General features: G+C 39.0%; 56 protein-coding genes (1 of these 56 running past the window's edge). 32 read left to right on the top strand and 24 right to left on the bottom strand.

Going from position 1 to position 57,671, the window contains the following annotated elements; translation table 11 throughout:
* The 5 genes from hscA to QZ738_RS21080 all read left to right on the top strand — a co-directional run.
* Window positions 1–617 carry the end of a Fe-S protein assembly chaperone HscA gene (gene hscA, locus QZ738_RS21100; protein ID WP_293790505.1) on the top strand. 1,240 nt of this gene lie to the left of the window's left edge, so only the last 617 of its 1,857 coding nucleotides appear in the window; its start codon lies beyond the left edge, outside the window; its stop codon occupies window positions 615–617.
* A 453-nt stretch (window positions 618–1,070) separates the two neighbouring features.
* Window positions 1,071–2,102: an Atu2307/SP_0267 family LLM class monooxygenase gene (locus QZ738_RS21095; protein ID WP_293790503.1), complete on the top strand. Its 1,032-nt coding sequence runs from the start codon at window positions 1,071–1,073 to the stop codon at window positions 2,100–2,102.
* Window positions 2,103–2,196: 94 nt separating this feature from the next.
* On the top strand, window positions 2,197–2,706 hold the full coding sequence (locus tag QZ738_RS21090) for an STM3941 family protein (protein ID WP_293790500.1): 510 nt from the start codon (window positions 2,197–2,199) through the stop codon (window positions 2,704–2,706).
* 320 nt (window positions 2,707–3,026) lie between these two features.
* On the top strand, window positions 3,027–3,587 hold the full coding sequence (locus QZ738_RS21085; RefSeq protein ID WP_293790497.1) for a hypothetical protein: 561 nt from the start codon (window positions 3,027–3,029) through the stop codon (window positions 3,585–3,587).
* Between the two features lie 270 nt (window positions 3,588–3,857).
* Entirely contained in the window at window positions 3,858–4,814 is a 957-nt protein-coding gene (locus tag QZ738_RS21080) for a zinc dependent phospholipase C family protein (protein ID WP_293790494.1), read from the top strand.
* On the opposite strand, the gene QZ738_RS21075 is transcribed toward QZ738_RS21080, so the two are convergent.
* The 9 genes from QZ738_RS21075 to QZ738_RS21035 form a co-directional block, all read right to left on the bottom strand.
* Window positions 4,815–5,501 (bottom strand): DedA family protein, encoded by a 687-nt coding sequence (locus QZ738_RS21075; protein ID WP_293790491.1) that lies wholly within the window; start codon window positions 5,499–5,501, stop codon window positions 4,815–4,817.
* 66 nt (window positions 5,502–5,567) lie between these two features.
* Window positions 5,568–6,269 (bottom strand): DUF4397 domain-containing protein, encoded by a 702-nt coding sequence (locus tag QZ738_RS21070; protein WP_293790488.1) that lies wholly within the window; start codon window positions 6,267–6,269, stop codon window positions 5,568–5,570.
* A 56-nt stretch (window positions 6,270–6,325) separates the two neighbouring features.
* Complete coding sequence (locus QZ738_RS21065) at window positions 6,326–7,003, bottom strand: DUF4397 domain-containing protein (protein WP_293790485.1); 678 nt, start codon at window positions 7,001–7,003, stop codon at window positions 6,326–6,328.
* A gap of 84 nt (window positions 7,004–7,087) precedes the next feature.
* Complete coding sequence (gene dnaN, locus QZ738_RS21060) at window positions 7,088–8,212, bottom strand: DNA polymerase III subunit beta (RefSeq protein ID WP_025143176.1); 1,125 nt, start codon at window positions 8,210–8,212, stop codon at window positions 7,088–7,090.
* Window positions 8,213–8,245: 33 nt separating this feature from the next.
* The gene (gldG, locus tag QZ738_RS21055) at window positions 8,246–9,931 is read right to left on the bottom strand and encodes a gliding motility-associated ABC transporter substrate-binding protein GldG (protein WP_293790480.1); all 1,686 of its coding nucleotides are present in this window, start codon (window positions 9,929–9,931) and stop codon (window positions 8,246–8,248) included.
* Window positions 9,931–10,656 (bottom strand): gliding motility-associated ABC transporter permease subunit GldF, encoded by a 726-nt coding sequence (gene gldF / locus QZ738_RS21050; protein ID WP_293790477.1) that lies wholly within the window; start codon window positions 10,654–10,656, stop codon window positions 9,931–9,933. The genes gldG and gldF overlap by 1 nt, the downstream gene beginning before the upstream one ends.
* Window positions 10,657–10,734: 78 nt before the next feature.
* Window positions 10,735–11,271 carry a hypothetical protein gene (locus QZ738_RS21045; protein WP_293790474.1) on the bottom strand — a complete coding sequence of 179 codons (537 nt, stop codon included), beginning with the start codon at window positions 11,269–11,271 and terminating at the stop codon, window positions 10,735–10,737.
* Window positions 11,272–11,275: 4 nt separating this feature from the next.
* Window positions 11,276–11,983, bottom strand: a complete 708-nt coding sequence (locus QZ738_RS21040; protein ID WP_293790471.1) for an ATP-binding cassette domain-containing protein — start codon at window positions 11,981–11,983, stop codon at window positions 11,276–11,278.
* A gap of 147 nt (window positions 11,984–12,130) precedes the next feature.
* Window positions 12,131–13,051 carry a glycerophosphodiester phosphodiesterase family protein gene (locus tag QZ738_RS21035; RefSeq protein WP_293790468.1) on the bottom strand — a complete coding sequence of 307 codons (921 nt, stop codon included), beginning with the start codon at window positions 13,049–13,051 and terminating at the stop codon, window positions 12,131–12,133.
* Between the two features lie 677 nt (window positions 13,052–13,728).
* On the opposite strand from QZ738_RS21035, the gene QZ738_RS21030 reads away from it, so the two are divergent.
* The 12 genes from QZ738_RS21030 to QZ738_RS20975 all read left to right on the top strand — a co-directional run bounded on the left by QZ738_RS21030 (window position 13,729) and on the right by QZ738_RS20975 (window position 24,391).
* Window positions 13,729–15,372, top strand: coding sequence for a glycine--tRNA ligase (locus tag QZ738_RS21030; protein WP_293790465.1), 1,644 nt, complete (start codon window positions 13,729–13,731; stop codon window positions 15,370–15,372).
* A gap of 175 nt (window positions 15,373–15,547) precedes the next feature.
* Window positions 15,548–16,228: a 2'-5' RNA ligase family protein gene (locus QZ738_RS21025; RefSeq protein WP_293790463.1), complete on the top strand. Its 681-nt coding sequence runs from the start codon at window positions 15,548–15,550 to the stop codon at window positions 16,226–16,228.
* Between the two features lie 50 nt (window positions 16,229–16,278).
* Window positions 16,279–16,761: a DUF6252 family protein gene (locus tag QZ738_RS21020; protein WP_293790461.1), complete on the top strand. Its 483-nt coding sequence runs from the start codon at window positions 16,279–16,281 to the stop codon at window positions 16,759–16,761.
* Between the two features lie 132 nt (window positions 16,762–16,893).
* Entirely contained in the window at window positions 16,894–17,301 is a 408-nt protein-coding gene (locus QZ738_RS21015) for an AraC family transcriptional regulator (RefSeq protein WP_293790459.1), read from the top strand.
* Window positions 17,302–17,387: 86 nt separating this feature from the next.
* Window positions 17,388–18,152, top strand: coding sequence for an SDR family oxidoreductase (locus QZ738_RS21010; RefSeq protein WP_293790456.1), 765 nt, complete (start codon window positions 17,388–17,390; stop codon window positions 18,150–18,152).
* 175 nt (window positions 18,153–18,327) lie between these two features.
* The gene (locus QZ738_RS21005; RefSeq protein ID WP_293790453.1) at window positions 18,328–19,011 is read left to right on the top strand and encodes a CAP domain-containing protein; all 684 of its coding nucleotides are present in this window, start codon (window positions 18,328–18,330) and stop codon (window positions 19,009–19,011) included.
* Window positions 19,012–19,089: 78 nt separating this feature from the next.
* Window positions 19,090–19,599: a GtrA family protein gene (locus tag QZ738_RS21000; RefSeq protein ID WP_293790450.1), complete on the top strand. Its 510-nt coding sequence runs from the start codon at window positions 19,090–19,092 to the stop codon at window positions 19,597–19,599.
* Window positions 19,600–20,170: 571 nt separating this feature from the next.
* Window positions 20,171–20,368: a hypothetical protein gene (locus QZ738_RS20995; RefSeq protein ID WP_293790447.1), complete on the top strand. Its 198-nt coding sequence runs from the start codon at window positions 20,171–20,173 to the stop codon at window positions 20,366–20,368.
* A gap of 270 nt (window positions 20,369–20,638) precedes the next feature.
* The gene (locus QZ738_RS20990) at window positions 20,639–22,420 is read left to right on the top strand and encodes an aromatic amino acid hydroxylase (RefSeq protein WP_293790444.1); all 1,782 of its coding nucleotides are present in this window, start codon (window positions 20,639–20,641) and stop codon (window positions 22,418–22,420) included.
* Between the two features lie 185 nt (window positions 22,421–22,605).
* Window positions 22,606–23,307, top strand: coding sequence for an SDR family oxidoreductase (locus tag QZ738_RS20985; RefSeq protein ID WP_293790441.1), 702 nt, complete (start codon window positions 22,606–22,608; stop codon window positions 23,305–23,307).
* Between the two features lie 47 nt (window positions 23,308–23,354).
* Entirely contained in the window at window positions 23,355–23,729 is a 375-nt protein-coding gene (locus tag QZ738_RS20980) for a DUF4870 domain-containing protein (protein ID WP_293790438.1), read from the top strand.
* A gap of 116 nt (window positions 23,730–23,845) precedes the next feature.
* On the top strand, window positions 23,846–24,391 hold the full coding sequence (locus QZ738_RS20975; protein WP_293790436.1) for a C40 family peptidase: 546 nt from the start codon (window positions 23,846–23,848) through the stop codon (window positions 24,389–24,391).
* Here the strand turns inward: QZ738_RS20975 and QZ738_RS20970 are convergent, their stop codons facing one another.
* From QZ738_RS20970 to QZ738_RS20950, 5 genes are all read right to left on the bottom strand, one after another.
* The gene (locus QZ738_RS20970; RefSeq protein WP_293790434.1) at window positions 24,392–24,997 is read right to left on the bottom strand and encodes a YdeI family protein; all 606 of its coding nucleotides are present in this window, start codon (window positions 24,995–24,997) and stop codon (window positions 24,392–24,394) included. It lies immediately after the preceding gene.
* 25 nt (window positions 24,998–25,022) lie between these two features.
* The gene (locus QZ738_RS20965) at window positions 25,023–25,910 is read right to left on the bottom strand and encodes a flavin reductase family protein (RefSeq protein WP_293790590.1); all 888 of its coding nucleotides are present in this window, start codon (window positions 25,908–25,910) and stop codon (window positions 25,023–25,025) included.
* A gap of 181 nt (window positions 25,911–26,091) precedes the next feature.
* Window positions 26,092–26,439, bottom strand: coding sequence for a four helix bundle protein (locus QZ738_RS20960; RefSeq protein WP_293790588.1), 348 nt, complete (start codon window positions 26,437–26,439; stop codon window positions 26,092–26,094).
* 140 nt (window positions 26,440–26,579) lie between these two features.
* Complete coding sequence (locus QZ738_RS20955; RefSeq protein ID WP_293790431.1) at window positions 26,580–27,584, bottom strand: fumarylacetoacetate hydrolase family protein; 1,005 nt, start codon at window positions 27,582–27,584, stop codon at window positions 26,580–26,582.
* A 67-nt stretch (window positions 27,585–27,651) separates the two neighbouring features.
* Window positions 27,652–28,107 carry a hypothetical protein gene (locus QZ738_RS20950; protein WP_293790428.1) on the bottom strand — a complete coding sequence of 152 codons (456 nt, stop codon included), beginning with the start codon at window positions 28,105–28,107 and terminating at the stop codon, window positions 27,652–27,654.
* 278 nt (window positions 28,108–28,385) lie between these two features.
* Between QZ738_RS20950 and QZ738_RS20945 the strand changes: the two genes are divergently transcribed.
* Both QZ738_RS20945 and hppD read left to right on the top strand, forming a co-directional pair.
* Entirely contained in the window at window positions 28,386–29,552 is a 1,167-nt protein-coding gene (locus QZ738_RS20945; protein WP_293790425.1) for a homogentisate 1,2-dioxygenase, read from the top strand.
* Between the two features lie 435 nt (window positions 29,553–29,987).
* Entirely contained in the window at window positions 29,988–31,118 is a 1,131-nt protein-coding gene (gene hppD, locus QZ738_RS20940) for a 4-hydroxyphenylpyruvate dioxygenase (protein ID WP_293790423.1), read from the top strand.
* Between the two features lie 146 nt (window positions 31,119–31,264).
* Here the strand turns inward: hppD and QZ738_RS20935 are convergent, their stop codons facing one another.
* Entirely contained in the window at window positions 31,265–33,001 is a 1,737-nt protein-coding gene (locus tag QZ738_RS20935) for a thiamine pyrophosphate-dependent enzyme (protein WP_293790420.1), read from the bottom strand.
* Between the two features lie 391 nt (window positions 33,002–33,392).
* Here QZ738_RS20935 and QZ738_RS20930 point away from each other — a divergent pair, with 391 nt between their 5' ends.
* Complete coding sequence (locus QZ738_RS20930; protein WP_293790417.1) at window positions 33,393–33,845, top strand: hypothetical protein; 453 nt, start codon at window positions 33,393–33,395, stop codon at window positions 33,843–33,845.
* Window positions 33,846–33,907: 62 nt separating this feature from the next.
* Here QZ738_RS20930 and QZ738_RS20925 read toward each other — a convergent pair whose 3' ends face one another.
* The 8 genes from QZ738_RS20925 to QZ738_RS20890 all read right to left on the bottom strand — a co-directional run bounded on the left by QZ738_RS20925 (window position 33,908) and on the right by QZ738_RS20890 (window position 44,544).
* The gene (locus tag QZ738_RS20925) at window positions 33,908–34,426 is read right to left on the bottom strand and encodes a thioredoxin domain-containing protein (protein WP_293790414.1); all 519 of its coding nucleotides are present in this window, start codon (window positions 34,424–34,426) and stop codon (window positions 33,908–33,910) included.
* 4 nt (window positions 34,427–34,430) lie between these two features.
* Window positions 34,431–34,892 carry a redoxin domain-containing protein gene (locus tag QZ738_RS20920; RefSeq protein ID WP_293790412.1) on the bottom strand — a complete coding sequence of 154 codons (462 nt, stop codon included), beginning with the start codon at window positions 34,890–34,892 and terminating at the stop codon, window positions 34,431–34,433.
* 71 nt (window positions 34,893–34,963) lie between these two features.
* On the bottom strand, window positions 34,964–35,881 hold the full coding sequence (locus QZ738_RS20915; RefSeq protein ID WP_293790410.1) for a DUF58 domain-containing protein: 918 nt from the start codon (window positions 35,879–35,881) through the stop codon (window positions 34,964–34,966).
* Between the two features lie 399 nt (window positions 35,882–36,280).
* Entirely contained in the window at window positions 36,281–36,811 is a 531-nt protein-coding gene (locus tag QZ738_RS20910; RefSeq protein WP_293790407.1) for a hypothetical protein, read from the bottom strand.
* A gap of 446 nt (window positions 36,812–37,257) precedes the next feature.
* Window positions 37,258–38,475, bottom strand: a complete 1,218-nt coding sequence (locus QZ738_RS20905) for a PQQ-dependent sugar dehydrogenase (RefSeq protein WP_293790404.1) — start codon at window positions 38,473–38,475, stop codon at window positions 37,258–37,260.
* A gap of 128 nt (window positions 38,476–38,603) precedes the next feature.
* Window positions 38,604–38,924: a thioredoxin gene (gene trxA / locus QZ738_RS20900; protein WP_293790585.1), complete on the bottom strand. Its 321-nt coding sequence runs from the start codon at window positions 38,922–38,924 to the stop codon at window positions 38,604–38,606.
* 156 nt (window positions 38,925–39,080) lie between these two features.
* The gene (gene dnaE, locus QZ738_RS20895) at window positions 39,081–43,514 is read right to left on the bottom strand and encodes a DNA polymerase III subunit alpha (protein ID WP_293790582.1); all 4,434 of its coding nucleotides are present in this window, start codon (window positions 43,512–43,514) and stop codon (window positions 39,081–39,083) included.
* A 577-nt stretch (window positions 43,515–44,091) separates the two neighbouring features.
* On the bottom strand, window positions 44,092–44,544 hold the full coding sequence (locus QZ738_RS20890; protein WP_293790401.1) for a lipocalin family protein: 453 nt from the start codon (window positions 44,542–44,544) through the stop codon (window positions 44,092–44,094).
* Window positions 44,545–44,690: 146 nt separating this feature from the next.
* On the opposite strand from QZ738_RS20890, the gene mdh reads away from it, so the two are divergent.
* The 12 genes from mdh (at window position 44,691) to QZ738_RS20830 (ending at window position 54,872) form a co-directional block, all read left to right on the top strand.
* Window positions 44,691–45,629 carry a malate dehydrogenase gene (gene mdh / locus QZ738_RS20885; RefSeq protein WP_293790398.1) on the top strand — a complete coding sequence of 313 codons (939 nt, stop codon included), beginning with the start codon at window positions 44,691–44,693 and terminating at the stop codon, window positions 45,627–45,629.
* 192 nt (window positions 45,630–45,821) lie between these two features.
* Window positions 45,822–46,628 carry an AraC family transcriptional regulator gene (locus QZ738_RS20880; RefSeq protein ID WP_293790395.1) on the top strand — a complete coding sequence of 269 codons (807 nt, stop codon included), beginning with the start codon at window positions 45,822–45,824 and terminating at the stop codon, window positions 46,626–46,628.
* A gap of 70 nt (window positions 46,629–46,698) precedes the next feature.
* Window positions 46,699–48,504 carry a S41 family peptidase gene (locus QZ738_RS20875; protein ID WP_293790392.1) on the top strand — a complete coding sequence of 602 codons (1,806 nt, stop codon included), beginning with the start codon at window positions 46,699–46,701 and terminating at the stop codon, window positions 48,502–48,504.
* Window positions 48,505–48,561: 57 nt separating this feature from the next.
* A complete protein-coding gene (locus QZ738_RS20870; protein WP_293790389.1) occupies window positions 48,562–48,987 on the top strand; it encodes an aspartyl protease family protein in 426 nt (141 codons plus the stop codon).
* A 64-nt stretch (window positions 48,988–49,051) separates the two neighbouring features.
* Entirely contained in the window at window positions 49,052–49,495 is a 444-nt protein-coding gene (locus tag QZ738_RS20865) for a hypothetical protein (RefSeq protein ID WP_293790386.1), read from the top strand.
* A complete protein-coding gene (locus QZ738_RS20860; protein WP_293790383.1) occupies window positions 49,476–49,871 on the top strand; it encodes a group III truncated hemoglobin in 396 nt (131 codons plus the stop codon). The genes QZ738_RS20865 and QZ738_RS20860 overlap by 20 nt, the downstream gene beginning before the upstream one ends.
* A 63-nt stretch (window positions 49,872–49,934) precedes the next feature.
* Window positions 49,935–50,219: a hypothetical protein gene (locus QZ738_RS20855; RefSeq protein ID WP_293790380.1), complete on the top strand. Its 285-nt coding sequence runs from the start codon at window positions 49,935–49,937 to the stop codon at window positions 50,217–50,219.
* A gap of 32 nt (window positions 50,220–50,251) precedes the next feature.
* Complete coding sequence (locus QZ738_RS20850; RefSeq protein WP_293790378.1) at window positions 50,252–50,467, top strand: hypothetical protein; 216 nt, start codon at window positions 50,252–50,254, stop codon at window positions 50,465–50,467.
* A gap of 516 nt (window positions 50,468–50,983) precedes the next feature.
* Window positions 50,984–51,661 carry a response regulator transcription factor gene (locus tag QZ738_RS20845; protein WP_293790375.1) on the top strand — a complete coding sequence of 226 codons (678 nt, stop codon included), beginning with the start codon at window positions 50,984–50,986 and terminating at the stop codon, window positions 51,659–51,661.
* Complete coding sequence (locus tag QZ738_RS20840; protein WP_293790372.1) at window positions 51,662–53,014, top strand: HAMP domain-containing sensor histidine kinase; 1,353 nt, start codon at window positions 51,662–51,664, stop codon at window positions 53,012–53,014.
* A gap of 409 nt (window positions 53,015–53,423) precedes the next feature.
* Window positions 53,424–53,921 carry a hypothetical protein gene (locus QZ738_RS20835; protein WP_293790370.1) on the top strand — a complete coding sequence of 166 codons (498 nt, stop codon included), beginning with the start codon at window positions 53,424–53,426 and terminating at the stop codon, window positions 53,919–53,921.
* Window positions 53,922–53,945: 24 nt separating this feature from the next.
* On the top strand, window positions 53,946–54,872 hold the full coding sequence (locus QZ738_RS20830; protein WP_293790368.1) for a bestrophin family protein: 927 nt from the start codon (window positions 53,946–53,948) through the stop codon (window positions 54,870–54,872).
* 344 nt (window positions 54,873–55,216) lie between these two features.
* Here the strand turns inward: QZ738_RS20830 and gyrB are convergent, their stop codons facing one another.
* Window positions 55,217–57,175, bottom strand: a complete 1,959-nt coding sequence (gene gyrB / locus QZ738_RS20825) for a DNA topoisomerase (ATP-hydrolyzing) subunit B (RefSeq protein ID WP_293790366.1) — start codon at window positions 57,173–57,175, stop codon at window positions 55,217–55,219.
* Window positions 57,176–57,671: the final 496 nt, after the last annotated feature.

Genomic DNA, 57,671 nt, shown 5'->3' with positions numbered 1-57,671 from the left:
CGCGTAATAGCAAAGTACCAACCAAGGCCGGCCGGCAGTATACCACTTCAGTTGATGGCCAGGTAAACATGAAAATTTCTGTTTACCAGGGCGAACGCGATCTGGTTAAAGAAAACCGTAAACTTGCTGAGTTCGATTTAAAGGGAATCCCGGCTATGCCGGCGGGTTTACCTAAAGTAGATATCAATTTCCTTTTAAACGCAGATGGTATTTTAACTGTACAGGCGATAGAACTGCGTTCTGGTGTAAAACAAGAGATTGAGATTACGCCTAGTTATGGCTTAAGTGATGATACCGTTGAAAAAATGCTTTTGGATAGTATTGAGCACGCACAAAGTGATGTACAGCAAAGAATGCTGATTGAAGCCAGAAGCGAGGGTGAGCAATTGCAATACACAGCCGAACGCTTTATCGAAAAACATGCTGAGCATTTGACCGAGGCAGAAATAGCAGAAACTAAAACACATATCGAAGCGCTTAAAACAGCTTTGGGCAGTCAGGATAAAGATACAATTCTTAAAAAAGCCGACGAACTGAACGAATTTACCCGCCCTTTTGCCGAGCGCGTAATGGATGCTGCTATTTCTACAGCCATGAAAGGCAAGAAGATAGAGTAAGTTTTCAGTGGGCAGTTGGCAATTTTTAATTTGCAGTTTTCAGGCGGTAATTTCATTTTTGACATGTCATTCTGAACTTGTTTTAGAATCCTTTTAACTATTAAGACCAATACATTCCAAATCTGCTGAAGATCTTCACCCGATGGAAATCCTGGATATTTTAAAAATGAGCGAAATAATTGGAGGCGTTTATAGTGGATTGACTTCTTCGAAATAAGGTTGATTGTAGATAATATACTGTGTGGGGTCATCATTTCGAGCGAAGTGTAACGTAGCCGAGAAATCTATCATGGCAGATTTCAAGCGGCCTGTAAGGGAGACCTATCACAGGCGGGCATTTCGCTAAACTACAATTGAGGACGATCTTCCCATATAAATTTGTCCTTTTTTCTTACCATACATCAAAAACCAATAAACCTCCAGTCCTTAACTTTGTTAAAAAAATTTATCAATATGGAATTAGGTATCGGTATGTTTGGCGATTTGCAGATTAATGCAAAAGGAGAAATTCAACCCGCACAACAAAGACTTCAGGAGATTATAGCAGAAATAAAACTAATGGATGAGGTTGGTCTAGATTTCTACGGCATTGGCGAGCATCATCGTCCTGATTATGCCGTATCAAGTCCTGAAATTATACTCGCCGCTGCTGCCACAGTAACCAAAAACATCAAATTGAGCAGTGCTGTTTCGGTTTTAAGTTCATCTGACCCTGTTAAACTATATCAAAATTTTGCAACCATTGATTTGATTTCGAATGGAAGAGCCGAGTTAATGGCTGGTCGCGGAAGTTTTATCGAATCTTTTCCTCTGTTCGGTTATAACCTTCAAGACTATGATGAACTATATGAGGAAAAACTGGAACTACTTCTTAAAATAAATAAGGAACCTAAACTCAGCTGGAAAGGTAAATTCAGGCCGGAACTGAACAACCAGGAAGTTTTGCCAAGAGCAGTAAATGATAATTTAAAAATTTGGGTAGCCGTTGGCGGAACACCAGAATCGGTAGAACGTGCCGGCAGATTGGGATTACCCGTGATGTTTGCCATTATTGGCGGTCAGCCCATACAATTTAAGCCACTATTTGATTATTATAAGCGTGTTTATGAAGCTTATGGACATGACAAGAGTAAGTTTGAAGTAGGTGTTCATATGCATTCATTATTCGGTGAAAACAGCCAAGATATTGCAGATTATTATTACCCCCTTTATTCGGCTCAGATGAACCGCATTGGCCGATCGCGTGGTTGGGCACCTTACCAACGCAATCAGTTTGATGGTGGCAGAAGCAGTAGTGGGGCTTTAATTATCGGCGACGCGAACGAATCGATAGATAAAATTTTGGCCATGCAAGAAACCTTCGGGTTGACACGCTTTTCTGCTCATATGGATGTTGGTGGCCCCTCCCATGCTGCAATGATGAAGTCTATAGAGATTTTTGGGACGAAAATTGCTCCGGATGTAAAAAAAGCGCTAAATAAATAAGATTATTTCTTTTGCCGAAGAATATTCTACTCCTATGTTGATGCAATTTAACCCTTAAATTCGATCTATTTAGCACCAAACTTAGCAGATTAAGATGAACGATGTTATTGAAATCAGATTTAAAAAAAGTAATATCATTTTCAGTATCGTTTTATGTATTTTGGGTTTGGCGCTTTTAATATTTTTTCTCTTTCACTCCTATCTGCCGATTAAAATAATATGCGTGATAAGGATTATTTTCATATTAATTATTCTTGCAGAACGAATTTTACAATTAAAAAAGTCGATAACGGGAGAGGTAGCTTTAAAGTTGAGTAAGGAAGGATTAATAAACTTTACGATAGCAAAAACTGTGAGCATTCCATGGAATGAAATTACAGGTTTCCAAACAGGGCTGTACCGAACCGATTCAATTTTAATAAAGGTCGATAACCCTGGTCAGTACAAAACCACAACACTTAAAAATTGTGCTTCTTTAATTGCCTACCTTAATGATGTGTTTAGTTCAAAACCATATTTATTATGGATAGATATTGACATGCTCAACATTAGAAAGGCCGATCTACTGGCAATTTTGCAGAAGCGTAAACTGCATTCTTCTTAAAAATCAGCGTACGTAAATTTACTTTACGTGATTAAATCCAAATATAATGAGCTGGTTTGTAAAGCGATTAAAAAACAAGTAATCACTACCGCCCCTCCCTATCAAGGATGGGAACTAATCCATTCTGTGAAATAAATACAGAAAGTACTTTTGAGTTGTACATCTGATTAACAAATGAACTAAATCATCATACATAAATATAGCTGGTGCGCCCTGATCAAGAACCTTAATATCTCTCATCTACTTTTGTTTATTAACTTAAATTGATATTTTTACATATAATTAATCATTAGGTACAGATCTAGAATTAACCCTCCCATATGAAAATTGAAAGCGCGCTAATCGTAACCCTTACTTTCCTGGTAGCTATAATTGCTTCATGCAAAAGCAAAACCAAACAAATTGAAATCATGCAACAAACTAATTTTGATCAGGCCGTAATTAATGATTTAGCTGCATACAAAAAACTAAATAATCTGATAGTTGAGCATTTGGATACCATTATTAATTTTAGGAAGGCTCAAGTTAACCACTCTGAAGAGATCGACGAGTTCACCTTTTTACATGATGATGAGAAGGAAAACCATTTTATTCAGCAAGAGATTAACTTCAATAACGTACCTGAATTTATTTTACCGAAACTCGATAGTGCTTTTTATGCTATAAAAAAAGGTAAGATTACTGGATTTAGCATAAATAGGAATGGAATGATTGACATGTCTGTGGGGCATCGTTTTGATGAGAAAAACAATTCTGATATTTACGAAAGCCTGGTTTGGAATGCTCCGGAAAATTTGCCACTAAAGTCGACAGCAAAAGACACCTTAATAGACGATGAATGGAGATACATTATTCATGTAGCTAGACGTGGAAATCCATAAGTACTTATGTTCAATCTGCGAAAGCCATTGCTTCTGCAAGAATCTTTATGTTTAACATATTATAAAAATTATCAAAAATAATATAGCCTATCTATTCTGATCATGATGCATAAATTATGCCTCAGTTTGAGCTCATGAGCTCAAAACACAGATGTTAAAATATCGAGATCTTCATTGCTGTATCATTTTCATCAATTTATTCGTTTAGAAACTTCCATATTCCTTATTGTAAAAAAAGCAAATTGCATTCCTTTTTTTTTATATTTGAGTATGAAAAGATTAACGATTTTAGCCGCGTTAATCATCCCTATATTTCTTTGTACCTCCTGGGGTTTCTTTGCACATCAAAGGATAAACAACCTTGCTGTTTTTACTTTGCCTGGAGACATGGTCGGTTTCTACAAAAAAAATATCAGATACATTACCGAGCATGCCGTTGATGCTGATAAACGCAGGTATGCAGATACCCTTGAAGCACCAAGACACTACCTCGATGTAGAAAATTATGAGCAAAATATTGATAGCATTCCAGAAAAATGGGACGATGCACTTGCAAAATACGGACTAAAAAAGCTGAATACGGACGGTATTGTCCCATGGCAGATACAACGAAGCTACTATGGTTTGGTGAAAGCCTTTAAAACGCGCGATTCATTAAAAATCCTGAAATATTCTGCAGACCTTGGGCATTACATTGCAGATGCACATGTTCCTTTACACACTACTGCCAACCACAATGGTCAGCTTACCAATCAGGTTGGTATACATGCGTTTTGGGAGAGTCGTTTACCCGAATTGTTTTCAACTCAATACAATTTTGTTGTGGGAAAAGCGCATTATATTGAAAACCCATTGCAGGAAATATGGAAAGTAATTAAACATACCCATAGTTTGGTTGATACGGTTTTAAGCTTTGAAGCGGAGTTAAATGCATCATTCCCTGCGAGCGAAAAGTACAGTTTTTCAGAACGGAACCATACCGTGCTTAAACAATACTCCAGGGCATATGCAAAGGCCTATCACGATAAGATGAACAATATGGTCGAAAAACAGATGCGAGCGGCCATATTAACCACAGGTTCGTTTTGGTATTCGGCCTGGGTAGATGCCGGACAACCAGTGCTTCAAAACCTGATTAAAATCGAATTATTGCCAAACGAACAACGCGCAGAAAAAGAGACTGAAAATCAATATCAAAAAGGAATACTGATCGGCAGGGAACTTTAGTTACTCGTTAGGATTCTCTCCTTCAATCATTTTTTCTACCTTTTTAGGTTGTAAGCGGCTCCTAATAGCCGCCCAAATGGCAGGAACAAATGTTACGACTGCAATAAAGATGATTACAATTTCAAAATTATTTTTAATTGCCGGAATCTGTCCTAGTAAATAACCGCCAATTAATAAGGCAAAAATCCAGGTAACCCCACCAATGATGTTATAATATGTGAAACGGCCGAATGGCATTTTAGCTATCCCGGCAACAAAAGGGGCTATCGTCCTGAAAATCGGTAAAAACCGGCTGAGCATAATGGCTTTACCACCATGTTTTTCGAAAAATTCGTGGGATTGATGGTAATATTTAAGTTTTAAAATTTTGTTTTTCTCTTTGAATACTCCGGCCCCCAAAACACTTCCCAATTTATAATTAACGGTATTTCCTAAAATTGCAGCAACGATTAATATCAGGAGCATAATCCAAATATTTAAACCTGTTTCATGTTCGCCCGCAATTAAAGCACCCATGGCAAAAAGTAAAGAATCGCCGGGAAGGAACGGAGTTACCACAAAACCGGTTTCGGCAAAAATGATCAGAAATAAAATAAGGTAGGTCCAGGTGCGATATTCGTTAACAATCTGGGCTAAATGAACATCAATATGGAGAATAAAATCTAAAAGCTGCTGTAGTAGTTCCAATTTATCTGATTTTGGGCAAAAGTAAGCATAGTAAAAGAATTATATGCTTTAAATTGTAATAAATAATTAGTTTGCAGGGATGATCCGATTTTTAAGCTCTCCCTTTTTATCACCATCAAACAATATCAGATAAACCCTACCCTTATTAATCGTCACCGAATCTAAGCGCGTAACCACAGGTGGTGGATTTGTTGCAGTGGGACTGGATAATTTAAAAGCATATCTCATGTTCTTATTTACTTTTACTTTAAAAGTTTTCATCTCACCATAACCCAGTAAAGATTCAGTTGGTTTAGCTGTATTTGTACTATCGGTGATCACAATTTTAGAACCAAGTGTATAGCCCAGATTCAAAAGTGTTAGCTTGGCAGAATCCAGATCTGGCCTCACATCGTCCTGATATACTTTTAACTTTGCGGGCTTATCAATGGCTTCCTTAAGATAAAAAACAGAATAATTCTCACCGATTTTAAATTTCTGACCTGTCAAGGAAGCAACATCTATACCCGTGCCAATATTTTTGCTGGTGATGTTAACAACAGAATCGCCAGGTATAACCACATAACTTGTATTGGTATTGTAGGCTACCGAGGCACCGATCTGCCTTCCGTTTAAATAAAAATTTTGGGTGGTATCGGTAGAAGCCACCTGAAAAAAGCGGATTTTAGCATCTCCTTTAATGAAATTATTGTTTTTGATGCACGAGCTGATTAAAATAGCACACGCAACAAGAAAGAATATCCTGGAAAACAATACTGTATTTTTCATATAATTACCAATGCTAATAAAACGTAAAGATAGCAGAAAGCGCAAAAACAGTGAAATTAATTATCGGTAATGATATGTGCAGTCAAAGTTGCGGCGGTAGCACCACTAAACCAAATGGTATAAATTTTACCTCCCTGCAAACTTTTGGCATCAATGGTTTTGATACTGCCTGAACCTACTACAGAATACTTTAAATTTACACCTGTATCAACCGTAAAATAATTTGAGGCTTCTTTAAAAGCGAGGCCATTAACAAATTGTATACCGTCCTGTACCATCACATTTAAACCTGTTGTAAAAGTGGGGGTAAGATTAATCAGTTTAATCTTTGCCTTGGCCGATTCTGTATTGCTCAGATTATCTTCGTAATTAGCAATTTCCAGTTCACCTTTTTTATTGGTCACTAAAAAAGCAGTGTATGTGATAGATGGTGTAAAGTTTAACGAGGTATCTGTCCCCTTATTATTCGTTCCTGTATAAGAAACACTTCTATTACCTGAAGGAATTTTAACATATTCACTTGTTTCGCCAAAAGCCAGAGCCGAAGTGGTTAGTTTTTCATTATCCAGATAAAAATCCTGATGTACATCGGCCGCTGAAGCATTGACCACTTTCAACTTGGCCTGTCCCTTTACTACCTCATCAGGGTTATTTTTTTTACATGATGATAAACTTATACCAAATACTGCAATGAGCAAAATCAGTAATGTAGAGCGTTGGCTATAGATTTTCATTGATTCATCCTGGTTGATTTAAAACAAAAATGGCTTGGTCAAAAACCAAGCCACGTTTATATTAAAAATAATAAACAGTTTTTGTTAATAACTATTGTTTAACATCACAGGCATCACCAACATCAAAACATCTTCATTTTCATCATTGGTTTGTGGAATTAAAAGCCCTGCCCTGTTTGGTGTAGAAAGTTCTAAAGTAACTTCATCACCGCTTAAGTTACTTAACATTTCAATTAAAAAACGTGCATTAAAGCCTATTTCAAGGTCTTCTCCATCATATTGGCAACTTAAACGCTCGTGTGCCTCGTTAGCAAAATCCAAATCTTCAGAAGAGATATTTAATTCGCTTCCGCTGATTTTTAACCTCACCTGGTGTGTGGTCTTGTTTGCAAAAATGACAACCCTGCGAAGGGTATTTAAAAACAAACCTCTGTCAATAATTAGCTTATTAGGATTATTGGTTGGAATAACTGCCTCATAATCAGGATAACGTTCGTCTATTAAACGACACACTAAGTTGATATTTTCGAACTTGAAGAAAGCGCTGGTGGCGTTATAATCAACTGACACATTAATATCAGTTGAAGGCAAGGCAGCTTTTAACAGTGTTAAAGCTTTTTTCGGAAGAATAAATGAGGTAGCTTTATCAGCTTTGCTATCCATACGGCGGTATCTTACCAATTTATGCGCATCGGTAGCTACAAAAGTGATGTGCTGAGGAGATAATTGACAAAACACACCTGTCATCGCCGGGCGTAGTTCATCATTGCTTACCGCAAAAATAGTTTTGGTAATGGCTTCGGTTAAAACGGAGGCCGGTAAATTTACAGAAGATGCGTTTTCTACTACAGGGATCTTCGGGAAATCATCGCCATTTTCGCCACTCAGTTTATATTTACCATCACCGGCACTAATTTCAATGGCAAAGGTACTATCATCGATATTAAATGCAATCGGTTGATCTGGCAATGTTTTAAGCGTATCTAGTAAAATTTTAGATGGAACAGCCACTTTACCCTCTTCCTTTGATTCTACCGCTAAAGCGGTTGTCATGCTGGTTTGCAGATCGGTAGCAGAGATCGTTAAGTTTCCATCTTTAATTTCGAAAAGAAAATTTTCTAATATAGGCAAAACCGTACTGCTGCTTGATGCACCATTTACGGTTTGTAAGTGTTTTAACAGCGTTGATGTGGATACAATAAATCTCATGATATTATTTAGTGTTCTTCAAAAATATAAAAATTATTTAGCGTACTTGTATTTGCGGTAATAATGTTGAAAAATCGCAAAGAATATTAACAATAGCAAGGGCGCCACCACATTTATAAATTGCCATTTTGTTTTTTCGAGCCTGATTTTAGCTTTATCCAGCAATCTAATTTTTATTTCTTTATTCCGCAGCTCAATTAAGTTGTCGTTATCCGTAAAATAATCAACAATATTGAGCAATAAGGCTTTATTGCCAAAAGTACGCTGCGAGTAGCGGTCAAAACCTAATGGAAAGGGCGTTCCGTTTTGCTCCGACACCTGGTTTTTAAAAATATCCCCATCACCTATCACGATCATTTTAGCCGGTTTGCTGGTGTTTGCCATAGTATAGGGCTGCGTAATGGCAACTGGTAAGGGTCGGCCGGCAAAAACCGATGGAAAGTTACCTTCCAACATCAAACCAACATGCTGCGGTTTACTTTGAAAAGAACGTGGATCAAGCTGTTCGCTTAACATTTGCAAGCTGAACAGCTTTGGCAGGCTATACACTTTATTGAATGGAGAAGTGTTTAAAATATACGACTTTTTTATACCCTTAACTCCAATGGTATCTACTGTACTCGGAAATTCAGATTTTATACCGTCCAGCTTTTTCACCACACTTTCAGCGGTATCGGGCAATAAAATCGGGTAATAAATCCAGGGGACCAGCTGCATCTGGTTTTGTCCGCCTACAACTCCTGTTGAAACCGGAATTTCGGCACTGTTTGCGGGATCAGCAATAATATTATAATTAACCCTTGCGCCATACATAAATAACATATCATCAAGATTCAAGTTATAGTTAAGGGCCATTTGCCCGCTTTTACTGCGCAGGCTATCCAATTCGGCATTTACCTGATCAATACTCCACAATACCCGCCCGCCGTTCATGACGAAATAATTGATTTTATATTTTTCGGCTTCAGTAAAAGGTTTTCTGGGCTTGGCTATGATGAGCATTTTCAATTTATCCAGCCCTGCTTTATCAATACTGTTCAAATCAATACGGCCAACCAGATAACTATTAGATAAGGTATGTATGGCATCAGCCAATTGCAGATCAGAAAGTTCGCCATTTGACTCCGAGAAACCGATCCTTGGGCTATCATCCGAAATTACTTTCTTTAAACCTAAAGTAAATATATACTCCAGATTTTCAATTGCACGGTTGATATTGTCTTCATAATTTCCCCGGGTATCTAAATTCTGAAAAAGTTTAATGGGGAACTCCTTGCCTCCGCTTTCCATCATGGCCATCGGGAATACAAGCTTCTGCGTTAACCCACTTTCTGTTTTAACGCTTAAATTGGTAGCTTCTATGCCTCTTTCATACAAATTGTTGATCACCGTATCCTGATCGGCCTGATTAAGTCCGGCCAAAGGATCTACAAAAACGACCTTGACATCTGTTTTAGCATAAGCCTGGTAATCAGATAAAATATCAGACACTGCAGCTTGCAGGCGTTTAAACGCTGGCGGCAATTCGCCAGCTAAGAATACGGTGATTATTACCGGTTTTTTATTTTGCTGTAGCAAGTTTTTTGTTTTGTCGCTCAGTGTAAAACGTTTATCGGCTGTAAAATCAAAACGATAAAAAGCATACTGACCTAAAACGTTTAAAACAACCAGCGATGCGATTAAGATGAAGAAATTAATCCATTTATGCTTCAGTTTCATTATCGTTTCCCTCCTATGATTAAGTTGGTGAGCAATAAAAATAACACGGAAAACGACATAAAATAAATCAGATCTCTGGTGTCTAACACTCCACGGCTGATGGAGATATAATGTTGATTGATCCCTAGGTTATGAATGGGGTTTTCGATACTTTGAAGTGCCGCTATCTGGCTGCTATAATCGAAGCCTAAAAAAGCGAATGCACACAAGGCAGCACTAATTACAAAAGCAATTATCTGGTTTTTAGTCAATGCTGATGAGAAAATACCCATAGAGGTAAAGGCAGCACCCAATAAAAACAATCCGATATAGGAGCCAATAACTGATCCTGAATCGATATTTCCTTCCGGAAACCCCAGTTTCGAAATACTATAATAATAAATTATGGTTGGGATCAGGGCAAATAAGACCAGAACCAAACTCGCTAAATACTTTGCCATAACGATCTGCCAGATTTGTATGGGCCGGGTAATTAAAAGTTCGAAAGTGCCTTCTCTCCTTTCTTCAGCAAAAGCGCGCATCGTAATGGCTGGAATAAGGAACATAAAAAGATAGGGTACTAAACTGAAAAAGCCATCGAGTTCTGCATAACCGTAATCAAGAATAGAGGTATCAGGAAAAAACCAAAGTAAGAGGCCGGAAACCAACAGAAAAATACCAATGGTAATATAAGCCACCATCGAACTTAAGAAACTGAGTAACTCGCGTTTAAAAACTGCGTACATAGTTAAATTTAAATGCCGAAGTTAAGAAATATTTTTTCTTTGCTTTACCCGGCTTAGCATTACAGCGCTACTTAAAAATTAAAAGCCAAAAACATAGGCAAACCTAATCCCAACAAATCCTTTGGTATTGGATTTATTAATGCTGATGATATTGTTTTTACCTGTCCAGCCTTCATATCTGATTCCAAGATCGAGTTTATTTCCGCCATATAATTTAAACTGGTTTCCAATACCCGGCGACCAAACGAACAAGGTTTTTTGTTGCTTATTAAAAGGTATAGCGGTTCCCAATTGACCTTCGGCATAAAAGCTTTCGCCCAATTGGTATTTCAACCCGGCTTTTGCCGGCATATAGGTTAAATCCTGTACATTAAACAATTGATTTCTTTTGCCGAAAAAGTTCATAAAACCTGCATTTAAAGTGATTGCGAAATTTCCTGCAACCGGAAGATCTGCCTTTACTGAAGCGCCCAGGCCGATTCCCGACAGGCTGGAGAAATTGCCTGATGGTAAACCTATTTCTGACGCAATACCAATACTGGCGCTATTCTGAGCTTTTAAAACTGCAGGACTTGAAAGTAAAAAAGCGATAAGAACAATTTTGATGCTACGCATGAATTTAAGCGGTAAGTTTTCTGAAAATATCTTCTAATGATTGATGCTGATACACTTTTTTGAGCCCTTCCAGCGAATCGTTTGCTACAATTTTACCTCGGTTAATAATAATGATATCATCACAAATAGCTTCAACCTCCTGCATAATGTGGGTAGAAATAACAACCGTTTTAGCCACGCCCAATGTTTTGATGAGCTGCCTGATATCGACCAGTTGGTTCGGATCAAGTCCAGCAGTAGGTTCATCTAATATCAAAACCTCTGGATTATGGATGATCGCCTGCGCCAAACCTACCCTTTGGCGATAGCCTTTAGATAACATACCGATCTTTTTATGCTGCTCTGGAGTTAAACCCACCATTTTCACCACTTCATCAATCCGCGCAGGTAAATTGACAATCTGATAGGTTTGCCCTACAAAACTTAAAAATTCCTTCACATACATATCAGCATAAAGGGGGGTATTCTCGGGAAGATAACCAATATGCTTCTTTGCTTCAATGGCGTCAGAAAGAATACTTTTACTTGCTATTTCAGCTTCACCTGAGGTAGGTATCAGATAGCCGGTAAGCATACGCATGGTAGTGGATTTGCCCGCGCCGTTCGGTCCCAAAAAACCAAGGATGCGACCCGGTTTAGCTTCAAAACTAATGGCATCCACTGCTTTTTGCTTATCGTAATGTTTAGAAAGATTTTTTACTGAAATACTCATATCTATATGTTTAACCGCAAAGAATACAAAGCCTTTCGCAAAGGTAACGTTTAGGATCAGGGTCGTTGCGTGGCGCGAGGAACTCCTGCGACTATAGTCTACTGCAAACGCTTTAAGATTGCTTCGTGTTTCGCAATGACAAACATGTTAATTAATATGCACTGAACTTATTTTTTTATTGTACCTGAATTTATCCAGCTCCTCTGCTGCCTGTGGTAAATTATCGCCAGATAATATATCTGCACCGTTATTAACCATATGATAATAAACATTTTTTGCCGGACTGGCTATGGCGCTTTTATCAATATTCCCCATCGTGCCTAAAATAGTGGTAATACCTTTATTGTGCAGGTATTGATATAATTCTTTACTTGGGGCCGAAACGCCTACAAAGGCTACAATGCGGTTATTCGGAATGCCCATACTATTTAAGCGTTTCAATTCTGCTTTTTTCTGAACAGATGCAGAAATCATTAATTCCGGCGCCAACTGATGTACCTCTTTTGCCTGATCTGCCGTATAGGTAATGATAATGGAGTTGCTTTCTGCTTTATACTGCCTTACTTTTTCGATCACTTTTGGATAAGAAACGCCCTTCTTCAAATCAATGGTCAATAGCACCTTGCCTTTACTCCAGTTCAATACACTATCCAGAGTTGGAATTTTAAACTTTGTTTCCTTGCCTTCATCATCTTTCAGGTTAAAGGCTTTGAGCTCCTCATACGTATAATCGCCAATCGGTCCTTCTCCTGTGGAGGTACGGTCGAGCCGGTCATCGTGCATAATCACCATGACCGAATCTTTACTATAAGCAACATCGAATTCGATGACAACCGGATTATAAGTAGTGGCATGATCGAATGTTTCGATACAGTTTTCCGGATAGCCGGGCATGGGGCCTCCTCGATGCGCACTGATGAGTGGAAAACGGTTCTCCGGTGTCCATTTTAAGAATTGATACAACTCTGTAAGGTTGTTAAATTTAATATAGTGATGTTTTTTCTCTTTTGGTTTGCATGAGTTAAACACGATAACAAAAACCAGGAATAACAAATGATGGAATTTCATGATTCAAAAGTAGGAAAAAATGGAAGATGCAAACGTTAAAATAGAATGTTTAATGTTTGGTAATTCATTGCCGAAATTGATTAACGGCGCCAGCAGGCCTTTTAAATACTTACTGAGCTAATGATTTGAACCATTGATATAGCTACTTTCTGGCCATCTAAATCTCCTGATTGCAGCAGGCAAGAGTTTAACGAAGTAAAGCGTAAAGCAGGGAGTTTGAAACCGATCAGGACTGACCTTGCTTTCCTAAACCTTTAAACCATATAAGTAATTTAAGAAAATATAAGCTGATTGGCCAAGCATCCGATACCTTTCTATCATAGATAATGAATAAATCTTTAGGCGCCTATAAAGCTAAACGGATTCAAAACATTAATAGTTGCTAATTTTTGGCCATCTAAACCTGATTGCAGCGGGCACGAGTGTAACGAAGTAAAGCGGAAAGCAGGAAACCAGAAGCCGATTAGCACTGACCTTGCTTTCCTAAACCTTTAAACCATATAAGTAATTTAAGAAAATATAAGCTGATTGGCCAAGCATTCGATTCTTTGAAAAGATGCTGAAAGAATTCTGATAGTTATTAAACCAACATAAAGATAGCATTGCCTTTGCGTTGATCAAAAACCTTCAACCTTATACCTTTAAACCCTCCGCCTTTTTATTATCTTTGCTGCATTATGGCTCAAAAGAATAACGACGAACAATTTAAAAATGTAATATCACACGCTAAAGAATACGGTTTTGTGTTCCAGAGCAGCGAAATATATGATGGCTTAAGCGCTGTTTACGATTATGGCCAATTGGGTGCCGAATTAAAAAACAACATTAAAACCTATTGGTGGAAAGCCATGGTGCAAATGCATGAAAACATTGTAGGAATTGATGCTGCAATTTTTATGCATCCTAAAGTTTGGAAAGCCAGCGGACACGTAGATGGCTTTAACGACCCGATGATTGACAATAAAGATTCGCAAAAACGTTACCGTGCCGATCAGTTACTGGAAAATAAAATTGATGAACTATATTCGGAATTAGCCAGTTTCAGTACTGAAAACAAAGCCAAATTTAAGGAGTTTCAACAGGAGATATTGAGTTTAAGCGACGAAGGACAAGCGGCCTGGATCCCTGGTTTTAAAGATGAGGAAACGATTTTAGATAATACAAAATATCCATTTGTTGACGAGGCCAGCTGGAAATTTGTAAGAAAGGGTTTGGCGCTTGAAGTAGAAATGAACCTTGCTCTTAAATCTGAAAACTTAGCACAGCTTAAAGATTTAATCGTAAATTACAAAGTAATCTGCCCGATTTCAAAAACTTCAAACTGGACTGACGTCCGTCAGTTTAACCTGATGTTTAGCACACAATTTGGTGCCATGGCCGAAGGTAGTGATGAGGTTTATCTTCGTCCGGAAACCGCTCAGGGTATTTTTGTTAACTTTTTAAATGTTCAAAAATCTGGCAGGATGAAAATTCCTTTCGGTATTGCACAGATTGGTAAAGCTTTCAGAAATGAGGTAATTGCCCGCCAGTTTATTATGCGTATGCGTGAGTTTGAGCAGATGGAGATGCAGTTTTTTGTTCGCCCGGGTGAAGACAAAAAATGGTTCGAATACTGGAAAGAAGCACGGTTGAAATGGCATAAGGCTTTAGGCACAAACCCAGACAAATACCGTTACCACGACCACGTTAAACTGGCGCACTATGCCAATGCCGCTACCGATATTGAATTCGAATTCCCATTCGGGTTTAAAGAAGTGGAAGGAATCCATAGCCGTACCGATTTCGATTTAACACAACACCAGGAATATTCCGGCAAAAAAATGCAGTATTTTGATAACGATTTGAATGAGGAAGGTAAACCTTACGGCAATTATGTCCCTTACGTTATCGAAACTTCTATCGGTTTAGACCGGATGTTTTTGTTAACCATGATCAATGCATTTGAAGAGCAGAATTTAAGCACTGAAGATAAGCAAGACAGCCGAACTTTATTGCGTTTACACCCCGCTTTGGCACCATATAAAGTGGCTATTTTCCCGCTAACCAAAAAAGATGGTTTACCGGAAAAAGCCCGTGAAATTATGAATGAGCTGAAATTCGATTTCAACTGTATTTATGAAGAGAAAGATGCGATTGGTAAACGTTACCGCCGTCAGGATGCTGTAGGTACGCCGTTCTGTATCACGGTTGACCATCAGAGTTTAGAAGACAATACGGTTACCATTCGCCACCGCGATAGCATGGAGCAGGAACGTGTGGCCATTGCCGATTTAACTGGTATTATTGGCAAGGCTACCAGTTGGAAAGCATTGTTGGCTTAAAAGTATTAATTCGTCACACAAAGCCGAATTCTACAAAGCCGAGAACCAAGTAAGTACGCCGCGAAGCCAGATCTGCATTGGGATAGATCTCTGCACTCCGCGATGCTTCGGTTGAGATGACGATCATTTTATTCAGTCGCAGGTTTACCCCTGCGACTTTTTTTGTATAATAAAAATGGATTTAGCTGAACACTACAATAAACTATATACCGAAGCGGTAGCCAAAATAGCTCAGGACCAATATGAAATTGATCATTTAATTGATTCGGCCACTGATCAGCGTTTTGGAGTTACTTTGGTGATCAGGCCAGATGCTGCTATTAATCATAACATTCAACAATTTTTAAGTAAGGCTAAAGCCATTGAACCCAATCAGTATTATTATCAAAATACGGATATTCATATCACTTTAATGTCGATTATTTCCTGCTATGATGGCTTTAATTTAGATAATATCAATGTTAAGGATTATATAGAACTGATACAGCAGGTTTTAGTCAGACACAAAAGTTTCAAAATCCTGTTTAAAGGACTAACAGCCTCTCCTTCGTGTATACTCATTCAGGGATTTTTAACCGATACTTTGAATGAAATCAGAAACGACCTGAGAGCTGTATTTAAAAATACCAATCTGCAACAAAGTATTGATAAGCGATATGCCATTCAAACTGCACATTCTACCATAATCCGCTTCCGGGCGGAATTAGAGAACAGAGAGGCTTTGATTAACCTGGTCCACAAATACAGGGATTATGATTTTGGCACTTTTGATGTAGAAAATATCGAACTGGTATATAACGACTGGTACCAGCGAGAACAATACGTAAAGAAATTGCATATCTTTTCGCTCGATTAATAAATTCCATATCTTCGCGGCACTATTAACCCAAAAACAACTTAACACTCTTGAAACTATCTTTCAAATTAATCGCCTTGGCATTTACCTGCCTCCTCTTTATTTCATCCTGCAAAAAAGAAACACCTTTACCCGAAAAAGATATTTTTAGCATCTACATAGATGATACTTTAATAGAATTCACTGATAATGCTGTAATTAGTAGCAATTTTACAATCAGCCCAAGCGGTAAAATGCTCAGGATAGTAGGTAGCGGTTCAAACCGGATGATCAACCTGAACATTATCGGTTACAATGGAGTGGGAGAATATATTTTAAGTCTCAATCAGATACAGGTTGCCGGTGCTTATGTTAAAAAGACCCAAAGTGGCGAAAATGAAGAAAATTATGTCTTAAGTGATGGAAAGGTACAGATTCTCAGCGTAACTGATCAAAAGATTAAAGGCACTTTCCATTTTATTGCAACAGATTATAGCAAAACGATAGTAAAAATAATCGATGGAATTTTTTACCTAGGCATAGATAAGCAATAAACCACGCACATGCATCACATCAATAAATCGCATGGCATATCATCCTTCCATCATAAAAACTGCAGCCGGCAACCTTATTTCATATTCGTTTAACCGAATGTTATATTTGTTTAGTCATCAAAAGTTATTGATATGAAAATCCCCCAGAAATTTTTTGCCCGTAGACATGAAATTGCTGCAGATTATTTAAAAGAATTAGATAAACATCTTGACGACATTTTATCCGGCCGTGCTACAGAAATGTTTGAGGTAAGAGATTTTGCCGAGCTTATTCATGTTCATCCTACACATTTAAGCAATACCATAAAAGCTGCTACCGGGCATTCGCCCTGTTATTTTTTCGAAGAGCGTTTAATGGAGATTGCCAGAACCATGTTACAAAATGTGAACATGCCCATAGCCGAAATTGCCAGGATATTAACCTACGATCCATCCAACTTTACCAAATTTTTTAAACACTTCGGCGGCCAAACGCCAAAACAGTATCGGGAGGCTTATTTCGAGTCTTTAGTTGCCAATAAGGAAATTGTCAATACATAAAACTTAAACAGTCACCATTTTTACTTAAGCTATCACCATTTTTACAGCCAATTTCCATCTAATTTTGTTTAACAAATAAAAAGAAAATGGAAACGCAAAATAAAATTGCCCTGGTAACCGGAGGTAGCCGCGGACTGGGGAAAAACGCCGCCTTAAAAATCGCCTCGAAAGGGATTGGTGTTATTTTAACCTATCAATCTAAAAAAGAGGAAGCAGATGCTACTGTAAACGAAATTAAAGCACTGGGTGTACCGGCAGCAGCAATTCAGTTAAATGTTGGCGATACCAAAACTTTTGATGCTTTTTTCAGCGAGGTTAAAAGTATTTTAAAATCTGTCTTCCACGCAGAAAAATTCGATTTCCTGATCAACAATGCCGGGATTGGCATCCACGCTTCATTTGCTGATACTACTGAAGAACAGTTTGATGCCCTGGTAAATATCCATTTCAAAGGTGCTTTCTTTTTAACCCAAAAAGCTTTGCCCTTATTAAATGATGGTAGCGGAATTGTTAACCTCTCATCGGGGCTGGCCCGTTTTGCAACCCCGGGTTATGCTGCATATGCTTCGATGAAGGGTGCAATGGAAACCCTAACCAAATACCAGGCAAAAGAATTGGGTTCACGAGGAATCAGATCGAACATTGTTGCTCCCGGCGCCATCGAAACTGATTTTGGCGGCGGAATGGTACGGGATAATGATCAGATCAATACCGCTATTGCTGCCAATACCGCTTTAGGCCGTGTGGGTTTGCCAGATGATATCGGTGGCATAGTGGCATTTCTATGCACCGAAGATGCCAGATGGATTAATGCACAGCGCATTGAAGCATCTGGTGGTATGTTTTTATAAAATAGTACAATTTTAACCACAAAGACGCGAAGAACACGAAGAAAATATTCCTTATGCTTTCGTGGCTTTGTGGTTATTTTTAATTATAGCCTGTCAACACCAACCATTAACACGATCCGAATCTTAAATCAGAAAATAATCTGCACCAAATGGCGTTATCCTTGAAAATCATCAGATGCGCAACATACTTTTACTCGCCCTTTTATTTTTTGTACATCAGGTTAATGCCCAAAAATGGACAGAAAATGAATTCCGCAGGGCCAATACCGCAGCAAATGCTCATTATTTAACTAACGAAGAGAAAAATGTAGTGATGTATATGAACCTGATCCGTATTGATGGCGAAAAGTTCTATTACACTTTTTTAGAAGACTATATTAATAATTATAACGCGAAGGTTAAACAATATAGAAATTACAACGAACTGCGGATTGCCCGTAACAACAGCTACTATACCTCTTTACTAAAACATCTAAAGGGCTTAAAAAATCTACCCGTATTTTACCCTAACGATAAATTATCTGCGTTAAGCCGTAGTCACGCCCAGGACCTCAACCGAAATAATCTCGAAACACATGAAAGTAGCAATGGTGATCAATTTTCGAAACGTTTATCGAAATACTTCCCAAATAAAGCCATGAGCGAAAATATAGACTTCGGCTTTTCGAACAGTCTGGACATTGTATGCCATTTATTGTTAGATTGTGGCGTACCTTCCCTTGGTCACCGGTTTAATTTGCTTGATCAAAAGTACAAACTGAACACCGTTGGTGTGAGCATACAACCGCATCCCTCTTACAGCTGGTGTGCAGTAATTGATTTTGTAGCTTTAGCCCCTACCCAGATTGTCGAAGAGTAAATACCCAAATGATCTTTTATCGGGCAATAGAAATTTATTGTAAATTGCGCCCAAAAATAATAACGAACAGTATAAGTAATGCGCAAAGCAATTTTAGCCATCATAGATTTTTTTTACCCTCCCTTTAAAAAATTTATTTCTTTACATAATTTTCGGTATCTGGCTACTGGTGGCAGCACCTTGCTACTGGGTATCCTGAGTTATTATTTTGCCTATTTTGTTATTTTTAAAACAGAGGAAGTAAATTTTGGCACATTTGTGCTTCAAAGAGAAACGGCCTCATTATTAATAGACTACGTTGTTGCCATACCAACCAGTTTTCTGCTCAACAAATATGTTATATTTACGCATAGCGAATTAAAAGGTAGGGTACAGCTTTTCAGGTTTTTAAATCTGCAGTTTATCAATATTCTGGCTACTTATGTTTTCTTAAAGTTTTTACTGGAACTTTTAAGAGATTATCCAACTCTGTCCATTTTATCAAGAATACTCGTTTCAGTATCAATGGCTCTTTTCAGTTACCTGTATCAACATTATTTCACTTTCAGTGTGAAGAAAATCGGAGATAAAACAGGCAAGCAGGATTAATTAACCGCAGCAATTATTGGCCACGGAAACGCAGAAAGCACGGAATTAGTGTTGCCGGAAAATAAAGCTCAGGGGATAAGCACAGGTCTTAGTAACTAAACGGGACGCGAGCGACATCCTCCGATTTTTTATCGGGGATATTTAGAACAGCCCGGCCGGAGCCTACCGATAAAATGCTGCAGCACCTTTCCAATTGATAAACCTAATCAATCTTGTTTAATTTTTTCGGAAAGCAGTTTCAAAAGCATTTAGGTTTTTTCAGTCCCGCCTTTGCTACAAGTCCTCACTCGTGCCTCGCTCCGGGCTTTACGCGCCAGTCGGGTTTAGGTGGCCAAAGCAGTGCTGCTATTTGTGTTTTTTTGCGAATCTTAGAAAAAACCAGGTTCAACGGCACAAACCGCTGTACCTAAACGGGATGGAAGCGACATCCTCCGATTTAAGCACTGTTTTTTGTTTTCTTATGGAGTACTTGCTTGTTTCACAGGTTTCATCGGAGATATAGCGAACAGCCCGGCCTGAGCCTCCGGATAAAATGCTGCAGCAGCTTTCCAAATAATAAACCTAATCAATCTTGTTTAATTTTTTCGGAAAGCAGTTTCAAAAGCATTTAGGTTTTTTCAGTCCCGCCTTTGCTACAAGTCCTCAATCGTTCCTCGCTCCGGGCTTTAAGCGCCAGTCGGGTTTAGGTGGCCAAAGCAGTGCCGCTATTTTCGTTTTTCAGCAAATTGCAGAGAAAACCAGGTTCACCATCACAAACCGCTGTACCTAAACGGGATGGAAGCGGCATCCTCCAATTTAAGCACTATTTTTTGTTTTCTTATGGAGTGCTTGCTGTTTCACAGATTTCATCGGAGATATAGCAAACAGCCCGACAGAACCTAACCAATAAAATGCTGCAGCACCTTTTTATATGATTAATCCGCCATTTTAGGCAACTGAAACCTTTATTACGTTAACCTGTTAATTTATGCCTGGCTTTCTTGTTAAGATAAAAACAACATCCTAACTTAGCTGCCGACCAACTTATTTCATAACAACCATGAGCCATTTTAATGATTTTAACAATGCGCAGGTAGCTAAATTGCCCAATCACTTAAAGCAGTTTATTGTTGCACAAAATTACGGGAAATACACGCCTGTAGACCAGGCCGTATGGCGATACGTAATGCGCCAAAACTACAGTTATCTTAAAAATGTAGCTTATTATCCCTATATAAAAGGCTTACAACGAGCTGGTTTGAGCATCGAATACATCCCAGATCTGCAAACGATGAATGATAACCTGGGCAAGATTGGCTGGGGAGCCGTAACGGTTGATGGCTTTATTCCTCCGGCAGCTTTCATGGAGTATCAAGCCTATCGTGTATTGGTAATTGCCGCAGATATCCGCCAGATTAACCACATCGAATATACCCCGGCTCCTGATATTATACACGAAAGTGCTGGCCATGCGCCTATTATTGCCGATACTGATTACAATAATTATTTAAGCTATTTTGGTTCCATTGGTGCAAAGGCGATGTTTTCGGCAAAAGATTTTGAGCTTTACGAGGCCATCAGAAAATTATCCATTCTGAAAGAAGCGATAGATGCGGATGAATTGGAGATTGCCCAGGCAGAAAAAGAACTGCGTTTCATTAGTGAAAATATGGGCGAACCTTCCGAAATGGCCCTACTTGGTCGCTTACACTGGTGGACCGTAGAATACGGCTTGATCGGTACTGTTGAAAACCCAAAAATTTACGGCGCAGGCTTACTTTCATCCATTGGCGAGAGTGCAACCTGCATGCAAAATGATGTCAAGAAACTCTGGTACAACATTGATACGGTTAATTACACTTACGATATTACCAAGCCCCAACCACAGCTTTTCGTAACGGAAACCTTCCAAAACCTGATTGATGTGCTGGAAGAATTCGCCAATACAATGGCCTTTCGAAGGGGCGGGTCAGAAAGCGTAATGAAAGCAATTGCCTGCAAAAGTGTAGCCACTGCTGTTTATAGCTCCGGCCTGCAGGTGAGTGGTATCTTTACCGATATGGGCATTAACCAGAATGATGAAGTAACTTTTATTAAAACTAAAGGACCATCTGCACTGGCCTTTAATAATAAACAACTGAGCGGACATGGCAAAGATTACCATGCAGATGGCTTTTCGTCGCCGGTAGGCCGCTTAAAAGGAGCTGACAAACCGTTAGAGGATTACAGGCTATCAGAGCTACAAAGCCTGAATATCATCAAAGGTAGGAAAACTATACTAACTTTTGAAAGCGGTATTACCGTAACCGGTATAGTTAAGGATGTTGTTATTGAAAACGACAAGCTCCTTTTAATTGCCCTTACTGATTGTACAGTTAGCGAAAGTAATGGAAATATACTGTTTAAACCAGAATGGGGCACTTACGACATGGCTGTCGGGGAAAAAATTATATCTGTGTTTAACGGAGCAGCTGATAAAGATGCTTATGAGGAGATTACTTTAATTAGCAAGGAGAAAACGCATCAGATCACCCATGATGATAAAACTTTAAAACTGCATGATTTATACCGGGCAGTTAGGACAATTAGGGAAAGTGGCGAAAACCTGGATCAGCTTGGCGAAATCTTTCTGCAACTAAAAACAAGCCACAGACAGGACTGGCTTTGCGCCCTGGAAATCCTGGAGATTATTTATCATAAAAAGATTTATCCTCAGCTGGAAAAAGAAATTAAGGTCTATCTTGAAATTAAGGCTGGTAAAGAACCAGATCATACCAAATTAATCAATGATGGTTTACATCTGATTAAAAACCCGGTAAGTCAGCTGCTTGTGGAAGATTGAATGTTGGCAATTCTTTAATGATAAGCATGAAGTAAAAATCACAGTTGTAATGTGATTAACACCATTTAAAAAGTATTTTTTAATTACTAATTGGCGATACAATCGCCAGTTTCAATAAACCTCGTTACAAACGAGGACTATGACAAAGAACCTTTTAACTTTACAACAAATTTTAACATTTTTTAATGAACATTATAATTACAGGTGCCAGTAGTGGAATTGGTTTCGAAACCGCTTTAGAGTTCTGCTTAAACAAAGAAAACAAAATTGTTGCTATTGCCCGTTCGGCAGATAAACTGCGTAAACTGCTGGAGATTGCCCGTGGCATTAATCCAGATTGTACGCTTTTACCGGTAGAATTTGACATCGTAAATGATGATTATGCCGCACTGATCCCATTTTTGAAAGAACGTTTAGGTACAATAGATATCCTGATCAACAATGCGGGGGCCTTAATTAACAAACCGTTTTTAGAAACTACGGAAACTGATCTGGGTGAAATGTTACAGAGCAATGTGATTTCTCATTTCAGGATGATCCAGAACCTTTTGCCTTTAATGCAAAGCGGAAGCCACATTGTTAATATTGGCAGCATGGGCGGCTTTCAGGGAAGCGTAAAATTTCCGGGACTTTCTGCCTACTCGGCAAGTAAAGCGGCCTTGCATACACTCACGGAATGCTTGGCTTTTGAATTGGCAGAAACAGGAATTAAAATTAATTGCCTTGCCCTGGGATCAGCACAGACAGAAATGTTGGAAGCAGCTTTCCCGGGGTACCAGAGTCCTGTGATGGCATTTGAAATGGGAAAATATGTTGCCGATTTTGCAAAAACCGGACACAAATTTTTTAATGGAAAGATTTTACCTGTAGCCGTTACCACGCCATAATCTGATATTTTTTAGTAATTTGCGATATCGAAAAACTAAAAAAACCTATGGAAACAAATTCTCCTTTTAAGACGGCCGACAGTGGCAAGAACGCGGCAATAGTAAGCTACTTTTGGTTTATTGGCTGGTTAATTGCCTATTTCGCAATGTATAAAGACAACCAGACTGAACTAAGCAGGTACCATTTAAAACAAACGCTGTTGTTCCACCTGGTATCAACCGTATTGAGCTGGGCATTAAGCTTGCTGCTAATTCCATTAATTTTTTCAACAGGCTTTGGAGGTAGTTATTATATTCTCCGTGTCGTTCAGATCGGACTTTTCGTATTGTGGATAATCGGACTAATTGCCGCCATTCAGGGAGAAAAGAAACCAATTCCCTTAATTGGCGACAAAGCTCAAACCATGTTCCCAAATATTTAATCAAATCTAAATATTTAGTTTAAGTCCGGATTAATGTGTCCGGGCTTTTTTTGTTTTAACTGGTTTTCAACATTTTAATGCACTTTGTATATTTTTCATATCTTTACCGCCAACATATGAAGAAAATAATAGTCCCGATTTTGTTTTTCATTTTGTCTGCAACGGCAGGAAAAGCCCAAACAATCATCCCCGTGCAATACCAGGAACTGGTCAAGAAATTAGTGGCCAATCTTCCAAAAAACACGACGATAACAGAGAAAAATTCTTCCACAAATTCGACTACGCTCATCGATTTTGCCAAAAGCATGTTAGGAATTCCTTATCGTTACGCTACAAGCAACCCAAAAGTTGGTTTCGATTGTTCTGGTTTTGTAAGTTATGTATTCAGTAATTTCGGCTTCAAAGTGCCCCGTTCTTCGAGAGAGTTTAGCTATGCGGGTAAAGAAACCAGTTTAGAAAATGCAAAAGTAGGTGATGTGTTGATTTTTACCGGCACCAATTCAAGAATAAGAAGGATCGGTCATGTAGGGATCGTTTATTCGATTGATGAAAACGGGATCAAATTTATTCATGCCTCTTCAGGGAAAGCACATCAGGTAACGATTACTGATTTAAACGGCCACTATAAGGACCGTTTCATGAAAATTGTCAGTATTCTTTAACTATTTTTTGTACTTCCACATTCTTGTTTTGCCTTCTGCAAGCCATTCGATAGTAGTTTCCAGTCTTTTCAGCCTGGTAGCTTCGGTTTTAGCTTCTTCCAGCCACAAAACATAATCTTTTTTATTGGAAGGACTGAAATTCTGGAATACCGCTAATGCTACGGGATCTTCCTGTAGAGCCTCCATAAAATATTCCGGCACCACAATTTCCTTTTTCTCCGTAGATTTTGGTTTTGAGGGCAACTTTACACCATCCTCATTTAACCGGATAGCCTGTTGAATGTAAGCGATAAGGATTTCATCTGCCGGCAAATCATCAAAAGATTTTATTTTGCCCAACGAACCCATGGATTCAGACCTTTCTTTGAAAATACCAAATTCATCATTTATTAGTGCCCCTTTCCAAAAACCAAAGGCGCAATGATGTTTAAAAGAAGCGATGTGGCAAACTGTTCCTTTATAATCGAAGAAAGGCATCCCCCACTTAATTTTCTCTTCAATCCTGGCGTCTGCCCGATGGATCAGGTTTCTTAAATAATCTAGAATGGGAATCGCGAATTCCGCAGAATTGATGATGTACTGGTCTACCTGAACACTGGCATGCATTGGTCTTAAATTTTGATAAATAAATCTACAGCAAAACGATCTTTAAAGCAAGATCTACATCACCGGTATTCAAAAATTTTCTGGCGAGTTCGTGTAGTTCTCTTTCGCGGTTGGTACTATCGCCAATGGTGGCATCAAGTATTTCCTTAACATCGGGATTTGTGCTGATCAGATCAATTTCTTCATCATTCGGTAGCTGCTCAACATTTCCGAGCATCCCCAGATCATTCCCGGTTAATACTTTAGAATAACGGACTGATTGTGGCAAACGGTCTACTCCAATACCCAGTTTGGCTAAAGGTTTTGCTACTTTGAACAGATTATCGGCAGTAACCCTGCAATACCAATCGCCGCCCAAACGGGCAACGAGATCCATTTTATACTGATCTATCCTGCCATTTTCATCTAAAACCGCTTCATTAATATGGATTACTTTTATTTCAGCCAGTACGAGGTTTCCGGCACCATGGTTATCACCTAAAGCGATCACTTCATTCACTACACACTCAAACTGCACAGGCGCTTCAGCAACTCTTGGTGGTTTTACCAGATCAGATTTCAACATGGTAAATCCGGCTTTTTCAAACTCGTTTACCCCTTTGGCATATTCGGTACTGGCTAAACTCATCTGCTGCACCATATCGTAGTTTACAATATTGATCACGCATTCCTTAACCTGGAGTACATTTTCCAGGCTATGTTTTGTGGTATTATCGCGTACCCTTCTTGAAGGCGAAAAAATACAGATCGGCGGATTGGTGCTGAACATATTAAAGAAACTGAAAGGGCTCAAATTGATATGTCCGTCCGCATCAATAGTTGAGGCGAAGCAGATCGGTCGCGGAGCGATAGCATACTGAAGGTAGTTTTGCAGTTCTACCGGGGTTAAATCGGAAGTATTTAGGGTTAGCAAAGTTTTATTGGGTTTAAATGTTGAAAGGTTAAAATGTTGAAAGGTTGAAATGTTGAAATATTGAAAATGTTCTGGATTCTTAATTAAACTCACTAATAACATGAACGTTGAAAGATTTAAAGAACACAACAAAAGATTATATTCCTTTTTTCAAAATTTTCTTTTTCTTCTCAAAAATCTCTTAAGTAATCGATAAATCTTTTTGTTTTGGCAGAAAATTCAACGCATTTGGCATAAAGAAATTAAAATCATCAATTGAAAGCTTTTTGGCTTCCTCCAGCACAATAAGTTTATTTCTGAATTCGCCGGAAGAGCCTTTGGCATAAACCAAAAAGCGAATAAAATCTGGATTATTATTATATTCAAATCCTTCAGCAACATTATCAGACATTGCTGCTCGCCTGAACTGATCTTTTAAACCAAAGTCAGATTTCATGGGCTCTAAATCTGAAATACGGTAAGCCTCAACTCCTACCTCTTTAGCTAATTGCCAGATTTCTAAATCTTCAAATTTCTCAACTTTTGCCATTATCAAACTGTATAGATAAACTATTAAGATATAATCAAATTTCAATCGACATATTTGGTCCTTACAGATAAAGATTCCTTTAATTGAAATTCAACATACGGCCAAAACATTCAACCTTAAAACTTTCGAACTTTCAACATTTATTGTTGAGACTTCTTCAACGCCAGGATCGAAAAATCCGTATCAGCTTTCGTAATCGTATTGGTTAATGCTCCCAAGCCTGTGATCTCCATCTCCACCACATCGCCAGGCTGCAGCCATTGCACTTTATAATTCGGATCGTTTAGTAAACCGGTACCGTTTAATTCCAGGAAACAACCTGTTCCTACTGTTCCTGAACCAATTACGTCACCAGGCAGAATATCTACCCCATAAGCACAGCGTTCTATAATTTCTGCAAAAGTCCAGTCCATATCAGCGGCGTTTCCTCTTGATACTTCAATGCCGTTTACCCTACAGGTCATTTTAAGGTCGTAAGCGTTGCCCACATGTCCTTCCTTGGGCGCAACCTTATACTGCAACAGTTCATCTGGTGTGACCAGCCATGGACCAATTACGGTAGAAAAATCTTTTCCCTTTGCAGGGCCTAAATTCAATAACATCTCTTCCATCTGCAAAGTGCGGGCGCTCATATCGTTCATTATCATATAACCGGCAATATACTCATCAGCCTCTGCAGCTTTAATATTCCTACCTTTTTTACCGATAACAATGGCTAGTTCCAGTTCGAAATCCAACTTATCAAAATGATCTGGCATGCATTCAATTTCCCCTGTTCCCTGAATAGCGTTGTGATTAGTGAAATAAAAGATCGGATACTCATCAAACTGTGGGATCATATCAACCTTTCTGTTTCTACGTGCCGCAGCAACATGTTGCCTGAAGGCATAACCATCACGGCAACTTGTAGGATGTGGAACAGGTGCCAAAATCTCGTAAAAAATTTCTTCTTTAGCAGTTAAACTCCCATCTTTTATCTGGTCGTCTATCCTTTTTGCTCTTTCCATTAACACTTCGCCACCTTGCAAGAACATACTCATATTATCCGGAAGCAATTTATCGCAACTATTCAGGTTGTAAATATGACCGTCGATAAATATGCCCAGATGCTCCCTGTCTTCGGTTTTATAAGATACTAATTTCATATATGATTTGGTTAAATACGCGGTAAAGCTAAACAATTAGCTCATTCAAAATAAAACTTAAACGTGATTATTTTAATATGGTATACTTTTGAAGATCTGATTTAATCAATGGAAAATCCTTTGCCTGAAGTCTTTTGTAGCGTTTTTTGTTGGAGAGTAATCCACCGATTAATAAACCTCCGGATACGCCTGCCGGCACGCCCGCGGCAATAAATACTACCGATTCTACCAGCTTATCGCTCCTGGCAGCTAATACGAAAAAGGTTAAAGCGCCGGCAACGGCCAGAGGTGCGGCAATTCCTTTTCGGTATATATACAAGGCACTGATGCTGTCCGCACTTAATTTTAGGGTATCCCTCCGGTTTCTGATAATGGTTAATCCATCATCTGCCGCAGCATAAAAGGATCCTCTTACTCCTTTTCCGTTTAGATCTATAACCCTAATGTTGTACCTGCCCTTTTGTTGCGCAAAAGTGCTATAGCCAAAGGCTAAAAAAATTAAACATGTAAAAATAAATTTCATGAAGATGGTTGTAGTAAGCAATTAAAGATAATTAAAATTTTAACTTTTAAATAAAATACTTACCTTGGTATCATTAAAACCATGATCTTAAAAGCATTACATATTACACTAGTCAACGACGCCATAGCGGCCCGTCGCTACAAGATGCTATCCAAGCTGATCATGGCCCAATATTCTCTGTAATTTTCGTTTACCTTTCTTTTTAAATTGAAACGCATTGCCGTTTTAATTGTTCATTCATTAAGATTCTTTCTTTCTAACCATAACACCATTTAATTATGCCTGTTTATCATAAAATGGGGCAGATTCCAGCTAAACGTCACACGGTTTTTCGTAAACCTGATGGGAATCTTTATGCCGAAGAACTGGTATCAACCGAGGGTTTTTCCAGTTTATATTCATTGGTTTATCATTGCCATCCGCCAACCATCGTAAAACACTTGGGTGAACCTTATAGTGTGGAGCCAAAAATAGCCCGGGAAAAGCACCTGAAACACACCAGTCTGATCGGTTTTAACATTAAACCCGAAGATGATTTTCTGGAAAGCAGGAAGGCTGTTCTGGTCAACAGCGATCTGCATATCGTTTTGGCTGCGCCAAAAAAATCAATGACTGATTATTTCTACAAAAATAGTCAGGCTGATGAAATGATTTTCGTACATGAAGGTTCAGGAAAGCTGAAAACAGGATTCGGAGAAATTAAATTTGCTTATGGCGATTATCTGATGATCCCAAGAGGAACCATTTATCAGATGGAATTTGATACGGAACAAAACAGGTTGTTTATTGTAGAAAGTTTTAGTCCTTTAAGGCCTCCAAAAAGATATTTAAATCAATATGGACAGTTGATGGAACATGCGCCTTATTGTGAACGGGACCTGAGACTACCAGAGAACCTGCAAACAAATGATGAATATGGGGATTTTAAAGTGCTGATAAAAAAACAGGGCTTAATTTATCCTTATACCTATGGTACGCACCCTTTTGATTATATAGGCTGGGACGGTTATCATTATCCATATGCTTTCTCTATACACGATTTTGAGCCGATAACAGGCCGCTTACACCAACCACCTCCGGTTCATCAAACTTTCGAGGGACACAATTTTGTGGTTTGCTCTTTTGTTCCCCGCAAATACGACTACCATCCCGACTCGATTCCCGCACCTTACAACCATAGCAATGTAGATAGCGATGAAGTACTTTATTATGTAGATGGTGATTTTATGAGCCGCAAAAGCGTGGTTAAAGGTCAAATTACATTACATCCGGGTGGAATTCCGCATGGGCCACATCCAGGTACCGTAGAGAAATCAATCGGAAAAGAAAAAACAGAGGAGCTGGCGGTAATGATCGATCCTTTTAAGCCTTTAATGCTTACGCAGGATGCCCTCGATATTGAAGACGAAAACTATCATAAAAGCTGGCAAATTAACGTAGAATAAATGAGTCAGAAGTCCGGAGACCGAGGTCCGAAGTCCGAAGTCTGAAGATAAAGTGCATAGAAATAGTCAGAAGTCCGGAAGACCGTAGTCCGAGGTCCGAAGATAAAGTGCATAGAAATAGTCAGAAGTCGGGAAAAGACCGAAGTCCGAAGATAAAGTGCATAGAAATAGTTAGAAGTCGGGAAGACCGAAGTCCGAAGATAAAGTGCATAGAAATAGTCAAAAGTCGGGAAAAGACCGAGGTCCGAAGTTCGAAGTTAAAATGAATATAAATAATCAGGATGAACATAGACCTAGGATCAAATGCAAAGGGAACAGAGTTGAGCAATTATCCAACATTTAAACTTGACGACATTCAACCTTATAACAGTTAACAACAACATATCACATCCGACTTCGTCACCCCCGAGCTCGGATTTAAATAATAACGAACAAATGGAAACACAAACTTTTGCAGAAAAAATATCAAAAGCACCAGATTTTCTGCCTATTAACGGAACAGATTATATTGAATTTTATGTGGGTAATGCCAAACAGGCCGCTCATTATTATAAAACGGCATTTGGTTTTCAAAGCTTAGCTTATGCGGGACCAGAAACCGGCGTGCGCGATCGGGCATCCTATGTACTGCAACAGGGCAAAATCAGGCTCATCTTAACTACAGCGCTAAAATCTGATCATCCAATATCAGAGCATGTTAAAAAACATGGCGATGGAGTAAAGGTATTAGCACTTTGGGTAGATGACGCATTCAGCGCTTTTGAAGAAACTACAAAACGCGGTGCGAAACCGTATATGGAGCCAAAAACCTTAACAGATGAATTTGGCGAAGTTAAAATGAGCGGTATCTACACCTATGGCGAAACTGTCCACATGTTTATAGAGCGTAAAAATTATAACGGAACCTTTATGCCGGGTTACCGTGTGTGGGAAAGCGATTATCAACCTACCGATACCGGTCTGTTATATATTGATCACTGCGTAGGCAATGTAGGTTGGAACCGCATGAATGAAGCTGTACAATGGTATGAAGATGTAATGGGTTTTGTAAATATTCTATCTTTTGACGATAAGCAGATCAATACAGAATATTCTGCTTTGATGAGTAAAGTGATGAGTAATGGCAACGGTTATTCGAAATTCCCGATCAATGAGCCGGCAGAGGGTAAAAAGAAATCGCAGATTGAAGAATACCTGGAATATTATGAAGGAGAAGGCGTTCAGCATATTGCCGTAGCCACAAAAGACATTGTAAAAACAGTTAAAGAATTAAAGTCGCGTGGTGTTGAATTTTTGAGTGCTCCACCAGAAGCGTATTATGATATGATGCCGCAACGCGTAGGCAAAATTGATGAAGAAATAGCCTTATTGGAGAGCCTGGGCATTTTAGTTGATTGTGATGAAGAAGGTTATCTGTTACAGATTTTCACCAAACCAGTTGAAGACCGCCCGACCCTTTTCTTCGAAATTATTCAACGTAAAGGTGCACAAAGCTTTGGCGCAGGTAACTTTAAAGCATTGTTTGAATCATTAGAGCGCGAACAGGAATTAAGGGGCAATTTATAGTGTAATAGTAATTCCGTCATCTCGAGCGGAGTGCAACGTAGTCGAGAGATCTGCTCAGATAGATCTCTCGCCGCCTGTACGGGCAGGCCTGTCCGCACAGGCGGGCATTTCGCTTCGCTTCAGTCAAGATGACGGCTAATTATCACTTACAACACCTCCCCCAAGTGTTTATAATTCGATTTTATCGTATCCAAAACCTCACTCATTTTTCCACCCAGCATCAGTTTTGCCATCGATTCTGTCATGCCTTTTATTTGCTCCCATTCTATTTTTGGTGGCATGGCCAAAGCATTCGGATTGGTCATGATGTTTAATAAAACCGGACCATTTTCATTGAGCGCATAACTGATTGCTGTTTCCACTTCTTCCGGTTTGGTTACCGTCATTCCTTTAAATCCCATGGCCTGAGCGACCAAGGCAAAATCGGGATTGATCATATCCGTCTCATTGTCTGGCAAACCATCAACCTCCATTTCCAGCTTCACCATACCTAAAGCCCTATTGTTAAAAACAATCAGTTTTACAGGCAGGTTATATTGTTTAATGGTTGCCAGATCGCCCAAGAGCATGGATAGGCCACCATCGCCACATAGCGCAACCACTTGTTGTTCTGGATGAGCTAACGCAGCGCCAATGGCCATCGGCATCGCATTCGCCATAGAGCCGTGGTTAAAAGAACCCAACATTTTACGTTTGCCTGTTCCATCGATAAAACGTGCTCCCCAAACGCAGCACATCCCCGTATCAACGGTAAAAATGGCATCATCAGCCGCTAAACGGTTGATCGTTTCGGCTACAAATTCGGGTTGTACTTTATTTTCCTCACCCTGATCTTTAACATAAACCTGCTGCCTTTCCTTAACTTTTTGATAGAATTCTAATTGAGATTTTAAGAAATCGTCATTTTTCTTTTCAGTAAGCAGCGGCATTAATGCTTTTATTGAATCGGCGATATTCCCACATAAGCCCATGGTCAGTTTAGCTCTTCTGCCCAACCGTTCGGGTTTTTCATCAATCTGTACGATTTTGTTCTTAACAGGCATAAAATTTACATAAGGAAAATCGGTTCCCAGTAAAAGCACCAAGTCGGCCTCATGCATGGCATGGTAGCCTGATGGCTGTCCTAAAAGTCCTGTCATCCCTACTTCATAAGGGTTATTGTATTGTATGCCCATTTTCCCTCTAAAAGAAAATCCTACAGGTGCTTTTAATTTAGCTGCCAGTTCTACCACTTCATCATGCGCATCGGCGGCACCGATACCACAATAAATCGTAATTTTCTTTTCCCCATTAATCAGGTCTGATAAATCTTTCAACTCCTGATCAGCAGGACGGATTACCGGCTTATTGTTGAATAATTGCATAGACGTTACGCTTTCTACCGCGTCCAGCTGGGCTACATCGCCAGGCAAACCAAAAACGGCAACACCTTTTTTATGAATGGCATGCTGAACGGCGGTTTGAAACATTCTTGGCGCCTGTTCGGCGGTGGTAGCTACCTGGTTATAGTAACTGCAATCGTCAAATAATTTTATGGTATTCGTTTCCTGAAAATAATCCATCCCGAATTCACCAGTTGGAATGGTGGAGGCAATGGCAATTACCGGCACATGGCTTCGGTGTGCATCGTATAGACCGTTAATCAAGTGTACATGGCCTGGACCACAGCTCCCGGCGCAGCAGGCAATCCCGTCTAGTTCGGCTTCCGCCGCCGCAGCAAAAGCACCCACCTCCTCGTTACGTACGTGGATCCACTTAATCTGGCCATTTCTTCTTACAGCGTCGTTAAAATAATTCAAACTATCTCCGGTAACGGCATAAACTCTTTTTACGCCAACCTCAACCAGCATTTCAACCAGTTGTTCTGCAACATTTTTACTCATGAAAATATTTTTAAATGATGGATTTTATCTAGCTAATAAATAGTAGAAGATGATCTATTGTTTTAAGCCTGAAGCAAAAATCACCAATCTGACCTTGAAAAGACTTTAGCGCGATGTAACATCAGCAAAGCTACCCTAGCTTCATGAAGTTTCTTCACTAAAACTTCATAAATGAAGTGCACCTTTGAAATAACAAAACACGAAGCGATTTCAATTTTGTTAAATTCTAAAAACTCATAATTAGTTTTTTAGTTTTCCGGTTACCCTTATCTGATACCTCATGTATTGCAAAATACATGAGGTTTTTTGTTAAAATTCTAACTCCTAATGCATCTACAATCGCTTTATTACTAGAAAAGCAATAACTTAGGTTTTATAACAATACTAAATTATGCTCACCAAAGTATTAGGAATATTCATTATGTTTTGTTGCGGAGCTATTGAAATGCCCCTTCAGGAAATAAGCAAAGCGGTAGGACGGACTAAAACCGCTGTTTTTCAAATACCTAAATCATCAAAACCAATGTTAAATGACACTACCAACAAGCGAAATACGGTTTATGTAAAAGACATTAAATATATACATGATGTTGATTCGGGAACATTTGCCGAAATCACGATCAAAAGCACACTCAAGGATACAATAACCGATATTTCCTTTCTACTGGATGGGCATGTACCTAAAGGTTGCAATAAGTCTTACGAAATAAAGCAGAAAATTAACCTCAAACCTAATCAATTACTCACCATCTCCCAGCGTTTAGCTAAAGATGATTGCGAGGTTCATATCATTAAAAACATTCGAATCAGATATACTATAAATGTTAATTTTACGCTCGATTAAAAGTCTTTGACTATAAACTTCAGTTCAATAGTGAAAGTTGATTTTGATGTGCCTGCATGATTTTATTCAGCGCTTTCTTTAAGCATTTGGTAAAGATCGGTTGCACCACCATCAAATTTGGTCCCGTTTACATAAAATGAAGGAGTTCCGTTTACACCGCTTCGTACACCACTGTCAAAATCATCTTCTATTTTTCGTTTGATCTCCTCTGATGCACTGTCTCGCTGGAACTGCTCCAAATCTAAACCAATGGTTTCGGCCAGTTCTTCAAACAGCTCTCCATTGAGGCGGTATTGATTTTCATAAAGCGCATCATGCATTTCCCAAAACTTAGCCTGTAAACCCGCGGCTTCTGCAGCAATAGCAGCCGGAAAAGCAAACTCATGTGCATTTGCCAAAGGAAAATGACGAAAAACAAATCTGATCTGATGGCCAAACGTTTCCTCAATTTCTTTCATGATCGGGTAGGCATCGCCGCAATATGGGCACTGGTAATCGCCAAATTCGACAATGGTAATACTTGCAGAATCGGTTCCCTGAATATGATCCAAACTGCTTATTTCAGGTTTTAATGTACTCATCTCTTTATTTCTTGCTTAATTCTTCCAGTGCATCCAAAATACCATCCGCACCAGGGTTAACGGCTACAGGTGATAAATAACTCCATGCAATTTCACCTTCTTTATCAATAACAAAAAGTGCCCTTTTACTTTCGCCAACTTCATCATCATATACACCATAAGCTTTAGATACTGCGCCTTTTGGTTCAAAATCAGCCAGTAGCGGGAAATGTAGTTTTCTATTTTCTTCAAAGGCCAGGTGGCACCAAACGCTATCAACAGAAACACCAAAAATCTGCGCATCATATTTATTAAAATATTTTAGCATTTCGTTATAAAGTGCCATCTGGTCGCTGCATACCGGACTCCAATCCGCAGGATAAAAAGCCAGGATAACATTTTTGCCTTTAAAGTCCTTAAGCTTTATTTTCTGATCTGGGGTAGCATTTAATTCGAAATCTGGTGCAGTATCGCCTTTTTGTAACATATCACGAAGCTTAAAAAAATTTAAATCATGAATAAAACAGTATTAAAACCTTCTTGTTTTGTAACAAAATTTTAACCCAACTTTTGCCTTTTCATTAAGTAAGACTGAAGGATAGGATAAAAACCCTCATTCATATCAGCATCAATCAGGTCGATTTTATATTGAGCACATTTTAATGCGATCTGTTGCCGGTAAGTAGAAACCGCCGTTACATAATTTTCCTTCACCTGGTTGGTATGTACTTTAATGGTTTCTCCGGTTTCCATATCGATAAATTGATATGGGCGATTTTCAAAACTAAAGTCTACCTCTCTTTTTTTATCAACCACATTAAAAACCACCACCTCATGTTTGTTGAATTTCAGGTGTTGCAGTGCATCAAAAAACTGATCGGTTTTATCGGTATCGGTTTGGGTATTAAACAGGTCACTGAAAATAATCACCAAAGAACGTTTGTGAATCAGTTCTGCCACCTGGTGCAGCGCCTCGCTTAAATTGGTCTGTGCCTTCGCCTTCGGTTTCTGCAACAGCTCTTCCAATTGGGTAAATAAATATTTCTGATGGACCGTAGTGGATTTTGCAGGAGAATTGAATAAGATCTCGTCGGTAAACAAGCTCAGTCCGAAAGCATCGCGTTGTTTCTTTAACAAGTACATTAAAGATGCCGCCGCCTGTATAGAGAATACCAATTTATTGTTTTCAGGCTCGGGAAAGTACATGGATGAAGAGACATCAATCACAAACTGGCAACGCAAATTGGTTTCTTCTTCGAAACGTTTGCTGTAAAGTTTATCGGTTTTGGCGTATAATTTCCAATCGATATTTTTAACGTTATCCCCATTATTATACTGACGGTGTTCGGCAAACTCAACCGAAAAGCCGTGAAAAGGGCTTTTATGCAAACCTGTAATAAAGCCTTCTACCACTTGCCGGGCGAGCAATTCTAAATTACCATAGCTTGTTTCGTTCTCGTAGTTTACAGCCTGCATATGGTAAAGCTAATAAAATACTTGTACAAAAATCAGGTTTGGATGGCGAAAATATATTTTATCAATAAGCATAGTTCTGAGGTGCAGGAATATTTTTAAGTGATTTGGAAAGCAATTTCAGTACTTAAAGGCTCATGTAGCCCCGCCCCCGCTTCTGCCGATTGAAAAAACCGGCATCTCGCTACGGTCGGGTTTAGGTGGCCAAGATTGTGCAACTGTCAGTGGTAAATAAACCCAATGGTAGTACTAGTTGCAGCCTTTATGCAGGCACTATAGAGGGACAGCGGGACTGAAAATGCAATAAAAACTGGACAAACATTTCCCAAAACAATTAAAATTATTTGAATATCCAACGCAAAACCTTTTTTATTTTGAATATATAAACTGATATACGCCAATCTATTTTTTATTTAAAATATTCAGAATTGGCTGAAGTTCAGCTTTTATTTCTGCATATGACAGTACTAATGACGTATTCGGCTTTATTATGGCTTTAATCACATTATTGCCAGACAAATAATAACGGTTTTCTATGCTATTCTTAATTTTAAAATCTTTCAAATAAATCGGCTTATCGTAAACCGTCTCTTTTTTATAAAAGAAAAATAAGTTTTTGTTGTTAAAGTAGTAATCAATTTCAGCCTTTCCGGTTTCACCATAAAAAACACAATGTATTTTTTTAAGTGCAGCTTTATTGTAATAGCCTGTCACCACACCACCCTCTGCCGACATGCCGAAAGCATCTTTCATTTTCTTTTTATAAAATTTCAGTTGATTATTGATTAATGTAAAATCTGATTTGATTTTCTTGATTACAGCCACGCTATCTATAGTATCGTTAACTGAATTTTTATAAGCGGGAAAAGTATTATAGCTACTGCAAATAATGGCTATCAATAATATTAAAAATCCTTTTAAGCTACTTTTCATTTTTTTAAATCTGATTAACAAAGCGGATTAAAAATTAATACGCCTAGCAGGGTTAAAATAATTAAAATTCTTATTGCTTCAAATCCTAAACAATCCAAACTTTTAAGATATAGCGTAATTAATCACTACATATATTCAATATCTGTCCATAAAAAACCGACATCTCGCTAAGTCGTGCTCCTGCAACAGTAGGGGTTTAAGTGGGTACCGAAGCGCTACAATCCGTGGTAAATAAACCCGATGGTAGTGGTAGCTGCCGGCCTCGCGCGGGCACTACAAACGGACAGCGGGACTGAAATGCGATGAAAAACAGAACGCACATTTCCTAAAACAATAAAATCAATTTGAGCAACTAACGCAAAGTCCTTATTTTTTCGACATATAACAAAAAAGACCTCACAGGTTTTTGAAACCTGTGAGGTCTGAATAACTAAAATTAAACTTGATTACTTTTTCGCTATTCTGTACAAATGCCCATTATCGGTTACCGAATAAAGCGCTCCATCCTTTCCTTCTGCCATATCTCGGAAGCGTTCGCCTTTACCTTCTAACAAGCGCTCTTCGCCCACAATCTTATCATCTTTTATCACCAATCTAATAATGTGTGAGCCGCCTAAACCGCCTACAAATAAATTACCTTTCCATTCGGCTATGCTGTTGCTGTTATAAAAAGCAATACAACCTGGCGAGATACTTGGATTCCAATAATAAACCGGTTGTTCCATGCCTTCTTTTTGCTGAATGCCATCACCCACTTTTTTTCCGCTGTATTCTGTTCCATAGGTAATAACCGGCCAGCCATAATTTTTTCCCGGTTTGATGATGTTTACCTCATCTCCACCTTTAGGTCCAAATTCTGCTTCCCATAAATCGCCTGTTTGCGGGTTAATGGCTAAGCCGTCTGGATTGCGGAGGCCGTATGCATAAATTTCAGGTCGGGCATCGGCTTTACCTGCAAAAGGACCATTTGCAACCGCTTTTCCCTCCTTGGTAAGATGTAAAATTTTACCTAATGAAGAATTTAGATATTGTGCCTGGATCCTGATGTCGTTGCCGGAACGTTCGCCCGTACTCACAAATAAGTTTCCATTTTTATCAAAAACAATCCTGGAACCGTACTGAAGTTTACCATTGTAAGCTGGTGTAGCCCGATATATTATGGTTTGTTTCTCTATTGAGGTCTCATTTGCGGCCAATTTGCCTTTGGCAATGGCTAACAAAACGCCTTTATCCTGTGGTTCTGAATAAGCCCAATAAATCATCCTGTTTTTGGCGAAGTCGGGATCGATGGTTACGTCCAGTAAACCACCCTGCCCCGAGGGATCTACTTTTGGTAAGCCGGTAATCTTTTTACTCAGTTCGCCATTTGCATTTAAAATAACCATGGTTCCCTGTTTTTGGGTAATTAAGAAACGCCCGTCAGGAAGTACCGATATAGCCCAGGGATTCTCCAATTTCTCATTGATTACCTTAACATACAAAGGAGTTTTGGTTTTTACACCTGCAATGCGAGTCTGCCCGGCAAAAGCTGGCTTATAATCTGCGGATGGCGGGTTGGTTTCAACCGGATTTTGAGCTGATACACAAGCAATATTTGCACAGTTTAGGGTCAGGCCTCCCAATAAAATCCCTAAAGTTTTATTATTAAATAATTGAATCGACATGATGGTTAGTTTTTTGATTAAAGAAACAAAATTATGTTTGCAATAAAAAACCCAAATTCTTGATGTGAACCTGGGTTTTAAATATGTTACAAGCCTTTCAGCTTTGATCTTTTTGCTTTAAGCTTAAATTAAGCCAGTTGCTTGTTTAATTTATCTGCAAGTACCGATTTTGGAACAGCACCAACTTGTTTATCTACCACTTCACCGCCTTTAAAGTATAATAAAGCAGGGATATTACGGATACCAAACTGCATTGAAATTTGAGGGTTGTTATCAACGTTAACTTTCCCAACTACCGCTTTACCATCATATTCTTTAGCGATCTCTTCTACAACTGGACCAACCATGCGACAAGGGCCACACCATTCTGCCCAAAAATCTACTAATACGGGTTTATCTGATTTTAATACAAGCTCCTCGAAGTTTGCATCTGTGATTTCTAATGCCATAATTATTTTTTTTATGTTCAAATATAAGTATTCAATTGTAATGCCACCAATTCTGTAATGCCAATTTGACATTATTTTGAGGTAGAGGGTATAAAGGTGTAGGGTTGAAGGTTTAGGACGTTTAGGCCTTCCGCCTTAAACCTTCCGCCTTCAACCTTAATTCAGCTTGTAATTTACAACATTCATCCCCATTAATTGTTCTAAAAACTTATTGTTAGGATTTATCTTTAAATTTTTGGAAGGCAGATCCAACATAATCTGTTTTTCGGTATCAAACACAGCAAAGTTAAGCTGGCAGTTTTGCTGCTCAGAATTTGCCTTATTGTCTGCTAATATGGCCTCAATTTCTTTCATTAACTGATCGTTAACCCGCTCAATAGGCACTTGGATCGTTAAACTCTTTGCTAATTTATCACGCAGTTCAGACATCAGGTTAATGGCTGTGATCTTAAATTCCCAATCGCCCGCTTTTCCGAAACGTTCGCCTACCCTTCCCCTGATCTGTAAGAAATATCCTTCGGTTAAAAACGATTTAAACTTTAAAAAATCTTCACCAAAAAGGGCCATTTCACAGGCATCATCATAGTCTTCAAAAACAAAGGTGCCGAAAGGTTTACCTGTCTTGGTAATCCGTTGTGATGCTGTTACCACCAGGCCGCCCACACAAAGCTCACGGTTTTTCAATTTTTCGAATTCGGCCAAAACCTCTTCGTTGCTATCCCCCATACGCACCTTGTTGATGATGCTGAGCTGCCGGACACTGTTGGTACAGAATTTATCAAGTTCGAGTTTATAGTTATCCAGCGGGTGACCGGAAAGGAAAATCCCGATGGCGTCTTTCTCATATTTCAAACGGTCCATCAAAGCCCATTCTGGTGCAACAGGCAAACTTGGTTCTAAAATCAGATCGGCCTTTGAACCTCCAAACAGCGAAGCCTGCGAAGTGCTTTCATTGTTTTGAAAATCATTGGCATATTTAATAATCTTTTCAATGCCGTTCATCTTATCATTAGGGCCGATATAAAAGTACTGCGCCCTATGTCCGCCAAATGCATCAAAAGCACCGCTATATACAAAACTCTCGTAAGCTTTTTTATTTACGATACGCGTATTGGAGCGCTTGGCAAAATCGTACACGCTGGCATAAGGTCCGTTGGATGTACGTTCTTCGATAATACTCTCTACCGCCTTCTCACCCACTCCTTTTACTGCCGACATCCCGAAACGAACTTCTCCTTTGGCATTAACCGAGAATTTGAGATCAGATTCGTTTACATCCGGACCTAATACGGTCACACTCATCTGGCGACACTCTTCCATAAAGAAAGCCACCTGCTTAATATCGCTCATGTTATTGGACAGCACCGCAGCCATATATTCAGCCGGATAATGTGCCTTTAAATAAGCGGTTTGATAAGCAATCCATGCATAACAGGTGGAGTGCGATTTGTTGAAAGCGTAAGATGCAAATGCTTCCCAATCCTTCCAGATTTTTTCTAAAACGGTAGCATCATGGCCTTTTTCCGAAGCTTGTTTTACAAACTTTGGTTTCATTTTATCCAAAACGTCTTTCTGTTTCTTACCCATGGCCTTACGCAGAACGTCGGCCTCACCTTTAGTAAAACCAGCCAGCTTTTGCGATAAAAGCATTACCTGCTCCTGGTAAACGGTAATTCCGTAAGTTTCCTTTAAATATTCCTCACAGGCATCCAGATCGTACTTAATTTCTTCCTCACCATTTTTACGGCGAACGAAACTCGGAATATACTCCATTGGTCCGGGGCGATACAGCGCGTTCATGGCGATTAGATCGTCAAAAACCGTTGGTTTAAGCTCTTTCATGTATTTCTGCATACCCGGACTCTCGTACTGGAAAATACCAATGGTTTCACCGCGTTGAAAAAGCTCATAGGTCATCACATCATCAATCGGGAAATGATCGGGATTGAGGTCGATGCCATGCCTTTTCTTAACCAGTTTTACCGTATCCTTAATCAGGGTTAAGGTTTTCAACCCCAAAAAGTCCATCTTTAATAAACCGGCGCTTTCTACAACGGAGTTATCAAACTGGGTAACATATAAATCAGAATCTTTGGCTACCGATACGGGAACGAAATTGGTAATATCGCTAGGGGTAATAATAACACCGCAGGCATGGATCCCCGTATTCCGCAAAGATCCTTCTAATACCTGTGCCTGCTGAATGGTTTCTGCACTTAAATCTTTCTGACTGCCCAGGTTTTTCAGTTCTACAACCTTCTCATATTCATCAGGACGTAAAGCATCTTTTAAGCTTTTCTCGTCGAGGTTAAATATTTTAGCCAGCTTCATATTCGGGATCAGCTTGGCAATTTTATCGGCCTCAAACAGGGGCAAATCCAATACACGTGCTGTATCGCGGATAGATGATTTGGCGGCCATAGTACCATAGGTAATAATCTGAGCAACCTGGTTGGCACCATACTTATTAATCACGTAATCCATTACACGGCCACGCCCCTCATCGTCAAAGTCGATATCGATATCGGGCATGGATACACGGTCGGGATTTAGGAAACGCTCAAAAAGGAGATCATATTTAATCGGGTCGATATTGGTAATCCCCAGGCAATATGCTACTGCAGAACCCGCAGCAGATCCCCTGCCGGGGCCAACTGATACATCGAGGTTACGCGCCTCGGCAATAAAATCCTGAACAATCAGAAAATAACCCGGATAACCGGTTTTTTCTATCGTAGCCAGCTCAAAATCCAAACGCTCGATTACGTCATCGGTTAATGTTCCATAACGACGTTTTGCACCTTCGTAGGTTAAATGCCTTAAAAATTTGTTTTCACCACGTTTACCACCATCAATTTCATCTTCGGCTACCAAAAATTCTTCAGGAATATCAAATTTAGGTAACAGTACTTCACGGGCCAGTTTATAGGTCTCAATTTTGTTCAGGATATCCTGGATATTTAAAATCGCTTCGGGCAGATCAGCAAAAAGTGCCTTCATTTCATCAGCCGATTTGAAATAGTATTCCTGGTTAGGTAAACCATAACGATAACCACGACCGCGGCCTATCGGTGTAGCCTGCTTTTCGCCATCTTTAACACAGAGTAAAATATCGTGTGCGTTGGCATCTTTTTTACTTACATAATAGGTATTGTTGGTGGCTACCAGTTTAACGGCATGTTTACGGGCAAAAGCAATCAATGTTTCGTTTGCACGGTCTTCATCTTCCTGATTGTGGCGCATCACTTCAAGATAGAAATCGTCGCCGAACATTTCCTTCCACCAGATCAGCGCTTCTTCTGCCTGGCTTTCGCCCATGTTTAAGATCTTGCTCGAGATCTCCCCACCCAGATTACCCGATAAAACAATAATATCTTCCTTGTATTGCGCTATTACCTCCCGATCAATACGCGGCACATAATAAAACCCCTTAGTGTAGGCAATCGACGACATTTTGGCGAGGTTATGATAGCCATTTTTATTTTTCGCCAGCAATACCATCTGATAACCATTGTCTTTTGCGGTACGGTCTAAATGGTTTGCACACACGAAAAACTCCACCCCAACGATGGGTGTCATCACCACCTCAGTAGGGCGTTCGCCAGCTTCTATGGCTGCGGCGTTTTTGGCTTCGGCTGCTTTATTATGATTAAGTACGTTGTTTACAAAATGAAAAGCCCCCATCATGTTCGCATGATCGGTCATGGCTACGGCAGGCATTTTCTGTGCAGCAGCGGCCTTAACCAGGTCAGGAATGCTGATGGTACTCTGTAATACCGAAAATTGCGTATGGTTATGCAAATGCACAAAGGTTGCGGCCGCAAGTTCCTGTTTGTTATCGGCTAATGTTTGTTTAGAAATTCCGCTGCCTTCTGTTTTTTGCTGGCGTTTGCGGATTTCATCAGATGCAGCCTTTAAATTAATATGTTTTAATCCTACCCCCTGAATTAAGCCGGGGTTTACTTCCCTAAAGCGAGGGAAATATTCGACATCAACAAGCAGTTCTTCTTTTTTGAAAACCTCTCTCTTTACCAGTTCAAGGAAACAACGCGTGGTTGCCTCAACATCGGCAGTAGCATTATGGGCTTCATTAAAGGGTTCGCCAAATAAATAAGAATGTAATTCGGTTAAGGTTGGCAATTTAAATTTACCACCTCTACCTCCGGGCAATTGCAAAAGCTGTGCGGTAACTTCGGTACAGGTATCCAAAACAGGCATTTCTGCCAGGCGGTTAGCTACACCAAAACGGTGAAACTCACAACCCATAATATTCACATCGAAGCCCACATTTTGCCCGACAATAAATTTGGCTTTATTTAAAACCTCATTAAACCTGGCCAGCATTTCATCAAAACCGATACCTTGTTCAGTTGCCAGTTCCGTAGAAATTCCATGAATCCGTTCGGCATCATAAGGGATGTTAAAGCCTTCTGGTTTTACCAGATAATCCTGATGTTCAACCAATCTCCCCATCTCATCATGTAGCTGCCAGGCAATCTGTATACAGCGCGGCCAGTTATCCGTATCGGTAACGGGTGCATTGTAATTGCGGGGCAAACCCGTGGTTTCAGTATCAAAAATTAAGTACATATTGTGCGGCAAAGAATTAACCGTTGTAGAATAATAACGGTTTTTCAAAAATAAGGAATTTGATGGGCGAAGTTGTCAGGATTTTATCAACAAAATCGTTCGACGAACCTTACAGGTTTTGAAAACCTGTAAGGTTAAAATAGAAAGATGACTATCATCGTTTCCTAGCGAGTGCATACATATCGAAACGATGCTATCCTTTTTGAAGGCAAATTATTCAATGAAATATTTATTTTTTGGGAATGTAGGATTTCAGTCCCGCTTTCCGTTTTATTCCGATAAAGGATCGGAATGTTCACTGCAACGCCCGCCTGCAACGGGCAGGGGTTTAATTACCCAAGATAGTAGCACAGGCGGCGCCAACTAAACCCGACAGTAGCGGCAGCGCCCGATTCTTCATCGGGCCTATAGCGAATGGCGGGACGGCATAAACCCAAACGCTTCTGCACTTGCTTTCCATAACACATCAATAAATCTTTAGCACTTAGAACAATGATAAGATTCTTCGCTGCGCTCAGAATGAAAAACACTTTATCGGTATGCAACCGTAAACTGAAAACCGCCAATTGTGAACTTATCAAAAATGCTCCTGGCTTACCAACTCACTTACTTCATATCCCTTCAGCCTGCATCTTTCTATAATATGCACCAATAAATCTGCCTCCATCTTTGGTTCGCGGGCCATAATAAAGAGGTATTTTTCATCCGGATGGCCTACCACTACATAACTGTAATCATCAGCCAGCTCTATAATCCAATAACCGATTTTAAATGGCCATAAAAACTGGGCTTTCATATCGCCATCTGCTTTTTCCTTGTCGAAAAAGAGCTTTGAGGTAATCGATTTTTCTTCAGGTTTTCCATCCTTATAGTAGGTGGTGTATACCTCAAAATGATCATCTTCAGCCAAAGTATAAGTCTCGGTAGTTTGTTTCCAGTTTTTATCCATTAAGGTTGGGATAGAATATAAAGAATACCATTTACCCTCAAAGGCTTTGTAATCGATATTAGAAATGGGTTTGTTTTCCATAAGTTTTTAGAGAAAAAATCGCTGTTAGTATCTATTAAATAAAACCCCGATTAAATTATAAAGTTTTAAAATGCATTTTTAAACCTTATATTTATTTCTACCTTCGGTACATATTAAGGAAAGCGAACCACTAAAAATATAAAGATATGAAAGTAACGGTTGTTGGCGCAGGCGCAGTTGGTGCCACTTGTGCAGATCATATTGCCCGCAAAGAATTGGCGAACGAACTTGTATTATTGGATATTAAAGAAGGTTTTGCCGAAGGTAAGGCGATAGACATGATGCAAACCGCAACCCTTTTGGGCTTCGATACCCAAATTACAGGCGTAACGAATGATTATAGCAAAACTGCTGGTTCGGATGTGGTGGTCATTACTTCAGGTTTACCACGTAAACCCGGTATGACCCGCGAAGAACTGATTGGCATTAATGCGGGCATTGTTAAAAGTGTTGCCGAAAATATTTTAAAATTCTCTCCCGAAACCATTTTCATCGTGATCAGTAATCCGATGGACACCATGACTTACCTCGCTTTAAAATCATTAGGTTTACCTAAAAACCGCATTATTGGTATGGGGGGAACTTTAGATAGTTCACGCTTCAAATTCTATTTATCACAAGCTTTAAATTGCAGTCCGAATGATCTGCAAGGGTTTGTAATTGGTGGCCATGGCGATACCACGATGATTCCGCTAACCCGTTTAGCCACTTACCAAAGTTTACCGGTGAGCCATTTATTGGATAAAGCTACGCTAGATCAGGTGGCGGCAGATACCATGGTTGGCGGCGCTACTTTAACAGGTTTAATCGGCACATCGGCCTGGTATGCTCCGGGTGCGGCAGGTGCAGCATTGGTTGAAGCCATTTTACGCGATGAAAAAAAACTATTTACCTGCTGTGTCTCTCTTGAAGGAGAATACGGACAGGAAGATATTTGTTTAGGTGTGCCGGTAATTATTGGCCGCAGCGGTTGGGAAAAAATCATCGATTTTAAACTAACCGAAGATGAACAAGCAGCATTTAACAAAAGCGCTGATGCGGTAAGAAATATGAACAACGTACTGGCAGAAATGAAATTGGTTTAACCATCTATCTTTAATGATATCGTCACCCTGAACTTCCGCCCGGCCGGTCAGACGGGTGTTTCAGGGTTCTTTAGTCAAGATAGATCGCTCCCCGTCTGTACGGGCAGGCCTGGCCGAACAGGCGGGCATTACACTGCGTTTCAGTTGAGATGACGATTCTATCTGAGTCCCTTAATTTTAAATGATTTAAAATTGAACATCAAAGGTGTAGATAAAAAATTAGCTGATACACACAACATCAGCACCTACCATAAAATTCCGATTTTGGATGGCTTGGAGTTGTTAAATGCTAAAAAACATACCATTGATTTCCCCTTTCACACACATCATACTTTTAATATTGCACTGATCTTAAATCAGACTTTTTACACAAAACTAAACGATAAATTTTTACAGGCACCGATCGGTACAATTTCAATTACCAACCCAAACGAAGTACATGCAACCCCCTGCGACAATAAACTGGGCAATTCATTTTTTACGTTTTACGTTGCGCCTGATGTGCTTAAAACCCTAAACAGCGGTCGCGATGTTTTTTTTGAGGATAAAATCATTTACGATCGTGACCTGGTGAACGGCTTTCATTATTTCGCTGAACACTTTAATAATCCAGCGCTTAATCTCGAAAAAGAGTTATTAAATGTTCTGGAAAAATTGGTTTCCCGTTATGCTTCCAGTATGTATTTTAGTGATAAGAAAACGATATTATTTCAGGATTTTATCGGCGAAAACTTAATGGAAAAATTTTCGTTAACCGACACCGCAAAACGTTTCGGATTGGACAAATATAAATTTCTGCGTTTATTTAAACACGAAACGGGCTTAACGCCGAATAATTACATCCTTTTACAGCGGATAGAAAAATGCAAAAAGCTGCTCACAAAAGAAACAGATTTAATGGAAGTTGCCATCGAAACCGGCTTTTATGATGTGGCACACCTCTCCAGGCATTTTAAAAGATTTACTGGCGTTACCCCTTCAGAATACAAAAAGGCTTAAATGTAGTTGCAATATCGTACAACAGACCCCGGCATTTAAGCTTTAATTTTGCTATCATATCTCACAAAAAATGAAAAAAGATAGCCCTACCATCCTTATTGTTTTATTTTTTAGCATCACAGTACGTGCGCAAGTTGGCCAAAACCTTATTCCAATTAAAATAGATAAATCAACTGCCAATTTAAGCATCAAACAGGGCGAAGAAACTTCGTTTAGCTTTCAGTTAAAAAAAGATTTTTACTACTCAATCACTGTTGAGCAAAAAGGAATAGATGTTACCGTAGGATTAAAAGACCGTAACGGCAAAACCATACAGGATGTAGATTCGCCAAATGGTCGGTTCGGTAGCGAGAAAATCATCTTCTCGCCAGATAGTTCAGGTGACTTTATACTCACCATGAAACCATTAGCTGAAAGCAGCAATGCAAAAGAGGGCAACTACTCGGTTACCATACAAAGTCCGCCAAAAAAATTAAAAAAAATGAGTTTAAAAGCGCTGGAACAGGATTTCGACATCCTGAAAAATGCATTCATTGAAACGAATATTGGCCTGTGGTATAACACCTATACCCAATTCGACAGCCTCTGCAATTTGCAAAAACATAAGATAAAAGATGGAATGACTGCTTTGGATTTTTATCAGATCGTTGCGCCAATGGTTACCTATACCAAAGAGGGCCATTGTGCCATCCAAACCTCTGAAGAAACGAGTAACTACATCAGGCAACATGGTCAGTACTTCCCTTTCCTGGTAAAAATTTTGGATAAAAAAGTTTACATCCTGAACGATCTGGACCTTTACAAAACCAAAGGAATGTTGATTTCTAAAATTAATGGAAATAGCATTGAAAGTATTCTGGAGAAGTTTTTAACGATAGAACCGGCCGATGGTTATAATATTACAAGTAAATACCGCTGGATAGAAACAGCTTTCTCTAAGTATTACCTGCGTTTTTTCGAACAGCAGCCCATTGCCTTTGATCTCGAACTGGTTAATCCCAAAACCGGTGAAAAGATTAACTATAATCAGATTCCGGCTTTAACTTTTAAACAATATGGAAAATTCGTAGCAAAGGAAACAAAATTTATCCCAAACTATAACTTTAAGGAACCTGCTGCATTAAAAATCGACACGCTGAACAGCACGGCAACACTAACGGTGAATACATTTTCAACCAACGATTACACAGGGGGCAGAAAGGGTTTTAAAGAATTTTTGGCGAAAAGTTTTCAGACCATTGCCGATCGTAAAATAAAACATCTGATTATTGATATCAGGAAAAATGAAGGCGGTGCACAGGCCATGGAAGACCACCTGATGTCGTACCTGGTCGGACAAGAATATCCAAAATATAAATATGCAGAAATTCCATCTTTTACTTATTCGTTTTTAGATTATACAGCCTATCGGGATAAAAAATCGCGGGATGATTTTGAAAAGGAATTAAAAGCTGAATTTTACCGCAGTACCGATGGGCGTTATCTGGATCTCCCTGGAAAATATAAGTGCGACACCCCTCAAACCAATTATTTTAAAGGCGATTTGTATATCCTGATCAGTGGTTTATCTTTCTCCGGAGGATCAGAATTTGCTGCTCTGGCCAAAAACTATACCAGCGCCCGTTTTATCGGCGAAGAAACAGGAGGTGGATATTATGGTAATACCAGTGGCTTTTTCATCCATTATACATTGCCCAATTCCAAATTAACCGGCCGTATCCCACTGATTAAATTTGTTGTTGAAGAAAAACAAAATGGTATTCCCTTTGGTCACGGCGTAATGCCTGATCACGAGGTACAGCCAAAAATTGAGGAATATTTAAGCGGCTACGATACAGAAATGGAATTTGTAAAAGGCCTGATCAAAAACAAATAACCACTACCTGACATGGTTTTCGGCTAATTAGCCTAATTTAGTCGAATAATATTTGTTATGAAAGCCATTTCCATTCCTTTAAAACTGATCAACTTACAGGATGACGGCTTCCATCTTTTGATGGAAGTTGTTGTTTTCAAAGAGAAACATCTGGCCGTACTGGATACCGGCGCTTCAAGGAGTGTGTTTGATAAATCTTTGATTGAACAGCACCTGTCTGAAACATTAAAGGTATCGGATGAGATTAACGCGGCTACACTTTTTACCACCACCACTACCATTCAGGCTACCCTTCCCCTTTTGAAAATCGGAACCTTAAAAATCAGGGATTATGAAACCGTTGCCTTCGATCTTCAATCAGTTAGCGATACCTATCAACAGTTTGGCCACCCACCTATTATGGGGATTATTGGCGGGGATATCTTAATGCAATATAAGGCTGTTATCAATTATCAGAAAATGATCCTTAGGCTTTATAGATAAATATAATTTCCCGTTATGATGCCGATCATTTTTATTAAGCCATTTTAAGAGATATTTGACCTTGATGAAAAAGTTAATAGCAATCTTTTGTGTTATTTTTTGGGCCGGTTTAATTGGTGGGATTAGCTTTTTGGAAGCCCCGTTAAAATTCCAGGCACCGGGGATTACCATTCCTCTGGGTTTAGGCATAGGCCAATTGGTTTTTCAGGCACTAAATAAAATAGAGGTTGTATTGCTCCTGATCATTCTAGCCTGTTCTTTACCTACAGGATTAAAAAACATCGGTAGCATTTTACTCTTTTCAATTACCATACTTTTAATGGTAGATACTTTTTGGTTATTGCCATTACTTGATGAAAGGGCAAAACTGGTTTTGGCAGGCCATGCCCCGGTTAAAAGTGATCATCATATCCAATATATCATTATCGACACCATTAAATTCCTGATATTAGCTGCACTAGGTTTCTTAAATTTAACATCATTGTACCATGAGAAAAGATATTCTTAACCGGGCAGACATCATCGTTTTGGTGGATGCATTTTACAAAAATGTTTCGCTAAACCTGGAGATTGGGCCAACATTTACTGATGTAGCCAAAGTAGACTGGAGTCACCACCTCCCGAAAATGTACGATTTTTGGGAAAGTATCCTTTTCGGCAAAGCCATTTATAAGGGGAACCCCATGTTAACCCATTTTGCGCTTAATGAACAAACGCCTTTGCAGCATGAACAATTTGAGATCTGGAAAGATCTCTTTCTTCAAAATGTAGACGATTTGTTTGCAGGTCCCAATGCAGAACTGATTAAACAAAAAGCTCAATCTATTGCAGATCTGATGCATTTTAAAATCAACGCTCCCTCATCGAAAATCAAAATTGTTTAAGTTGATCTGCTTTGAATTCAGTCGCTTTCTTTATAAATTTAGTTAACCAAACTAAATTATGTTATGAAATTTCTTAAGATCTTTTTAAGCATTATTGCTGTACTGGCAGTAATCATTATTGGCGGTAGTTTTTTTCTTCCAAAAAGCTATTCGGTTAATCGGAGTATCACCATTCTTGCTCCAGACAGTATTATTTATAAAAACATTGCGGATTATCATGAATTCTACAAATGGAATGCCTGGTCTAAGATGGATCCAAAAGCGAAGATTACCATTACCGGTACAGCTGCTCAGCCGGGTCACCTCTACCAATGGAATGGTGAAAAAGTGGTACCGGACAAATGCTGATCAATAAAGCAGAGGCAAATAAAATGGTTGATATGGAATTAAAATTCATTAAGCCGATGGAAAGTATAGCGAACACCCGTTTTGACATCAAAAAAGCTGAAAACGGAAATAAAGTAACCTGGACCATGAGTGGAGATAGCAAAGGCATCATTAATAAATGGTTTTGCTTGTTTATGGATAAAATGATCGGTAAAGATTTTGAAGATGGATTGAAATCCCTGAAAGAGAAATCAGAGAAGGAGATTTAATTGCATTGTCATTCTGAGAGATAATTTATTGTTTAAAATCAATATAAAATGGCGTTTTTTTTGCCAAAATGGTGGGCTGTTAGAGTCCGTCATTGGGAGAAGGCTTTTTCAGCCGATAGCCAGTCCCGACTTTTCGGGGAAGCAATCTTACAACGATCGCTACCAGCGGGTGTATTAAGATTGCTTCGTGCCTCGCAATGAAGATCTTTTTTTGTTTAAATCTGTCAACGGTAACGAAGTCGAAGACCCTATTGTGATTCAAAGATCTCTTCATTCCGCTTTGCTCCAGTCGAGGACGTACGCCCTGTAAACTTTGCATTCTCTGTGCCTTAACTTCATGATCTTTGTGGTTAAAAGAGCAAGTCATATTTCTAGGCTCTTGAAAAGAGCTTTTTTTATTCTTTGAAAGACCAACCAAACAATTATCCCAGCTTTGGGTTAAAAAAGTATCAAAAGTGGTCTAACCATCAATTAATATTTTGCAATTTCCTATTTTTTAGATTACTTTTCCATCAAATGAATTTATTACTTGTAGAAGATGAACCAAGTGTTGTATCTGTAATTTCGAGGGGTTTAACAGACGAAGGATTTACCGTAAGTATTTCTCCTGATGGCTTAATCGGAAAACAGATGGCTTTAGACAATCAGTTCGATCTGATTATCCTTGATATTATGCTACCTGGAATAAATGGATTGGAGCTCTGCAAAATCATTAAAGAACAAAAACCCAACACGCCTATTATCATGCTTACCGCATTGGGTACTACTGAAAATGTAGTAAATGGGTTGGATAATGGTGCGGATGATTATTTGATCAAGCCATTTAAATTTGCTGAACTTTTTGCGAGGATCAGAATGCTGCTGAGGCGATACCATGGTGCAGTTTCGCAAGATCAGATTATTTCTGTAGGCGATCTGCAGATCAATTTGAGTGCAAAAACCGTAAAACGAAACCAACAGGAAATCGTACTCACCGCAACAGAATACCGGCTATTGGAGTACATGGCCAAAAACAAATCCAAAATTTTATCCCGGATAGATATTTTGGAAAATGTTTGGGATATCGACTTTAACCTGGGCACCAATGTAGTTGATGTTTATGTTAACTATCTGCGAAAAAAAATAGATAAAAATGCCGATCAGAAGCTGATCCATACGGCGGTAGGTTTAGGTTACATTTTAAAGGAAAAGTAAATGAATATTGCCAAAAAAATCACTTTACTTTTTGCCATTTTATCAGCAATTATTATTTCCTTATTAAGTGGTTTTGTATGGTATTTCTCGAACGAATTTGCCTTTGAAGATTTTTATAAACGTTTGGAAGCCAGGGTTAATATTGCTGCTCAGATTAAACTTTATGAAGATGACAACAATAAGGTTTATGCGAAAATGCGCAACAGATACCTGGAGCGCCTCCCTTCTGAAAAAGAATATATTATGGAAGCGGGGAAACCAACCAATAAACTGGACCGTGAATTGCCTAAAAGTTTTTATAATCGGATCCACGCAGGTTATGTAGCCCGCTACCGCACGGAGAATCACTTTTATGCCGGTAAATTCTTCAAAAATGCTAATGGAGGATACATTGTTATCGTTTCTGCAAATGATCCTGTGGGCTTCCGGGAATTAAAAGACCTGCAAAGAATTTTAATTATTGGATTTTTTCTTTCTGTAATACTGTCATTTGTGGTGGGTTGGAAATTTTCCAATTACATGTTAATGCCCCTTCGAAATATTATTAAAAGTGTCAAAAGAATCAAGGCCGAAAATTTACATATGAGGCTGGATGTCAAAAAAGGGAATGATGAAATGTCGCAATTGGCCCAAACCTTTAACAACATGCTCAACCGTTTGGAAACGGCTTTCGAAACACAGAATAACTTCATCAGTAATGCTTCACATGAGCTGAGAACACCTCTGACCATCATTAGCGGAGAGGTTGAACTGGCCATGAAAAATATTGCGGATACGGCCAAACAGGAGAAGGCATTATCAAAAATCAAAAATGAAGCAGAAAGGTTAGAGCATATTTTAACCAGTTTATTGGGTTTGGCACAATCGGGTTTCAACGGAAAAAACCAGCCTTGGGAGGAGGTGCGAATGGACGAATTGTTATGGGAAATTAAAGATTCGGTAAATCAGGTTCATCCCAACAGTAAAATAGAGATCGATTTTAGTAAACTTCCTGATGATGATGAGCTGCTTTCATTGCGGGTAAACAAAAATCTGATAAAACTGGCCATTAGTAACATTGTAAACAATGCCTGCAAATATTCCAATGAAAATTTGGTAAGCATTAGTATAGAAAGTAATACCAATATACTTTCTATCTCGGTAACCGATCGGGGCATTGGTATACCGCAAACCGATATCCAGCATATATTCGAGCCTTTCTACAGGGCATCAAACACCAATGATTTTAAAGGTTATGGCGTTGGTTTACCGCTCTCCTTAAATATTATCCGTTTGCACAGGGGTAGTATTGCCATTAAATCGCAGGAAGGGGTTGGAACAGAAATTAAAGTTTTGTTACCTACAAAAGTTTAATTCGATCATTGGTTAGCCATTAGTTAATGGTTAGTTAGTCCGTGTAGTTAATCGGTCAACAGTAATTCCCCCGCAACGTTCTCCTAAACTTGTTTGAGAATCTAATTTAAATAATTCCCTTAGTCCTCATCCCGTTAAAAAAGATCCTTCATTGCATTCAGGATGACAGTTTGTTAAAGGAAAAGTATTTAAGCCTCCCAGCAATAAACACAATTTAACATAACAACCTTTCCACATTTAACCTATCAAACAACCGTTTAACCGATTAACCAATTTAAACAGTTACCCAAAAAAATTCTAAAAAGGAGTACATTCTAATCTCGTTTTAATCTCACTCTTATTTCGCTGTAATGACATCAGGCTAAACTTGTATAAATAATATTTCAATTCATTTAAACAAGATATAGCGATGAAAACAATATTAGTTCCAACCGACTTTAAATTAGAAAGTATAAAAATTATTGATGCGCTAGTACAACATCAAAAAAATGAAATATTGAATATCATTTTTGTACACGCCTTTAAATTATCTGATTCCATAACGGATATGTTAATGTTGAGTCGCCGCAGCCGCGACTACGAAAATGTGAGCGACGAATTTTATCAGCAGTTAAATCTGGTTAAGACAAAGTATCCTACCCAGATCAATACCATCGGAATTGAATATTTTTATGGCAGTACCGTAGCGGCTTTTAAAAATTTTATCGAGGCGTTTGATGTAACATGCATTGCCTATTTAGAGGGATATAACTTCATGCCAATCAATAAATATAGTATCGACCCTAACATATTGACAGCACGAGCAGGCTGTGAAGTAATTTTACTAAACGCTCTGACTGTTCATGCCAATGAAAATTTAATTGATACCAAAATACCAGAAACGCAGCTGCACGAAGCAAATTCTTAATTACCAACCACTAAACTTTATATTATGCTATTACGAAATAATATTCCGCTCACTTATATATTCGGAAAGATCAAAAATGAGCTTCTGTTTGTGATCGGTTACTCGATAGGTATTGTGATATTGTATGAGAACCTTCACGTTACCCGCATTTCCATTCCTGTTGCAGTACCCGCTTTACTGGGAACAATCATTTCACTTTTATTGGCCTTTCGCTCTAACCAGGCCTATGATAGATGGTGGGAAGCAAGAATTCTATGGGGTGCCATCGTTAATGATTCAAGAACCCTCTCGCGACAAATCTTATCGTTTGTTGAAAACCCTTATGGATTAGATGAAATTGAGGAATTTAAGGCCCGATTTATTAAACGGCAGATTGCATGGTGTTATGCCCTAAGTCAAGCACTGCGGGGTTTTAATCCCCGAAAAGGCTTAGATGAATATCTTTCGGCCGAAGAATTCGATTTCATCAAGAAACGTAAAAATGTAACAGCAACCATTTTAGAGTTGCACGCCATGGATTTAAAAAAGGCCTTGCTGGAAGGTTGGATCAATAAATATCAACAGATAGAAATAGATAAAACCATAACCGGTTTATGTAACCATATGGGCGGATCGGAAAGAATTAAGAACACCGTTTTTCCGGTAACTTATAGCAAGTATATCAACATGTCTATCCATCTATTCATTGTATTGTTGCCTTTCGGATTGCTTGAATACTTTGGTTACATGGAAGTTCCATTAGTGGTGGCCATTGCAGCATTCTTTTTATTGGTAGAAAAAATGGCTGTTCATCTTCAGGATCCTTTTGAAAATAAACCTACAGATACCCCAACCACAACCATCTGCAGAACCATTGAACGAGATCTTTGCCAGATGTTAGACGATAATAAAATTTATGAGGATAAACCTCAAACCGAATTGGCCCAGGTGGGATCATATTACATTTTGTAATGCATTTTCATGGCCAAAAAAGTAAATCTCATTAAGAGATGGTTAGTTAAGCGCAATGATTTTTCTTTGGATAAAGAAGAACCATTGCCATAGTTGTATAATTACAAAAGCCATTCATTTTTTGAATGGCTTTGTTTTTTGTGGCGGAATCAAACTTTTAATGACACACCTTAATTGACTAGAAAATTTGCTACAGTTTAAGCTGATATTTTCTAACACGACTGTAACTCCGGCGTCAGCTGGAAACAACTGACGCCACCGATAACCTTACTAAGAAAAAACCCTCCCCAAAGCTTAACTTGAGGAGGGTTTCTATAGTAAAATCCTATTGCGGGATTTAAGTATCAGGCATCAATTTTGGCATACTTCGCATTACGCTCGATAAAATCTCGGCGCGGCGCAACTTCATCGCCCATCAACATCGAGAAAGTATGATCACATTCTGCTGCACTTTCGATCGTAGCCTGCATTAAGGTACGTGTAGCAGGATTTAACGTGGTATCCCAAAGTTGCTCAGCATTCATTTCACCCAAACCTTTATAACGTTGGATGTGTACACTATCTTCTTTACCGGCACCTTTTAAACGTTGTACAGCTGCATCGCGCTGTGCATCATTCCAGCAATATTCAAATTCCTTACCTTTTTTCACCTGATAAAGTGGTGGAGAGGCAATGTAAACGTATCCGGCTTCGATCAGGGCACGCATATAACGGTAGAAGAATGTTAAAATCAAGGTGGTAATGTGCGACCCGTCGATATCAGCATCCGTCATGATCACAATTTTATGGTAACGGAGTTTCGTTAAATTTAAAGCTTTATTATCCTCTGGTGTACCAATACTTACACCAATAGCGGTAAACATATTTTTGATCTCGTCATTTTCATAGATCTTATGTTCCATTGCTTTCTCCACATTCAGAATTTTACCTTTTAAAGGTAAAATGGCCTGAATATTACGATCACGACCTTGCTTGGCAGTACCACCCGCAGAATCACCCTCAACCAGGAAAATCTCACATCTTTCGGGATCACTATCTGAGCAGTCGGCTAATTTACCAGGTAAACCCGAACCACCCATTACGCTTTTGCGTTGCACCATCTCGCGTGCTTTCCGGGCTGCTGCACGTGCAGTAGCCGCCAGGATTACCTTATTGATAATCATTTTAGCTTCCTTAGGATTCTCTTCCAGATAATTACCCAAAGCCTCTCCAACTGCAACATCAACCGAGCCCATCACCTCACTGTTTCCGAGTTTGGTTTTGGTCTGCCCTTCAAATTGTGGCTCCTGTACTTTTACCGAAACAACGGCAGTTAAACCTTCCCTAAAATCATCACCGGTGATTTCCATTTTTACGTTCTTCAATAAACCTTCCTTGTCGGCATAGGTTTTTAAAGTACGGGTTAATCCCCTACGGAAACCGGCAATATGCGTACCGCCTTCGTGGGTATTGATATTGTTTACGTAAGAGTGAACATTTTCTGCATAACTATCATTATACTGGAAAGCCAGCTCAACAGGCACACCATTTTTAATTCCTTCGATATAAATCGGCTCGGCCAGAATAGAAGTACGTGTATCATCTAAAAAAGCTACAAACTCTTTTAAACCACCCTCTGAATGGAAAGTTTCAGAAAAATAAGAACCATCATCCAGCTTTTCACGTTCATCAGTTAACGTTAATTTAATCCCTTTATTTAGGAAAGCTAATTCACGTAAACGGCCGGCTAAAGTATCATATTTGTATTCGGTAGTTTGGGTAAAAATGGTGGGATCAGGAGTAAATGTTACAATCGTACCACGTTTGTCTGTATCTCCAACTTCTTTCACATCATACTGCGGAACGCCGATTTTATACTCCTGCATCCAGATTTTACCTTCGCGGTGCACTTCAGCTTTTAAATCTGTAGACAAAGCGTTGACACAACTTACCCCTACGCCGTGCAAACCTCCTGATACTTTATAGGTATCTTTATCAAATTTCCCACCTGCGTGCAAAACCGTCATTACGATTTCAAGCGCCGATTTATTTTCTTTTTTATTAATTCCGGTCGGAATACCGCGACCATTATCTTCAACCCTGATGGAGTTACCTTCTAAAATGCGAACATCAATGGTATCTGCATGACCGGCTAAAGCCTCATCAATAGAGTTATCTACAACCTCATACACCAAGTGGTGCAAACCCTTTACACCTGTATCACCTATATACATCGAAGGGCGCTTACGCACCGCTTCCAAACCTTCTAAAACCTGTATATTATCTGCCGAATAATTTGACTTTAAATCCTGTTCTTCGCTCATATTTTAATTAAAAACAATAAGTATCAAAAATACGGAAATTTTGCCACTTAAACTAATATGTGGATAATTTTTGGGTGCTTAAGGGATTAAGGCAAAGGCCTCTGCCATTGAATTAAAAGGGGATTGAAAAGCAAAACCTGCATTCCTATCCAGGTCTCCTCCCGCTTTCCATTACAAGTCACGCTGAAGACGCGGGAGCTTTCCATTTCAATCCGGGTTTTGGGGGTAATTGTCGGTGCATTTGAATGGATTATCCGCTAAAATGTTTCTATGGGACGAAAAAACATCCCATTTTTTCTAACGGGCGTGAATCCAGATATGACTTCTTTCTGAAAATAGCAAAAATTACCGTCGCGTCATTAAGGCTAGTTAGTCGCCCCTTAATAACAATTTAAACATTTGATTATCAATAATTTGTTGATAAATTTCAGTATTATAAATTGCGGGTTTTGGTTATATTTATATCAAAATCTTGCAGATATTTATGCTTAACCAA

The sequence above is a fragment of the uncultured Pedobacter sp. genome (assembly GCF_913776295.1).
GTDB lineage: Bacteria > Bacteroidota > Bacteroidia > Sphingobacteriales > Sphingobacteriaceae > Pedobacter.
The sequence above is the reverse complement of the archived record's forward strand: the minus strand, read 5'-3'. Positions and strand labels throughout refer to the sequence as shown.

Coding starts and splice junctions, on each gene's coding strand:
- QZ738_RS21095 (WP_293790503.1), top strand. CDS start 1,071: ATGGAATTAGGTATCGGTATGTTTGGCGATTTGCAGATTAATGCAAAA.
- QZ738_RS21090 (WP_293790500.1), top strand. CDS start 2,197: ATGAACGATGTTATTGAAATCAGATTTAAAAAAAGTAATATCATTTTC.
- QZ738_RS21085 (WP_293790497.1), top strand. CDS start 3,027: ATGAAAATTGAAAGCGCGCTAATCGTAACCCTTACTTTCCTGGTAGCT.
- QZ738_RS21080 (WP_293790494.1), top strand. CDS start 3,858: ATGAAAAGATTAACGATTTTAGCCGCGTTAATCATCCCTATATTTCTT.
- QZ738_RS21070 (WP_293790488.1), bottom strand. CDS start 6,269: ATGAAAAATACAGTATTGTTTTCCAGGATATTCTTTCTTGTTGCGTGT.
- QZ738_RS21065 (WP_293790485.1), bottom strand. CDS start 7,003: ATGAAAATCTATAGCCAACGCTCTACATTACTGATTTTGCTCATTGCA.
- dnaN (WP_025143176.1), bottom strand. CDS start 8,212: ATGAGATTTATTGTATCCACATCAACGCTGTTAAAACACTTACAAACC.
- gldG (WP_293790480.1), bottom strand. CDS start 9,931: ATGAAACTGAAGCATAAATGGATTAATTTCTTCATCTTAATCGCATCG.
- gldF (WP_293790477.1), bottom strand. CDS start 10,656: ATGTACGCAGTTTTTAAACGCGAGTTACTCAGTTTCTTAAGTTCGATG.
- QZ738_RS21045 (WP_293790474.1), bottom strand. CDS start 11,271: ATGCGTAGCATCAAAATTGTTCTTATCGCTTTTTTACTTTCAAGTCCT.
- QZ738_RS21040 (WP_293790471.1), bottom strand. CDS start 11,983: ATGAGTATTTCAGTAAAAAATCTTTCTAAACATTACGATAAGCAAAAA.
- QZ738_RS21035 (WP_293790468.1), bottom strand. CDS start 13,051: ATGAAATTCCATCATTTGTTATTCCTGGTTTTTGTTATCGTGTTTAAC.
- QZ738_RS21030 (WP_293790465.1), top strand. CDS start 13,729: ATGGCTCAAAAGAATAACGACGAACAATTTAAAAATGTAATATCACAC.
- QZ738_RS21025 (WP_293790463.1), top strand. CDS start 15,548: ATGGATTTAGCTGAACACTACAATAAACTATATACCGAAGCGGTAGCC.
- QZ738_RS21015 (WP_293790459.1), top strand. CDS start 16,894: ATGAAAATCCCCCAGAAATTTTTTGCCCGTAGACATGAAATTGCTGCA.
- QZ738_RS21010 (WP_293790456.1), top strand. CDS start 17,388: ATGGAAACGCAAAATAAAATTGCCCTGGTAACCGGAGGTAGCCGCGGA.
- QZ738_RS21005 (WP_293790453.1), top strand. CDS start 18,328: ATGCGCAACATACTTTTACTCGCCCTTTTATTTTTTGTACATCAGGTT.
- QZ738_RS21000 (WP_293790450.1), top strand. CDS start 19,090: ATGCGCAAAGCAATTTTAGCCATCATAGATTTTTTTTACCCTCCCTTT.
- QZ738_RS20990 (WP_293790444.1), top strand. CDS start 20,639: ATGAGCCATTTTAATGATTTTAACAATGCGCAGGTAGCTAAATTGCCC.
- QZ738_RS20985 (WP_293790441.1), top strand. CDS start 22,606: ATGAACATTATAATTACAGGTGCCAGTAGTGGAATTGGTTTCGAAACC.
- QZ738_RS20980 (WP_293790438.1), top strand. CDS start 23,355: ATGGAAACAAATTCTCCTTTTAAGACGGCCGACAGTGGCAAGAACGCG.
- QZ738_RS20975 (WP_293790436.1), top strand. CDS start 23,846: ATGAAGAAAATAATAGTCCCGATTTTGTTTTTCATTTTGTCTGCAACG.
- QZ738_RS20970 (WP_293790434.1), bottom strand. CDS start 24,997: ATGCATGCCAGTGTTCAGGTAGACCAGTACATCATCAATTCTGCGGAA.
- QZ738_RS20960 (WP_293790588.1), bottom strand. CDS start 26,439: ATGGCAAAAGTTGAGAAATTTGAAGATTTAGAAATCTGGCAATTAGCT.
- QZ738_RS20955 (WP_293790431.1), bottom strand. CDS start 27,584: ATGAAATTAGTATCTTATAAAACCGAAGACAGGGAGCATCTGGGCATA.
- QZ738_RS20950 (WP_293790428.1), bottom strand. CDS start 28,107: ATGAAATTTATTTTTACATGTTTAATTTTTTTAGCCTTTGGCTATAGC.
- QZ738_RS20945 (WP_293790425.1), top strand. CDS start 28,386: ATGCCTGTTTATCATAAAATGGGGCAGATTCCAGCTAAACGTCACACG.
- hppD (WP_293790423.1), top strand. CDS start 29,988: ATGGAAACACAAACTTTTGCAGAAAAAATATCAAAAGCACCAGATTTT.
- QZ738_RS20935 (WP_293790420.1), bottom strand. CDS start 33,001: ATGAGTAAAAATGTTGCAGAACAACTGGTTGAAATGCTGGTTGAGGTT.
- QZ738_RS20930 (WP_293790417.1), top strand. CDS start 33,393: ATGCTCACCAAAGTATTAGGAATATTCATTATGTTTTGTTGCGGAGCT.
- QZ738_RS20925 (WP_293790414.1), bottom strand. CDS start 34,426: ATGAGTACATTAAAACCTGAAATAAGCAGTTTGGATCATATTCAGGGA.
- QZ738_RS20920 (WP_293790412.1), bottom strand. CDS start 34,892: ATGTTACAAAAAGGCGATACTGCACCAGATTTCGAATTAAATGCTACC.
- QZ738_RS20915 (WP_293790410.1), bottom strand. CDS start 35,881: ATGCAGGCTGTAAACTACGAGAACGAAACAAGCTATGGTAATTTAGAA.
- QZ738_RS20910 (WP_293790407.1), bottom strand. CDS start 36,811: ATGAAAAGTAGCTTAAAAGGATTTTTAATATTATTGATAGCCATTATT.
- QZ738_RS20905 (WP_293790404.1), bottom strand. CDS start 38,475: ATGTCGATTCAATTATTTAATAATAAAACTTTAGGGATTTTATTGGGA.
- trxA (WP_293790585.1), bottom strand. CDS start 38,924: ATGGCATTAGAAATCACAGATGCAAACTTCGAGGAGCTTGTATTAAAA.
- dnaE (WP_293790582.1), bottom strand. CDS start 43,514: ATGTACTTAATTTTTGATACTGAAACCACGGGTTTGCCCCGCAATTAC.
- QZ738_RS20890 (WP_293790401.1), bottom strand. CDS start 44,544: ATGGAAAACAAACCCATTTCTAATATCGATTACAAAGCCTTTGAGGGT.
- mdh (WP_293790398.1), top strand. CDS start 44,691: ATGAAAGTAACGGTTGTTGGCGCAGGCGCAGTTGGTGCCACTTGTGCA.
- QZ738_RS20875 (WP_293790392.1), top strand. CDS start 46,699: ATGAAAAAAGATAGCCCTACCATCCTTATTGTTTTATTTTTTAGCATC.
- QZ738_RS20870 (WP_293790389.1), top strand. CDS start 48,562: ATGAAAGCCATTTCCATTCCTTTAAAACTGATCAACTTACAGGATGAC.
- QZ738_RS20865 (WP_293790386.1), top strand. CDS start 49,052: ATGAAAAAGTTAATAGCAATCTTTTGTGTTATTTTTTGGGCCGGTTTA.
- QZ738_RS20860 (WP_293790383.1), top strand. CDS start 49,476: ATGAGAAAAGATATTCTTAACCGGGCAGACATCATCGTTTTGGTGGAT.
- QZ738_RS20855 (WP_293790380.1), top strand. CDS start 49,935: ATGAAATTTCTTAAGATCTTTTTAAGCATTATTGCTGTACTGGCAGTA.
- QZ738_RS20850 (WP_293790378.1), top strand. CDS start 50,252: ATGGAATTAAAATTCATTAAGCCGATGGAAAGTATAGCGAACACCCGT.
- QZ738_RS20845 (WP_293790375.1), top strand. CDS start 50,984: ATGAATTTATTACTTGTAGAAGATGAACCAAGTGTTGTATCTGTAATT.
- QZ738_RS20840 (WP_293790372.1), top strand. CDS start 51,662: ATGAATATTGCCAAAAAAATCACTTTACTTTTTGCCATTTTATCAGCA.
- QZ738_RS20835 (WP_293790370.1), top strand. CDS start 53,424: ATGAAAACAATATTAGTTCCAACCGACTTTAAATTAGAAAGTATAAAA.
- QZ738_RS20830 (WP_293790368.1), top strand. CDS start 53,946: ATGCTATTACGAAATAATATTCCGCTCACTTATATATTCGGAAAGATC.
- gyrB (WP_293790366.1), bottom strand. CDS start 57,175: ATGAGCGAAGAACAGGATTTAAAGTCAAATTATTCGGCAGATAATATA.